The organism is Flexivirga alba (assembly GCF_042661025.1).
GTDB lineage: Bacteria > Actinomycetota > Actinomycetes > Actinomycetales > Dermatophilaceae > Flexivirga > Flexivirga alba.
On the sequence record NZ_JBHSWH010000002.1, the window covers coordinates 1 to 57,671 of the forward strand.

Here is a 57,671-nt window from a genome sequence, read left to right on the forward strand (position 1 = left end):
CATCCTCGCCCCGCTGCTGATCCCGGGCATCTTGGCCGCGGCGGTCCTCGTGCTGGTGCGGACAGTCGGCATGTTCGAGCTGACCTTCCTCACCTCGGACTCGAGCTCCAACACCCTGGTGGTGGCGCTGTTCACCGCCATGACCGGTGCCGGCATCCGGGCGCAGCAGTCCGTGGATGCGATGGCGGTCATCTACATGCTGTCGATGCTCGTGCTGCTGGTGATCGCGCTGCGCTTCGTCAACCCGACCCAGCTGGTCGCCCGTGTCGACGACTCGAAGGACTGAGGCGTGCAACGGCTCGCTCTGAGCACACTGCCAACGGCGTCGACCGACGTCGTCACGCTGCCCGCAGTCGATCCACGAAATCTGTCAACTGGCTTGGTACACCTCGGGATCGGGGCATTTCACCGAGCGCATCAAGCGGTCTACACCGAGTTGGCGAGTGCGGCCACCGGCGATGACCGGTGGGGCATCTTCGCGGTCACCGGGCGGTCCGCGAACGTCGTCGAACAACTGGCGCCGCAGGACGGGCTGTATGGCGTGCTGACCAAGTCGGTCGAGCGCTCCACGCTGCACGTGGTCGGAGCCGTTCGCGAAGTCATCAGCGGCGGGGCCGACCAGAGGTCGGCGCTGGCCGCCATCGCGTCACCCGACGTGCGCGTGGTGACCCTGACAATCACCGAGAAGGGCTACCCCCGCACACCGGACGGTGGTCTGGCGCTCGGCACAGCGGCGGTCACCGCGGACGTCGCCGCGGTCCGGGCTGCGCTCGCGGGCACCGGCGTCCCGGGTCCCACGGGCTCGTCGGTCGGGTTGCTCGCGACTGGGCTGGCAGCCAGGTTCTCGGCGGCGGCCGATCCGATCAGTGTCGTCAGCTGCGACAACCTGCCGGGCAATGGGACCCAACTCGGTCGGCTCGTCCGCGAACTCGCTGACGCCGCGGGAGACGACGATTTCGCCGGCTGGCTCCGCCAGGACGTGACTTTCCCCTCGACGATGGTCGACCGCATCGTCCCGGCAACGACCGATCAGGATCGGGCCGAAGCGGCCGAGTTGCTCCGGTTGTATGACGCAGGCCTGGTCGTCGCCGAGCCTTTCGGGCAGTGGGTCATCGAGGACCGCTTCGCCGCAGATCGGCCGGCCTGGGAGCAGGCGGGAGCCACGCTCGCAACGGAGGTGGCGCCATACGAGAAGGCAAAGTTGCGGATGCTCAACGGGACCCACTCGTTACTCGCCTACCTCGGAGCGCTGCACGGGCACCGGACGATCGCCGACGCGATCGCCGACGAGCGGTTGTATGACGCCGCGCGCGGTCTGCAGCGCGAAGATGCGATCCCGACCCTCGAGGCGCCGCCGGGAGTGGACCTCGAGGCGTATGGCGAGCAGGTCCTGGCCCGCTTCGGCAATCCGTACCTGCGGCATACGACCGTGCAGGTCGCGATGGATGGTTCGCAGAAGTTGCCGATCCGACTGCTCGACACGGCCAAGGACCGCCTGCGGGCGGGTGCGACACCGCATCATTGCGCACTGGCGGTCGCGGCCTGGATCGTCTACGTCTCTCGTGGCCGAGACACCCACGGTCACGAGTTGCCGCTGAACGATCCGCTCGCGTCCGTCCTGCGGGATCGGGCCGCCGGGTCCGAGGAGGGTCTGGTGGACCGGATGCTCGGGGTCCGCGAGATCTTCGACGACGAGATCGCCGGGCAGGACGCGTTCCGGGACGCCGTGCGAGATGCGGCGGCGTCCCTGCAGCGAATGCGCTGACGCGTCCGGAACACCGGGTGCGGCCGTCGACGTTGACAAATATGTGGCGCATCCCCCTGTCCCATAGACTGCGGTCAGGCAACATCCGTCACAGCCGTTCGACAAAGGTTAGGGACTGACATGGCATCAAACCCGGTGTTCAACCGGTTCAACGACGACCTGTCCAAGGGTCGCGTGTCCGGGGCGCAGCCGCAGTACGGCCAGTTCAGCAGCCCCGAGCAGCAGCAGCAGGCCCGTTACGGCCAGCAGGGCGGCTACCCCGGCGCTCCCCAGCAGGGCGGCTACCCCGGTTTCCAGCAGGGTTACCCGCAGCAGCCGGCTCCCGACCTGGAGAAGGCGTATGACGCGCCGTCCGCCACCGCGACACAGTCCGGTCGGATGACGCTGGACGACGTCGTCACCAAGACCCTCGGTCTGTTCGGGATCCTGCTGGTCTTCGCAGCCATCGGTTGGTTCGTCGGCAAGGAGAACCAAGGCGCCGGTATGGCGCTGTGGCTCGGCGGCATGATCGTCGGCCTCGTCATCGGCTTCGTGATCTCCTTCAAGCGGGTCATCTCCGTCCCGCTGATCCTGCTGTATGCCGTCTGCGAAGGACTCTTCGTCGGAGCGGCCAGCGGCTTCTTCAACCGGGTCTACCCGGGCGTCGTCGCCGAGGCCGTGCTGGCGACACTGTGCGTCTTCGCCGGCATGTTCGCTGGCTGGAAGTTCGGCCTGATCCGCGTCACCGAGCGCTCCCGCAAGATCTTCGGCATGATGGCGATGGGCTACTTCCTCTTCGCCCTGGTCAACGTCGCACTGGTCTGGACCGGCGTGGTTCACAACCCGTTCGGCGTCGGCGGCAACGGCCCGCTCGGCATCATCATCAGCGTGATCGCGGTCGGTCTCGCGTCATACTCGCTCGCCGTCGACTTCGACTCGATCCAGCGCGGTGTCGAGGCGCGACTGCCGGAGAAGTATTCCTGGCTGATGGCGCACGGCCTGCTGGTCACGGTCGTGTGGCTCTACATCGAGCTGCTGCGTCTCTTCGCCCGCATCCAGAGCCGATAACCCTGGCTGCCAACAGCACCACACAGGTCGAGCACACCTTCCCTTCGGAGCGTGTGCTCGACCTCTTTGCTGTGCCCGGTGACCTGCACCGGCTACCCGGTGGGCAAGGACAGAGTGTGCTGGCCGGTGACCTGGTGCTCAGCCCGGGCCGAGACCACGGGATCGCCGACCAGCTCAATCCACGCCTGGCGCGTATGGCGGTCGAGCTGGACACCCGCTCCCGGCGGGACCTTCGCATCGCGATGCCGATCCCCGCTCGCGACGGGACCTGGGTCGTCGACGGCTGGACCGCGAGCCGCTACGAGCCCGGCAGCCGTGCCTGCACCGATGCCGCGGTCGTGCGCGCGACCGGCGCGTTGCTGCATGCCGAGTTCGCGCAGGCTTTCGCGCGGTGGCCGCTCGCGATGCAGCCGCCGCGTAGCCGGTGGGACCGTGCCGAGCGCATCGCGTTCGGAGACCAGGCACTCGATCCCGGTGAATTGAGCGACGCACAAACGACATTCGCGCGTGAGCTGCTCGATCGGTGCAACACAGAGCCGTTCGGCGACGACCAACTCGTCCACGGTGACCTGGCTGGCAACGTGCTGCTGGACGCCGTCGACGTGCCGGTGGTCATCGACGTCGCGCCCTACTGGCGGCCGGTGCGCTGGGCCGACGCGGTCTGCGTGCTCGACCTGGTGATGTGGTCGGGCGCGGATCCGATGCTGCTGCACGACTGGTCGGGCGGCTCGCTGCAGGCGATCTTGCGTGCGGCGCTGTTCCGCCTGCTGTCCGACCTCGAGCCGGACGCGGAGCACGTCGACCTCTACCGAGTGGCGCTCGCGCCACTGCTCTGAGCGCGCCGCCTCGGGGAGTGCCCGGCGCAACTGTGTCAGGCCGTTCAGCGCGTACGACTCGAGCCCGACCCGGCAGGCGTCATACACCATCACCGTGAGTTGGTCGGCGAGCGCCGCCTCCCCGAGATCGGGTATGGCGAGGGCCGCCAGCCCCAACTGAGCACGTGTCCGGTCGGCCAGATCCTGCGCGAGTTCCCGCACCAGCCCTGCGTTTTCGTGTGCCGTGTCCGCGGGCAGCTGTTGCCACCGTCGGATCACCCGGCGCAGTTCGGTCGTGACGTCGTCCACCGGCACAGCGTATGGCGGTGTGCGACGGCACGATTCGGGGACGGCGCCGGGCGCGTTTAGGGTGGCCAGGTCGAATTTTTCCTCAGGAGGTTCATTTCATGTCCGCTGCGAGTCCCGCGGATCGGTCAGTAGTGCGGGAATTGACCATCCGCGGTGTCGTCATCGGCGGTCTGATCACGCTGGTGTTCACGGCGGCGAACGTCTATCTCGGCCTGAAGGTCGGGCTCACGTTTGCCACCTCGATCCCCGCCGCGGTCATCTCGATGACCGTGCTGCGCTATTTCGCCGACCACTCGGTGGTCGAGAACAACATCGTGCAGACCATCGCCTCGGCGGCGGGCACGTTGTCCGCGATCATCTTCGTGCTGCCCGGCCTGGTGATCGTCGGCTGGTGGCAGGGATTCCCCTACTGGACGACGATGGCTGTCTGCCTCGTCGGTGGCGTCCTCGGGGTCGCCTACTCGATCCCGCTTCGGCGGGCCCTGGTGACCGGCTCCGACCTGCCCTATCCCGAAGGCGTCGCGGGCGCCGAGGTGCTGCGGGTCGGTGACACCACGGAAGGTGCGGACGAGAATCGCCGCGGGATGCGCGTCATCATCGTGGGTTCGCTTGCTGCTGCAGGGTTTTCATTGCTCGCAGCGCTCAAGGTCGCGGCCGGTTCGTTGCAGAAGGTCTTCCATCTCGGCGGTGGCGGCACGATGGTCGGCTCGAGCCTGTCGCTCGCACTCATCGGTGTCGGCCACCTCGTCGGACTCGGCGTCGGCGTCGCCATGGTCGTCGGCCTGCTGATCTCGTTCGGCGTGCTGCTGCCGATCAAGTCCTCCGGTCATCTGCCCTCGCACGGTGACATCACCGATGCGGTGAGCGGAGTCTTCGCGACCGACGTGCGATTCATCGGTGCCGGCGCCATTGGGGTGGCCGCGATCTGGACCCTGCTGAAGATCATCGGCCCGATCATCCGCGGCATCAAGGATTCCATCCTCTCGAGCCGGACCCGGCAGGGTGGTGGCGAGGTCGACGTGACTGAGCGGGACATGCCGATCACTGTTGTCGTGGCGATCGTGTTGCTGTCGCTGATCCCGATCGCGTTGCTGCTGTGGGGCTTCGCGCACGACACGGCTCTGCACGGCAGCCTCGTCGGCATCATCGCGCTCAGTCTGATCTTCGTGCTGGTGATCGGTCTGGTCGTTGCTGCGGTCTGTGGCTACATGGCCGGCCTGATCGGCTCGTCCAACAGCCCGATCTCCGGCGTCGGCATCCTGGTCGTCCTCGCGGCGGCCCTGCTTCTCAAGGCGGTGCACGGAGGTGGCAGCGGCGCCCAGACGGAGGCGATGGTCGCCTTCACATTGTTCACGGCGTCCATCGTCTTCGGTGTCGCGACGATCTCCAACGACAACCTGCAGGACCTCAAGACCGGTCAACTCGTCGGCTCCACACCGTGGAAACAGCAGGTAGCACTGGTCATCGGTGTCGTGTTCGGCTCGCTCGTCATACCGCCGATCATGGACCTGATGAACAACAGCTTCGGCTTCCTCGGAGCGCCGGGCGCCGGCAAGAACGCGCTCGCGGCACCGCAGGCCTCGTTGATCTCGTCACTCGCCAAGGGTGTCTTCGGCGGATCGCTCGACTGGGGCCTCATCGGGCTCGGCGCGGCCATCGGCGTCGTCGTGATCATCGTCGACGAGATCCTGGGCAAGACCACGCGCAAGCTCCGGCTGCCGCCGCTCGCCGTCGGGATGGGCATGTACCTGCCGATCTCGCTGACCCTGATGATCCCGATAGGCGCCGTCATCGGCACGCTGTATGACGGCTGGGCCGACCGCAGCACCACGAATCCGCAGCGCGTCAAGCGGCTCGGGGTGCTGGTCGCGACCGGCTTCATCGTCGGCGAGAGCCTCTTCGGCGTGCTGCTCGCAGGAATCGTCGCGGCGACCGGCAAGGAGAGTCCGCTCGCGGTCGTCGGGGACGGCTTCCTGCACACGTCCGAATGGCTCGGAGCGCTCATCTTCGTGGTGCTGATCGGCGGCGTCTACCAGTGGACCCGCAAGATCTCCACCGCCGGAGACGACGTTGCCGAGGTCACGAACTGACCGGGCGTCATGCAAGGATCCGGCCCCGAACCGCTGCTGCGGTCCGGGGCCGGATCTTTATGTCTCAGAACGAGTTACGACGGCCATCAGGAGAGGCGCTCGTAGATGATCGCCATACCCTGGCCGCCTCCGACGCACATGGTCTCCAGGCCGAACGTGCCGTCGGCCTCCTGCAGGCCGTTGAGCAGCGTCGTGGTGATGCGGGCTCCGGTCGAGCCGAACGGGTGGCCCAGGGCGATGGCGCCACCGTGGACGTTCAGCTTGTCGAAGTCCATCCCGAGGTCGTCGGCCGACGGGAGCACCTGGGCGGCGAAGGCCTCGTTGATCTCGTAGAGGTCCAGATCGCCGATCGTCATACCCGCGCGCTTCAGTGCCTGACGGGAAGCCTCCACCGGGCCGAGACCCATGATCTCGGGGGAGAGGGCGGAGACACCGGTCGACACAACGCGGGCCAGCGGGGTCAGCCCGAGCTCCTTGGCCTTGGTGTCGCTCATGACCACCACCGCGGCGGCGCCGTCGTTGAGCGGGCAGCAGTTGCCGGCGGTGACGGTGCCGTTCTCACGGAAGACCGGCTGCAACGCGCTGACCTTCTCCAGTGTGACTCCCGGGCGCGGGCCGTCGTCGGTGCTGACGACGGTGCCGTCGGGCAACGTCACGGGTGCGATCTCACGTGCGAAGAAGCCGTCCGCGATTGCCTTCTCGGCGCGGTTCTGGCTGCTGACGCCCCACTCGTCCTGGCGCTCGCGGCTGATGCCGCGCAGTGTCGCGACGTTCTCGGCGGTCTGGCCCATCGCGATGTAGACGTCCGGCAGGTTGCCGGCCTCGCGCGGGTCCGACCAAGTGGAGTTGTCCTTGGCGGTCTGCTCTGTGCGTGCCTTGGCGTCCGCGAACTTCGGGTTCTGCCAGGTGACGTTGCTGCCGCCGGCGCCGGAGAAGTCGGCATAGCGGGAGACGCACTCGACACCGGCGGAGATGAAGACGTCACCCTCGCCGGCCTTGATCGCGTGCGCGGCCATCCGGGTGGTCTGCACCGAGGACGAGCAGAAGCGGTTGACGGTTGCTCCGGGCAGGTGGTCCCAGCCACCGAGCACTGCCACGACGCGCGCCATGTTGCTGCCGTGCTCGGCCCAGGGCTCGGCGCAGCCGAGGTAGAGGTCCTCGACCAGTGTCGGGTCGAGGTCCGGCACGCGGGCCAGGGCTGCCTGGATGACCTGCACACTCAGGTCGTCGGGGCGAATGTCCTTCAGGGAACCCTTGAAGGCACGACCGATCGGCGTGCGAGCAGTGGAAACGATGACAGCTTCAGGCATGGGTCCTCCGTCGTTGCAGAACGAGCGATGTTACTCACGGGTAATACTTTCGGTGTCGAGTGTATGGCGTGGGCCACAACGGCCCCGCGGCACCTCGTCGGACCGATGGTTCAGTCGCGCAAGAGCTTTGCGGTCTGAGCGATTTCGTCGGGTTCGCCGGGCGCCGGGATCCACGGCAGCTGTAGTGGATCGTCGACATACCGGGGCACGACGTGGATGTGGAAATGGAAAACGGTCTGCCATGCCTCCGAGCCGCAGCAGTTGAGCAGGTTGATGCCGTCGGCCTCGAGCCGCTCCATCGCCCGCCGGGAGACCGTCTGCGCTGACCGGGTGACCGCGGCGAGCTCGTCGGGGTCGATCTCGAGCAGGTCCTTGGTGTGGTTCTTCGGGATCACCAGCGCGTGGCCGCGGGTGCCCGGGTTGACGTCCATGAAGGCGATGGTGCGGTCGTCCTCGTGGATCTTCTCGGCGGGAAGGTCACCCGCCACGATTTTGCAGAAGATGCATTCAGGGTCGGTCGTCATACATCGACTCTAAGCCCGCCCTGTAGGCGCAATGCGGCGGCTAGCGCGACTCGGTCGGGTTGTCCCCGCCGTCGGGCAGTTCGGTCTCGGCCGCGGCCGTCTCCGGGGCTTCGACCGCGTCGGTCTCGGCCGCCTTGACGTCCTCGTCCGGGAGAGGCAACGGATGCCGGTGCCGGCGGAGCAGGACCGCCCATGGTCCGCGTGCGTTGCGCGCCATACCTTCGACCTCGGTGCCGGTGACCTCGGTGCCCGGGTCGCGCGCGGCTCGCCGGGCGGCGGAGGCTACCGGGCGCACTGCTTCACCACGCAGTCGCTCCGGCCTCCGACCCGTGTCGGGCGACACCTCACCGAGCGCATCCAGCACGCTGGGCAGCAACGCGGACGCGGCCCGTGCGTAACCGGCGGACGACGGATGGAAGCGATCCTTGGAGAACATCACCGCCGGGCTGTCGGAGAACTCGTGGCCCAGCAGATCACCGAGTGACACCGTGCGCCCGCCGAGCTCGACGACGACCCGCGTCTGCGCCGCGGCCAGGTGTCGCGACCAGCGGCGCGCCAGCTGGCGAAGCGGCTGGGGAACCGGCTTGATGACGCCCAGGTCGGGGCAGGTCGCCACGACCACCGGGCTGTCGGCGTCGCGCAGGCGGCGGACGGTCTCCGCGAGGTGTTCGACCGCGTCGGTCTGCGACAGGCGACTGGTGACGTCGTTCGCGCCGACCATGATCAGCGTGACGTCCGGGTGGGGGACGTGTGTCAGGACGGCGTCCAGCTGGCGGCCCAGGTCGGTTGAGGTCGCTCCCACGACGGCGACGTTGCTCAACTGCACCGGCCGGCCGGCGAATGCCGCGGCGGCTGTCGCGATGATCGCGCCGACGGTCTGCGTTGCGGCGTCGGCACCCATGCCCTTGGCGGTGGAGTCGCCCAGGACGACGAACTGGATCGGATCGCCGGGCCCGGCGCCATACACACCATTGTCGTCGGGTGCTCCGTCGAACGGCTGGCCCACGACCCGTCGCGCGATCGCGGCCTCACCCTTGAGCACGCCCCAGCCGCTGAGGAAACCGGCTGCGCTGACACCGGCGGTCCCTGCGGCATATGTCGCCGCCTTGCGAGCCATTGATGCCCGACTCATCGCTGGTTCACCCGCCCTCCGCCGCCGTTGGCCGTGCGCCCGTCTTGATCATTCACGGTCGGGACAATGTTCTCATTCCGGGGCAAACCGCCGCCGCCTGGGTGAGTCGCCGTGACACCGCACCACGGGTATCCGGCATCTGAGACGATCAGTGCATGAAGTTTGCTGAGCACATAGTCGATCTGGTCGGTGGCACTCCGCTCGTGCGGTTGTCGAAAGTCACTGAGGGGATCCAGTGCACCGTCCTGGCCAAGGTCGAATACGTCAACCCCGGCGGGTCCGTCAAGGACCGGATCGCGCTGCGGATGATCGAGGCCGCGGAAGCGTCCGGGGCGCTGCAGCCGGGCGGCACGATCGTCGAGCCCACCTCCGGCAACACCGGCGTCGGCCTCGCGCTGGTCGGTCAGCGCAAGGGCTACAAGTGCATCTTCGTGTGCCCCGACAAAGTCAGCGAGGACAAGCGCAACGTCCTCAAGGCGTATGGCGCGCAGGTCATCGTCACCCCGACGTCCGTCCCGCCGGAGCACCCGGACTCCTACTACAGCGTTTCGGATCGGCTGGCCGCCGAGACCCCCGGTGGCTGGAAGCCGGACCAGTACTCCAACCCCGAAGGTCCCAATTCGCACTATCACTCGACCGGCCCGGAGATCTGGGCGGACACCGACGGTGAGCTCACGTCGTTCGTCGCGGGCATCGGCACCGGCGGCACCATCACCGGCACCGGTCGCTTCCTGCGGGAGATATCCGCGGACCGGGCCGGAGGGCGCGTCAAGATCATCGGCGCCGACCCGGAGGGCTCGGTCTACTCCGGAGGCAGCGGGCGCCCGTATCTGGTCGAGGGAGTCGGCGAGGACATGTGGCCGCGCGCCTACGACCCGGCGGTGGTCGACGATGTGATCGCGGTGACCGACGCCGAATCGTTCGCGATGACCCGCCGGCTTGCTCGCGAGGAGGGCCTGCTCGTCGGCGGCTCCTGCGGTATGGCGGTCGTGGCCGCCCTTCGTCACGCGGCGACGTTGCCTGCCGAGGCGACGGTCGTGGTGCTCTTGCCGGACTCCGGTCGCGGCTATCTGTCGAAGATCTTCGACGACACGTGGATGGGCAGTTATGGCTTCCTGCCCGGGCAGGCGGAGGAGCAGACAGTCGGCAGTGTGCTGGCCGCGAAGGAAGGCTCCATGCCTGCACTGGTCCACACACACCCGAACGAGACGATTCGCGATGCGATCCAGATCCTGCGCGAGTACGACGTATCTCAGATGCCCGTGGTCAATGCCGAACCCCCGGTGATGGCCGGCGAGGTCGCCGGGTCGGTCAGCGAGCGTGAGTTGCTCGACGCCCTGTATGCCGGTCACGCGCATCTCGCGGACCCGGTCGAACGCCACATGGAGGCCGCGTTGCCGATGATCGGCGCCAATGAACGCGTGACCGGCGCCCGGGAGCTGCTGAACAAGCACGATGCGCTGATGGTGGTCCAGGACGGCAAGCCCGTCGGCGTCCTGACCCGCGCCGACCTGCTGAGCCTCTTGGTGGACTGAGTCGGACTCGGGAAGGGTCTCCGCGCTGTCGCACGACGCGGGGACCCGCGAGGTCTCGCCAGGGGCGCAGCGGGGAGCACTTCGAGGGGCGAAAAACCGCGGAATGGCCCCGATTTGGTAGTTCACGCATCGGTGGTCTACTGTTCTTCTTGTCAGCCCAACGGGGCGGCGAACGAAGAGCGAAAGCCCTTCGGGAGTGCCCACGGAAGACTGGCTGATCGGATTTTGAAGCCGCTCAGACAGTCTGCTAGGCTGACAACGTCGCTCGGAGCCAAGTGCGCGAGAGTCGAGATCTTCCAAGATCACCGACTTGCCGCCCAAGAGCCGAGTGGGCACAACCAAGAAAGCACAGTTCTTGTTGATGTGTGGTGCAAGCCGCACGGAGACAGGTGCCTGGTCGTTTTTTGAGAACTCAACAGCGTGTCGAATGATTGATGCCAATTGTTTGTTGGTTTGATCGTTTTTGTAGCATTTTTTGCTCTTGATCGATTTTTGCCAGTTTTGGATTCTTTTTTGGAGAGTTTGATCCTGGCTCAGGACGAACGCTGGCGGCGTGCTTAACACATGCAAGTCGAACGATGATGCTCCAGCTTGCTGGGGTGGATTAGTGGCGAACGGGTGAGTAACACGTGAGTAACCTGCCTTTCACTTTGGGATAAGCCTTGGAAACGGGGTCTAATACCGGGTATACACATATTGTCGCATGGTGGTGTGTGGAAAGCTTTTGTGGTGGAAGATGGACTCGCGGCCTATCAGCTTGATGGTGGGGTAGTGGCCTACCATGGCTTTGACGGGTAGCCGGCCTGAGAGGGTGACCGGCCACACTGGGACTGAGACACGGCCCAGACTCCTACGGGAGGCAGCAGTGGGGAATATTGCACAATGGGCGGAAGCCTGATGCAGCGACGCCGCGTGGGGGATGAAGGCTTTCGGGTCGTAAACTCCTTTCAGCAGGGACGAAGCTTTTGTGACGGTACCTGCAGAAGAAGCACCGGCTAACTACGTGCCAGCAGCCGCGGTAATACGTAGGGTGCGAGCGTTGTCCGGAATTATTGGGCGTAAAGAGCTTGTAGGCGGTTTGTCGCGTCTGCCGTGAAAGCCCAGGGCTTAACCCTGGGTCTGCGGTGGGTACGGGCAGACTAGAGTGTGGTAGGGGAGACTGGAATTCCTGGTGTAGCGGTGAAATGCGCAGATATCAGGAGGAACACCGATGGCGAAGGCAGGTCTCTGGGCCACTACTGACGCTGAGAAGCGAAAGCATGGGGAGCAAACAGGATTAGATACCCTGGTAGTCCATGCCGTAAACGTTGGGAACTAGGTGTGGGCCTCATTCCACGAGGTCCGTGCCGTAGCTAACGCATTAAGTTCCCCGCCTGGGGAGTACGGCCGCAAGGCTAAAACTCAAAGGAATTGACGGGGGCCCGCACAAGCGGCGGAGCATGCGGATTAATTCGATGCAACGCGAAGAACCTTACCAAGGCTTGACATACACCGGAATGTGCCAGAGATGGTGCAGCCTTCGGGCTGGTGTACAGGTGGTGCATGGTTGTCGTCAGCTCGTGTCGTGAGATGTTGGGTTAAGTCCCGCAACGAGCGCAACCCTCGTTCCATGTTGCCAGCACGTAATGGTGGGGACTCATGGGAGACTGCCGGGGTCAACTCGGAGGAAGGTGGGGATGACGTCAAATCATCATGCCCCTTATGTCTTGGGCTTCACGCATGCTACAATGGCTGGTACAGAGGGTTGCGATACCGTGAGGTGGAGCGAATCCCTTAAAACTGGTCTCAGTTCGGATTGGGGTCTGCAACTCGACCCCATGAAGTTGGAGTCGCTAGTAATCGCAGATCAGCAACGCTGCGGTGAATACGTTCCCGGGCCTTGTACACACCGCCCGTCAAGTCACGAAAGTCGGTAACACCCGAAGCCGGTGGCCCAACCCTTGTGGGGGAGCCGTCGAAGGTGGGATTGGCGATTGGGACTAAGTCGTAACAAGGTAGCCGTACCGGAAGGTGCGGCTGGATCACCTCCTTTCTAAGGAGCATTAACACTCTTCATCACCGACTGTGTGGTGGGGTGGCTCATGGGTGGAATCATCAATCATAATGCTTGGCACATGTGTGTTGGGCCGGCGGAGTACGAGCAGTGCCTCTTTTTGGGGTGGTGTTGTGGAAATGTTGGTTGAGCGTGGGTGTGTGGGGTGTCGACACGTTGTTGGGTCCTGAGGAAACGACTCTTTTTCCGCCGTCGATCGAGTGATCGTGTTGGTGGTGGGGAAGGTGGGTTGGTTTTCTTGGTGCTGCCCGTCATTGCAGGCCCGTGTGTGGTTTGTGGTGGTGGTGTTGGTGTGTTGTTTGAGAATTGTATAGTGGACGCGAGCATCTTTGTAGTTTTTAAGAATTTTACTGGTTTTTGTGTAAGTTTTTAAGGGCGCATGGTGGATGCCTTGGCATCAGGAACCGATGAAGGACGTAGTAATCTGCGATAAGCCTCGGGGAGCCGATAAACGGGCTGTGATCCGAGGGTTTCCGAATGGGGGAACCCCGCACCAGTTATGTGGTGTGACCCGTATCTGAATACATAGGGTACGTGGAGGGAACGTGGGGAAGTGAAACATCTCAGTACCCACAGGAAGAGAAAACAAAAGTGATTCCGTGAGTAGTGGCGAGCGAAAGCGGATCAGGCTAAACCATGGTTGTGTGATACCTGTCAGGGGTTGCAGTCATGGGGTTGTGGGATTTTGTCGTACCGTGTCTGACAGTGCGGTGGCGTGATGGTGTGCGTGTAGTCGAATCAGTGGTGAGTGCTGAACCGTAGAGGGTGGGAGTCCCGTAGGCGAAATGCGTAACACGGCGTTTGATGGAACACCCAAGTAGCACGGGGCTCGAGAAATCTCGTGTGAATCTGCCAGGACCACCTGGTAAGCCTAAATATTCCCTGATGACCGATAGCGGACTAGTACCGTGAGGGAAAGGTGAAAAGTACCCCGGGAGGGGAGTGAAATAGTACCTGAAACCATGCGCTTACAATCCGTCAGAGCTGGCCTGTGGGCTGGTGATGGCGTGCCTTTTGAAGAATGAGCCTGCGAGTTAGTGCTCAGTGGCGAGGTTAACCCGTGTGGGGAAGCCGTAGCGAAAGCGAGTCCGAATAGGGCGTCAGAGTCGCTGGGTCTAGACCCGAAGCGGAGTGATCTACCCATGGCCAGGTTGAAGCGACGGTAAGACGTCGTGGAGGACCGAACCCACTTAGGTTGAAAACTGAGGGGATGAGCTGTGGGTAGGGGTGAAAGGCCAATCAAACTCCGTGATAGCTGGTTCTCCCCGAAATGCATTTAGGTGCAGCGTTGCGTGTTTCTTGCCGGAGGTAGAGCTACTGGATGGCTGATGGGCCTCACCAGGTTACTGACGTCAGCCAAACTCCGAATGCCGGTAAGTGAAGCGTGGCAGTGAGACTGCGGGGGATAAGCTTCGTAGTCGAGAGGGAAACAGCCCAGATCACCAGCTAAGGTCCCTAAGCGTGTGCTAAGTGGAAAAGGATGTGGAGTTGCTGTGACAACCAGGAGGTTGGCTTAGAAGCAGCCACCCTTTAAAGAGTGCGTAATAGCTCACTGGTCAAGTGATTCCGCGCCGACAATGTAGCGGGGCTCAAGCACACCACCGAAGCTGTGGCAATCGCACAATACCCTAGCAAGAGCCTTCGGGTTGTTGTTCAGGGGTGTGGTTGGGTAGGGGAGCGTCGTGTCACCAGCGAAGCGGCGGCGTGAGCCAGTCGTGGAGGTGACACGAGTGAGAATGCAGGCATGAGTAGCGAATGACGGGCGAGAAACCCGTCCGCCGAATAACCAAGGGTTCCAGGGTCAAGCTAATCTGCCCTGGGTAAGTCGGGACCTAAGGCGAGGCCGACAGGCGTAGTCGATGGACATCCGGTTGATATTCCGGAACCGGCGAAGGACCGCCCATATTGAATCAGGGGATGCTAACCACCCGAACCACCGTGACTGTCAGCCTTCGGGTTGATGGCGTGTGTGGGGAGCGTGGGACCCTATCTTGTAGTAGATAAGCGATGGAGTGACGCAGGAAGGTAGCCTCCGCGGGGCGATGGTTGTCCCCGTCCAAGCGTGCGAGCCGACTGGTAGGTAAATCCGCTGGTCATGAGGCTGAGGCGTGATGGTGACCACGTAATGTGGGAAGTAGGGTGATCCTATGCTGCCAAGAAAAACTTCTAGCGAGGTTCGAGCCGCCCGTACCCCAAACCGACTCAGGTGGTTAGGTAGAGAATACCAAGGCGATCGAGTGAATCATGGTTAAGGAATTCGGCAAAATGCCCCCGTAACTTCGGGAGAAGGGGGCCCACTGCCCTGAGACTCTTTACGGGTTAGGGGTGGGGGCCGCAGAGACCAGGGAGAAGCGACTGTTTACTAAAAACACAGGTCCGTGCGAAGAAGTAATTCGATGTATACGGACTGACGCCTGCCCGGTGCTGGAACGTTAAGGGGACCGGTTAATCCACTTGTGGGTGAAGCTGAGAACTTAAGCGCCAGTAAACGGCGGTGGTAACTATAACCATCCTAAGGTAGCGAAATTCCTTGTCGGGTAAGTTCCGACCTGCACGAATGGCGTAACGACTTCTCCACTGTCTCAACCATGAACTCGGCGAAATTGCATTACGAGTAAAGATGCTCGTTACGCGCAGCAGGACGGAAAGACCCCGGGACCTTTACTACAGCTTGGTATTGGTGTTCGGTGCGGCTTGTGTAGGATAGGTGGGAGACTGTGAAGCGCACGCGCCAGCGTGTGTGGAGTCATTGTTGAAATACCACTCTGGTCGTTCTGGGCTCCTAACTTCGGACCATGATCTGGTTCAGGGACAGTGCCTGGTGGGTAGTTTAACTGGGGCGGTTGCCTCCCAAAGGGTAACGGAGGCGCCCAAAGGTTCCCTCAGCCTGGTTGGTAATCAGGTTTTGAGTGTAAGTGCACAAGGGAGCTTGACTGTGAGACAGACATGTCGAGCAGAGACGAAAGTCGGGACTAGTGACCCGACGGTGGCTTGTGGAAGCGCCGTCGCTCAACGGATAAAAGGTACCCCGGGGATAACAGGCTGATCTTGCCCAAGAGCTCATATCGACGGCATGGTTTGGCACCTCGATGTCGGCTCGTCGCATCCTGGGGCTGGAGTAGGTCCCAAGGGTTGGGCTGTTCGCCCATTAAAGCGGTACGCGAGCTGGGTTTAGAACGTCGTGAGACAGTTCGGTCCCTATCCGCTGCGCGCGTAGGAAACTTGAGAAGACCTGTCCCTAGTACGAGAGGACCGGGATGGACGAACCACTGGTGTGTCAGTTGTACTGCCAAGTGCACCGCTGATTAGCTACGTTCGGAAGTGATAACCGCTGAAAGCATCTAAGCGGGAAGCACGCTTCAAGATGAGGTTTCCAACAGGGGTCAACCCTGGTGAGGCTCCCAGCTAGACTACTGGGTTGATAGGCCGGATGTGGAAGCACAGTAATGTGTGGAGCTGACCGGTACTAATAAGCCGATAACTTACCTCAACTTTTTCTTAGAACCCGCAAGGGTACGCGTCCACTATACGATTCTGAAACAACACCCACACAGTGCGGCACAACCCCCACCTGCGGGTGGGTTTGTGAAGTGAATATGTGTGACCTTGTTTCACAGGGTTACGGCGGTTATAGCGAAGTGGGAAACGCCCGGTAACATCCCGAACCCGGAAGCTAAGCCCTTCAGCGCCGATGGTACTGCACTCGGTAGGGTGTGGGAGAGTAGGACACCGCCGAACAATCATTCAATGTGGCCCCGCCTGATTCAGGCGGGGCCACATTTTTGTTCCTGCAGTTGACTGAGAGCCGACTGAGCAGCCCACCGGATTCTCAGCTTCTCGACTGTAGGATCGGCCCGACGTTGGAAAGTCGTGCGATGTGGAAGGAGCATGAGTGATCGGCAGCGTGGCTCGGGTGCCGAAAGTGCTGAGAGGCTCCTTCAACCCCTATGGCGGACCATCCGTGCGGCAGCGGGCACACCTCCCGTGGCGCGAACACGTCGCACGCTGGATCGGCCGAACCTTCATGTTCGCCGCGGTCGTCTCGCTGCTGAGTGTCGCCCTGCACGGCAATATCGTTGTCTCGATCATCGAGGACGTTCTCGGCCTGGTGAACGTCCCCGCGGAGCCGAGCCTGTTCATCGTCTGCCTGCTGTTCGTGCTGGCCGGCGCCGTGCGCCGGCGGCTGCGTTTCGGGCACACCATCGTTGTCGCCCTGATGTTTCTGAGCGTGCTCAGCAGCTTCGTGCTGCTGCTGGGGTCGGTGTTTCGACAGGACTGGCTGCAGGACTCGCGGCTGTCCGGTTTCGACCGTGACTATCACTCGTTCGTGACGAGCGTTCCCATCACCGTGATCTCGTTCGTCGTGGGCCTGGCCGTGCTCATTGTTGTCGCTGCAAGCCGCCGTGGGTTCCCGGCGCGCCTCGCTCCCGGAAGCCGGGTCGCGGCGGCGGCAGTGTTGGTGGTCGGTCTGATCCTTTCCTTCCTGGTCACGCTCGCCATATCTATGACCGCTGACAACACGCTGCACGGCACCCGGGAGATCACCCGGTTCGCGGTGCGCTCGACCTTCGGCCTGACTTCCGACGAGACCACGCCCGGGTTGCACGGGCATGTCGGCCATACCTGGGTCTATGGTCTCGCCGGGATCATGTCGACGATCGCGCTGTTGTTGGCCAGCTTGGTCTTCATGCGATCGGGACGGGGGCGACAATTCCAGACCGCGGACGAGGAGCTCGCCATACGCCGGCTGCTGTTGCTGCACGGCGAGAACGACTCGCTCGGCTACTTCGCGACCCGACGGGACAAGAGCGTCGTCTTCTCCGCGGACGGGCAGGCGGCAGTGACCTACCGGAACGAAGGAAGCGTCAGCGTCGCGAGCGCAGACCCGATCGGACGAGCGACGTCGTGGCAGCCCGCCATACAAGCGTGGCTCGAGCAGTGCCGTGAGCTCGGTCTCTATCCGGCGGTGCTGTCCAGCTCCGAGCACGGTTCGCACGAGTATGTCGAAGCAGGACTGAAGGCGTTCGCACTCGGCGACGAGGCGATCATCGATGTCGAGACGTTCTCGCTGCGTGGCCGGTCGATGCGACCGGTCCGCCAGGCTGTCACGCGGTTGCGGCGGGCCGGCTACACCACGCGGGTGCGCCGGCACGCCGAGTTGTCAACCGAAGAGTTGCACGTGATCGAGGGACTGGCCGAAGAGTGGCGCGGCGAGGAGACCGAGCGCGGCTTCTCGATGGCGCTCAATCGGCTGGGCGATCCGGCCGACGGACGGTGCGTCATCATCACCGCGCACGATGCGCAGGGCACCATCCGTGGCTTCCTGTCCTTCGTCCCTTGGGGCGTGCGTGGCGCTTCGCTGGATCTGATGCGCCGCGATCGGGATGCCGAGAACGGCCTCAACGAATATCTCGTCTCGGAGCTGATCGAGGCGGCGCCCGAGCACGGCATACGACGACTGTCGCTGAACTTCGCGGTGTTCCGGGAGGTGTTCAGCAGCGCCGACCAGGTTGGCGCCGGGCCGATCACCAGGTTGAACGACGCGGCGCTTTCGTTCGCGTCGCGTTTCTTCCAACTCGAGACGCTCTACCGGTCCAACGACAAGTACAAGCCGACCTGGGTGCCGCGGCTGCTCTGCTACGACCCCGCACTGACGGTGCCACGCGCCGGGCTGGCGATGGGTATCGCCGAGGGCTTCGTGCCGGTGATAGGCCCCCGTGTGCTGACCGGACCACGTCCGTCCGACGTCCAGCCGCCTCGACCCGAGCCCTGGTTCGTCGATCGGGTCCAGGACCAAGAGAATGCGCTCCTGCTGACCGGTCCTCCCGCAGTCCGCCTGTCCGAGCAGCAGCGGGTTCGGCGCGACAAGCTGGAAGTGCTCGACGAAGTCGGCGTCGACGCCTACCCGGCGGCTGTGCCGCGGACCGAGCGGGCACTGGCCATTGCGCAGCGGTACGCCGACCTGCCCGCGGGCCAAGTCACCGACCACGTCGTCTCCGTCGCCGGGCGGGTCCGCGCATTGCGGGATCTCGGCGGGGTGTCCTTCGCCGTCATACAGGACGAGCGCGAGATGCTGCAGGTGATGGTGACCGCAGCCGACTCGCCGGACAGTGCACGGTGCCTCTGGCGCCGTGCCGTCGACCTCGGCGATCTGGTCAGCGTGACCGGTCCGGTCGCGACCTCACGCACCGGCGAGCTGTCGGTGCTGATGCACTCGTGGGAAATGGCGGCCAAGTGCTTGCGGCCTGTGCCGGGGATCGGCGTCCTCCAGCGTGAGGACACTCGGGCACGCAACCGGTCGCTCGAGCTCATTCTGGATCAACACGCGCGTGAGTTGCTGGTGCAGCGGTCCGCCGCCGTGCGGGCGATGCGGGAGACCTTTCAGGACCAAGGGTTCCTGGAGGTCGAGACGCCGATGTTGCAGCCGGTGCACGGTGGCGCGGCCGCGCGGCCGTTCGCGACACACATCAACGCCTACAACATGGAGCTCTTCCTGCGGATCGCCCCCGAGCTCTACCTGAAGCGACTTGCTGTCGGTGGTATGCAACGGATCTTCGAGATCGGTCGCAACTTCCGCAACGAGGGCGCCGACGCGACCCACAACCCGGAGTTCACTTCGCTGGAGGCGTATGCCGCCTACGGCGACTACACGATGATGCGCGAGCTCACCCGTGAGGTGCTGCTGAATGTCGCCACCGCGGTGCACGGGAAGCCGATTGCGTTGCGACCCAACGGATCCGGTGGGTATGACGACATCGACCTGACGCAGCCCTGGCCGGTGATCACCGTGCACGATGCGGTGTCGACGGCAGCCGGGACGCGCCTCACCTCTGCTTCGGGTCGCGACGAGGTGGCGCAGGTATGCCGGGACCACGGTGTGCCGGTTCGCTCGGATCAGTCGGCCGGCAAGCTGGTCATGGAGTTGTACGAAGCACTCGTCGAGAAGCAGACGACGTTCCCGACGTTCTACTGCGACTTCCCGGTCGAGGTGTCCCCCTCGCGCGTCGGCATCGCAGCGACGACCGGCTGACCGAGCAATGGGACCTCGTGGCGTTCGGTGCCGAATTGGGCACGGCATACAGCGAATTGACCGACCCTGTCGATCAGCGCCAGCGGTTCACGCAGCAGTCGCTTGCGGCGGCAGGCGGTGACGTCGAGGCCATGCAGCTCGACGAGGCGTTCCTCGCCGGGCTGGAGCTGGCAATGCCTCCGACCGGTGGACTTGGGCTGGGCGTCGACCGGGTGGTCATGATGCTGACCGGGCAGAGCATCAAGGCGACCCTTGCATTCCCCTTCGTGCGACCGCAGGCGTGACGCGTCAGCTGATCTCCGGCTGGCTCGACCACGGGAAGTCGATCCACTGAGCGGTGCGTTTCCAGACGTATTCGCACTTCACGACGGAGCGTGACTTCTCGTAGATGACGGCGGACCGCGTCTCCTTGACGTGACCCTCGCAGAACTTGCGGACCAGGTCGAGGGTGCCACCGGTGTCGGCGACGTCGTCGATGATCAGCACCGTCGCGCCCGACAGGTCGACCGGTTGCGGCACCGGCGGAAGCATCACCGGCATCGGCAGCCGTTCGTCGACGCCGGTGTAGAACTCGACGTTGAGCACGTGCACGTTCTTCATGCCGAGCGCGTAGCTGATGGCGCCGGCCGGGATCAGCCCGCCGCGGGCGATGGAGATGATCAGGTCGGGCCGGTAGCCGCTGTCGTGGATGGTCTGCGCCAGCTCGCGGCTCGCGGTGCCGAACAGGTCCCAGGTGAGTACCTCGCGGTCGTGTGTCATAGAAGTCCATTCTGAACAAGCACAGTGAGCTTGGGCTGCGTTGGCATGGCGGCAGCTTGCTGACGCTCTTGCCAGCGCAGGATAAGCCTCATGGGGACATTCAACTCCAGGGGCGCCAGTGGTGTTTCGTTAGGCTTGCGGCATGAGGACTCCTCGACAGGCGTCGACGTGACGACCCCCGGGCCCGCGACCGACGGTGACATCCCGGATTACCTGCGGTCATTGGGGATTCCGGGGCTTGCCGACATACATGTGCACTTCCTGCCGGAGCCGATGCTGCAGAAGGTGTGGGCTTACTTCGACGCCGCCGACCAGAACTACGGCGCTCCGTGGCCGATCACCTACCGGTTTGACGAAGCCACCCGGCTGGCTGTGTTGCGTGGCTTCGGGGTGCGCGCCATCCCGGCGCTGACCTACCCGCACAAACCCGGCATGGCACGGTGGCTCAACGACTGGAACGCGGACTTCGCCAGGCGTGTGCCGGACGCCGTGCACTGCGGGACGCTCTATCCGGAGCCGGATGCCGCAGCGTATGTCGGTGAGGCGCTGGCCTTGGGTGCGCAACTTTTCAAGATGCACGTGCAGGTCGGTGGTTACGCGCCGGACGGCGAGCAGCTGGACGGGGCATGGGAGGTATTGGCGGATGCTGGTGCGCCTGTCGTCATACATGCTGGATCTGCGCCGTTGCCAGGGGAATTCACCGGTTCGGAGCGTATCGCCCGTGTCCTGGCGAAGCACCCTCGATTGACGCTGGTGATCGCGCACGCGGGGATGCCGGAATATCACGAGTTCGCCGATCTGGTGGAGCGTTACGACAACGTGCAGCTGGACACCACGATGGTCGCCACGGACTTCACTGATCGGTTCGCGCCGTTGCCCGACGGGTATGTCGCACGACTCGCTGGGCTGGGGGATCGGGTCGTGCTCGGCTCGGACTTCCCGAACATTCCTTACCCGTATGCGCACCAGCTCGAGGCCTTGGCGAGGCTGGATCTCGGTGATGACTGGATGCGAAAGGTCCTGTGGGACAACGGTGCCCGCTTGCTCAGCGTCCACGCAACTGGTCGATGAGCTCGTCGCGATCGGTGACCGGCGCCTGGCAGACGAAGCCGTGACACACGTAGGCCGCTGAGCGGCCGCCGACCAGGGGGCGATCGGCCAGCAGGGGTGAGGTCGGGGCATCCGGCGCACCGTGGACGATCACGGCGCCCGAGGTGGGTGCGGCCCACGCAGTGCGCGTGAGACCGCGTGACGCGCGGTCCTGTCCGATGACCGCCACCTGCACCGGACCGGCCAGGACCGCTTCGGCCACGGCGAGGCCCCAACCGGCGAATCGTGGTGCCTGCGTGGCGATTTCGCCCATGGACGCAAGTGCCGCCGCTGCGCGGTCGCGGGCTGCCGGATCGCCAGTCAGCGCGCTGAGGGTGAGCAATGCGCCGGCGAGGCTCGAGGTCCCAGAAGGCTCGGCGTTGTCACCGGCACCACGCGGGGTGAAGAACAGCTTCTCTCCGTCGGAAGCGGCATCGTGGAAGCCGCCGGACGGACCAGTGAAGATCTGCTGCGCGGTCGCGAGCAGTTGCTCGCCGGCGGCGAGGTAGCGCTGTTCACCGGTCGCCTGGTGCAGGACGAGCAGCGCCTCCGCGAAGTTGCCGTAATCGTCGGCGACGCCGGGGGCGCCACTGACCCGGCCGCCCAGCGAGGTGCGCCGCAGCCTGCCGTCAACGAGGTGGCGATCGAGCGCGAACTCCGCGGAAGCCATTGCGGCATCGAGCCATTCGGATTCCTGCAGGATCATTGCGGCCTCGGCGAGTGCGCTGATCGCCAGACCGTTCCAGGACGTCACGACCTTCTCGTCGCGATCCGGTTGGGGCCGTCGGGAGCGACGGTCCATGAGCTTGGTCCGGATCAATTCCCACCGCGACTGGTCGTCCGGGTCGCGCAGCAGCTGGAGGGTCGAGGTGCCGTGCTCGAAAGTTCCTCCTCGGTCACGCCGAGCAGCTCGGCGGCCCACCGGCCGTCCTCGTCGCCGAGCGTCGCCCGCAGGTCGCTGGGTGACCAGACGTATGTCGTGCCCTCGATCCCCTCGGTGTCGGCGTCGAGCGCGCTGGCGAAGCCGCCGTCGGCCGTCCCGAGGTCGCGGATGATGAATTGCGCTGTCTCGGAGGCAATTCGGGCGACAAGCGGGCTTTGAGTGGCGCGCCACAGGTGCGCGTAGACACGCAACAATTGCGCGTTGTCGTAGAGCATCTTCTCGAAGTGCGGCACCGTCCAGGTCGCGTCGACGCTGTAGCGTGCGAAGCCACCGGCAAGCTGGTCGTAGATGCCGCCACGAGCCATTGCCTCGCAGCTGTGCTCGACCATGGCCAAGGCATCGCTGTCACCGGTGCGCGAGTGGTGGCGCAACAGAAACTCCAGCACCATGGACGGCGGGAACTTCGGCGCGCCGCCGAAGCCGCCATACCTGGCGTCATACGACTGGCGGAGGGTGGTGACGGCGTTGGCGGTGACCTCCGCAGTGAGCGCGGTGGACGCGCCGCGGGTCGCCGCCGCTGCCAGTTGGGTCGCGACGTTCTGCCCGGAAGCCCTGACCTCGTCCGGCTGGGTCTCCCAGGCATGCTTGGCCGCCGAAAGCAGTTGCAGGAACTGTGGTTTCGGCAGATAGGTGCCGGAGAAGAAGGGCTTGCCATCCGGGGTGAGCAGGCAGGTCATCGGCCATCCGCCACTTCCCGTCATTGCAGTCGTGGCGGTCATGTAGGCGGCGTCGATGTCCGGACGTTCTTCGCGGTCCACCTTGATCGCGACGAAGGACTGATTGATCGCAGCCGCAACCTCGAGGTTCTCGAACGACTCGTGCGCCATGACGTGGCACCAGTGGCAGGCGGCATACCCGACGGACAGCAGGATCGGTCGGTTGTTGTCGGCAGCCTCCTGCAGCGCTTCGGGACTCCACTCGCGCCAGTCGACCGGGTTGTCGGCGTGCTGGCGGAGGTAGGGGCTGAGGGAGTCAGCGAGTCGGTTGGCCATGGCTCCAGCCTTTCACCCCGGGGTGGTGGTTGTGGCAGTGGCGCTGGTCAGCTGACCGTGGCGCCGGCTTGCCGGAGTCTGGCCGCCAGCGGCTCGGTGTTGAAGAGCATCGCCTGACCCGAGCCGGCGCGCGAGGGTCTCATGGGCTTCGGGGGAGTCGGCGCACCAAGCTTGTCGAGGTGTGCAATCTGTTCGTCGGTGAACTGCGGCGAGATGTCGCCGCCCCGACCGACAAGCGCGTATGTCGTGCTGCCGCAGGTGATTAGCAAGGTGCCCCACCGGCTCCTGCGCAGGCTGATCTGCGATGCGGGGATCGAGAAGACGCGACTGCTCTTGTCGGACATCGTCAGCAGTCCGTCGGCGAGCACGAGTATCACCGGGATACATTTGCGGGCGTTGAGCAGGCTCTTTCGCCAGTAGAGACCGGTTGCGAATGGCGGCTCGGCGCTCGTCGGATACGACATCCACGACACCTTATGCCCGATTCCGGGACGCCGTCACCGCACGCGGCCTGCGGCGAGCGTCTCGGATTGCCCGGAGCGGCGCAGCGCCTCCGCGACGAAGCCGCCGGCGAGGAGTTCATCGAGCAGGCCGTCGAGCCAGGTCGTGGTGGCCGGGTGAGTGCTCGGCTTGGTGGCCAGCGCCTGCCGGATCTGCATGAACGGTTCGTCGAGGATGCGTAGGCCGGGGTTGGCGTCGACGTATGCAGTGACCGGCTCACGGATCCCAGCCGCGACGTCGAGGCTCTGCTCGGCGAAAACGGTGGTTCCGTCCACGCCGCGAACGATGGTGGCGTGCTCGAGGGTGCGGGTCAGGAAGAGGTCGTATGCCGAGCCCTCCTTGACGCCGATCCGGACACCGCCGGCGTCGACATCGGCCGGTGCCCGGTGGGGTGAGGCGTCGGGCACGGCATACACGCCGTCGATGAGGACGTAGGGCTCGGTGAACGTGACCTCGCGGGCGCGGGCCGGCTCGACGGCGAGGAACGCGATCGTCGCCGGTCCGGAGACGAGCGCGTCGAAGGACTTGCGCGCCGCGTCGAAGCAGACGAAGCGCAGGTCGGTGCCCAGCCGGGTCGCGATCTCGTGTGCGATGTCGACGGTGATCCCGCCCGGTTGTTGCGGATCGCCCTGCGCAAGGACCGGGTTGCCGAGGTTGATCGCTGCGGTGAGGTGCCCCTCGGGAGCGAGGTCGGCGCGTGCCTGGTCGGTCGCTCTCGTCATACCAACGATCGTAAGGAACGCATCCTCGCGCCGGGCCAGTTGGTCGCTCTCTCTGCTGACAGCAGCGAAAGCTAGCTGTTCACAGTGTTTTTCGCTGATCCTTGCAGCATGTCCGAAGAACAGCGCAGACCACCACACCCACTCAGCCGGCAGATCGCCGAACATCTCCTCGACGAGCGCATCATCGTGCTCGACACCGAGCTGGACGACGAGATCGGCACCCGGCTCATGTCTCAGCTCTACCTGTTGTCGGCAGCCGACCCGCGCGCCGACATCAGCTTCTGGATCAACTCGCCCGGCGGTTCGGTGCCGGCAATGCTCGCGATCATGGATGTGATGCGTGCGATCCCGAACGACGTGTCGACGCTGGCGCTCGGATTGGCTTGCAGCGCAGGGCAATTCCTGCTGACAGCGGGAGAGAAGGGCAAGCGCTACGCGTTGCCGCACTCCAAGGTCCTCATGCATCAGGGCAGCGCCGGCTTCGGTGGCACCGCGGTCGACATCGAGTTGCAGGCCGACGATCTGCGCCAGACACGGGACACCGTGCTCGGCATCACCGCCGAACTCACCGGCCAACCGGTGCCGCGCGTGTTCGAGGATTCGCTGCGGGACCGCTGGTACACGGCGGAGCAAGCCGTTGCCTATGGACTCATCGACCAGGTCATCGACGACCTCAGCCGCATCAAGCCGGGCAAAAACCCTGTGGGACTTGGAGTTTGATGATCATGAGTGAGCGCAGCGAACGACCAATGGCGCAGTCGAATGACGGCACCCGACGAAGGAGGGAGGCGTCATGAGTGAGCGCAGCGAACGACCAATGGCGCAGTCGAATGATGGCACCCGACGAAGGAGGGAGGCGTCATGAGTAGTTACACGATTCCGAATGTGATTGCGTCGTCTCCGCGCGGCGACCGCGTCATGGACGTATACAGCCATCTACTCTCCGAGCGGATCGTCTACCTCGGCACCGAGATCGATGACGGAGTTTCGAACGCGCTGATCGCGCAGATCCTGCACCTGGAATCAGTGGCACCGGACCAGGAGATCAACCTCTACATCAACTCGCCCGGCGGATCCCTGACCGCCACGTTCGCCGTGTATGACGCGATGCGGTTCGTCCGGTCACCGGTCGCGACGACCTGTGTCGGGCAGGCGTGCTCGACGGCCGCGATCCTGTTGGCGGCCGGCGCTCCGGGTCGGCGGAGTGTCCTGCCGCACTCGCGGGTGTTGCTGCACCAGCCGTCCGGGAGCGGCCGTGGCGCCATACCAGACATCATCCTGGCGGCCGACGAGGTGATTCGGCTGCGTGCGGAGGCCGAGGAAGTGCTCGCGCAGCACACCGGGCAACCGCTCGACGTGTTGCGCAAGGACACCGATAGGGACCGGATCTTCGCGCCGCAGGCCGCCGTCGACTACGGGCTGGCCGACGAGGTGATGGCCTATCGGAGCTGATCCGGGTGTGTCAGGCGGCCAGCGCGACCGGGCCGCGCATGTTCGCCGGGGCGGAAGCCAGACCCAATCGGACGGACTCGCGGCGCAGCTCGCGAACGGTCAGGTCGGTGACTTCGGCGAGTGTGCAATCCAGCGCGCCGGCGATGGCCGCGACGATCTCCGAGGACGGGTCCTTGCGGCCGCGCTCGACCTCGGAGAGGTATTGCGCGGAGATCCCGGCCCGCTGCGCGGTCGTGGTGATCGTGCCGCGGCGACGCAGTCGGATCGCGCGCAACTGCGTGCCGAGAACCTCCCGCCAGAGAGGCTCGACCGTCGAACGCTGCCGGAGCTGCCGCACGTCACCCATGTGTCGACGCTAGCCCCGCCACCCGCCACTGCTCAACGGTTTCTGCTCTCAGCAGAAGGCGTCTCACTCGGGATGAGCCGGACTGTGGCAGAGCGCCGGATCGGAGGTGATTGGTGTTGACACGGCCTTCTCGGACTGCGGAATCTCCGGCTCGCGAACGGCGGGGACGAGCGCGAGTGCGACCATGGCCGCCGCACCGACAGCGAGCAGGGCGTGCAACACACCCACGTGTTCGCCGAGCAGCCCGAGCAGCGGGGGACCGGCGAGGAACGCGGTGTAGGCGACGGTGCTGATCACCGAGATGCGGGCGTGCGCGTGCTGCGGGTCGTCGGCGGCAGCGCTCATGCCGACCGGGAAGCCCAACGAGACACCGAGGCCCCAGATGACGACTCCGGCATACGCGAGTGCGGTCGGTCCGAAGACCACGACCAGGCAGCCGAGGATCGCCAGCGAGAAGCAGGCGCGCAACACCGGCACACGGCCGTAACGGTCCAGGAGCATGGTGCCGACGAGACGTCCGGCCGTCATACAGCTGAGAAAGGTTGCGAACGCTAGGATTCCGGCCCATTTCGGCACATGGTGGCCTTCAACGAAGCCGAGCGACAGCCAGTCGTTCGCGGTGCCCTCGGTGAATGCGGCGATCAGTGTCACGACCCCGATCAGCAGGACACGAGGATCGGTCCAGGCACTGCGCAACGTGGATGTCGGGCGGGCCTTCGCGTCGTCCTCGGTGGCAACTTCTCGGCCATCGGACAACGTCCCGAAGTTCTTGGCGCACCAGATGGCGACGGTGCCGATGACGGCCATGACGATGGCCAGGTGCACCCACAAAGGCACGTGTATGGCGGTCAGGCCCGCGCCGACGAGCGCCGCCACGACGGTGCCGCCACTGAACATCGCGTGGTAGCGAGGCATGATCGAGCGCTTCTGGTGACGCTCGACGACGGTGCCTTCGAGGTTCATCGCGACGTCCCAGGGGCCCATGCCCCAGCCGGCGATGAGCAGGCCGATCACGGTCAGCCACACGAGGTGTGAGGTGATGGCAACGGCAGCGAGCAAGTAACCCGCGGTGGCCGCCAGTGCGGCGACGCGCACGGTGGCGCGGCTGCCGAATCGGCCGATCACCCAGCCGGCCAAGGGCAGCCCGCTCACACTGCCGAGCGAACCGGCGAGAAGGAGAAGGCCGAGCTGGCCGGTCGAGAAGTGAAGCAGTGTCTTGACGTCGGGCAGCCGGGCGGCGAACGAGGCGAAGGCAGCGCCATTCAGCACGAACAGGACCGCGACCGACCGCGAGACGCGGCGGGACACGGTGGGGTCCGACTGCGAATCGGGAGCGGTGTTGGGCTTGTCCACCATCACCATGGAGTTCCTTCGGAGGAGCGCTTCGGGCCGTCGAATCGATTCGATCGAATCGATTCGATAGTCTGCTCCACATGCCTGTGGGTGGTCAAGTCGAAAACGTGCCTGCTGGGCGCGTCACGCTGCGTGACGTCGCTCACCGCGCCGGCGTCGCGATGTCCACGGCGTCGCTGGTCTTCAGCGGCAACAAGCCGGTGGCCACGGACACCGCCGAGCGCGTGCGGGCAGCCGCGGCGGAACTCGGGTATGGCGGGCCGGATCCGATGGCCTCGTCATTGCGACACGGGCGCAGTGGTGTCATCGCGGCCGTCGTCGAGCGCCGCATCCTGCACGCGTTCCGTGACCCGTATGTCGTGTCGGTGCTCGACGGTCTCTCCCAGGTGGTCGGTGAGATGGGTTGCGGATTGTTGCTGCTGCCGGACACAGCCGAGGGGTATGGCGACAGCGGACCGCAGGTGTCACGGGTTGCCGCGGACGCCGCCGTGTTCATGCTTTGTGGCGATGAGAACAACGTGCTGGCAAGGGAATTCGGCGCTCGCGGGGTTCCGATCGTGGGCACCGGCGCACCCGAGGGCGCCGACGTGCAGGTGACCGCGGACGAGCGGGCTGCGTCCCGTGAGCTGGCGCAGTTGCTGCACGACCTGGGGCACCGCCGGGTCGGTCACGTGATGATGCCGCTGCAGTGGGGTGGCACGACCGGGCGGCGCACCATCGCCCAGGTCCGGGCGAGCCATTTCCCGGACACGCGGGAGAGGGCGTTCGGGGTGCGGGACGTCTTCACCGCCGCGACGCTCGTTGAGGCGGAGGAGCCCGACTTCGACTCCGGTTATGCAGCGGCGAAGCTGCTCCTGGACAGCCACCGGCCGCCGACCGCGATCATCGCGCAGAGCGACCTGCTCGCCGCCGGCGCCGTGCAGTGCGCCGTGGACCGCGGCCTGCGCGTGCCCGAGGACCTGTCGGTCACCGGGTATGACGGTGTTTCCTTGCCGTGGTTCCCGAGGACACTCACCACGATCGACCAGCATCCGATCGAGAAAGGCCGAGCCGTTGGGCGCGGCACCGGACCGGTCGTGTCGCCCAGACGCAGAGTCACCGGCACCGTCACGTCCGAGACCTCTTCACCGGCCAGCAGCGCGCGCACCACCTCACCGGCAACTGGTCGCTACGGATCGAGGCTGCCTCCGCCGAGCGCCACAGCGCATCCCGGCGCGATCCAGTCAGTGAGTCCAGTGCGCCGGACAGCGAAAGTGCCTCCATTTGCTCGGTATCCAACTCGGCGCGCCGTGCGAGGTCGGCTAGATCGGTGAACGGCCCGGACAAGTCACGGGTCTGCACGATGCGCTCGGCGGCAGCCTCGCCGAGGGCGGTGATGTCGGCCAGCCCGAGACGAACTGCGTGGTGCCAGTCGCGGCGGTGCTCCTGCCAGTCGGCGGGCGCATTGGTGTCGAAATCGCCGATCTCCTCCTGCGTGTGGTCCCGCATGCAGTCGTCGCTGCCACCACGCAGGTCCATTGCGTCGGGGGAGTCCGGCTCGAGGTCGGCGTGCACGCTGGAGCGCAGCAGATGCGGGGACAGCACTTCGACACCGTGCCGCCGCGCATCGCCGGTGAGCGTCTGCGGTGAGTAGAACCCCATCGGCTGGGAACGCAGCAAACCTGCCAAAAAGGCTGCGGGATAATGCAATTTGAGCCATGAGCTGGCATAGACCAGCACCGCGAAACTGAGCGCATGCGACTCCGCGAAACCGAAATTGGCGAAGGCCTCGATCTTGTTGTAGATCTCCTGCGCGGTCTCCGGCGGTATGCCGTTGCGGGCCATTCCGTCATACAGCTTGGTGCGCAGGGAGTCGATGCGCTCGACACCACGCTTGGACCCCATGGCCCGGCGCAGCAGGTCGGCGTCGGCCGGGCTGCAATCGCCGACCGCGATCGCCATCTGCATCAACTGCTCCTGGAAGAGCGGGACGCCGAGCGTGCGTTCGAGCACCGGCTCGAGCAGCGGGTGGGAGTAGGTGATGGGCTCCTTGCCGGTGCGGCGCCGGATGTAAGGGTGCACTGCGCCGCCTTGGATCGGACCCGGGCGGATCAGGCCGATCTCGACGGCGAGGTCGTAGAACGACCGCGGTTTGAGCCGGGGAGGGTGCCCATCTGTGCGCGACTCTCGACCTGGAAGACACCGATCGAGTCGGCGCGGCACAACATGTCGTAGACGCCCGGCTCGTTGCGCGGCAACGTCTCGATGCGCCACTGCTCGCCGGTATGACGCTCGACCAGGTCGAAGGTGTGCTGCAGTGCGGCCAGCATTCCGAGGCCGAGCAGGTCGAACTTCACCAGGCCCATCCACGCGCAATCGTCCTTGTCCCATTGCAGGACAGTGCGATCCGTCATCCGGGCTCGCTCGATCGGGCACACCTCGCTGACCGGCCGGTCGGTGAGCACCATGCCGCCGGAGTGGATGCCGAGGTGCCGTGGATAGCTCAGCACCTGCTCGGCCAACTCGATGACGGGCCCCGGTATGTCGTGGTCCGCACTCGAGATCTCCGCGCCCCAGCGTTCGACCTGCCGGGACCAGGCGTCCTGCTGCCCCTGGCTGGCGCCGAGCGCCTTGGCCATGTCGCGCACGGCGTTCTTGGGGCGGTAGGTGACGACGTTGGCGACCTGTGCGGCGTTGCGGCGCCCGTAGGTCTGGTAGACGTGCTGAATCACCTCCTCGCGTCGGCCGGAGTCGAAATCGACGTCGATGTCGGGTGCTTCCTCGCGCAGCTCGGACAGGAATCGCTCGAAGGGCAGCTCGTAGAAGATGGGGTCGATCACCGTGATGCCGAGGACGTAACAGACCGCCGACGCTGCGGCCGAACCCCGGCCTTGGCACAGGATGCCGCGGCCTTTGGCGAACTGCACGATCTCGTGCACGATCAGGAAATATCCCGGGAAGTCTTTCTTCTCAATGACATTCAGCTCGCGTTCGATGCGTGCGTATGCCGCGTGGTTGTCCTTCGGATAGCGTTCCGCAGCGCCGCGCATCGTCAGCTCGCGCAACCAGCTCATCGGGGTGTGGCCGGCGGGTACCTCCTGGCGCGGCAGCCGCGGCGACGCTGCCCGCAGGCTGAACGCGAGATCGTCGGCGATCTCGACCGTTCGCTCGACGGCACCCGGGAAGCGGTGCATGCGCTGCGCCATCTCCGCCCCGCTGCGCACGTATGCCGCGCCGTGCACCGGCAGCCAACTGTCCAGCTCCTCCAGGCTACGGCGTGAGCGGACGGCGGAAAGCGCTGTGGCCAGCGGGTATTGGTCCGAGTCGGCGTAGTGCACCGCGTTGGTAGCGACGGTCAGCGCGTCTCCGGACCGGGCTACCTCGGCGAGCCGGTCGCAGGTGGTGCTGTCTGCCGGGTCGCCGTGGTCGGTCAGCTCGACGAAGACGTTGTCCTTGCCGAAAAAGTCTTGCAGAGAACGTAGTTCGGTGACTGCGGCATCATGTCCGTGTCGAGTGAGCGCGCTGGGCACGCTGCCTTTACGGCAGCCGGTCAGGATCGCCCAGTGGCCGGCCGCCTCCTCGGCCAGCGCCGGCAGGTCGTAGAGCGGCTTGCCCTTCTCAGCGGTTTCGGCGAGCTGCCCCTCGGTGACGGCCCTTGCGAGGCGACGGTAACCCTCCGCCCCGCGCGCGAGCACCAGCAGGTGATTGCCCTCGGGATCGGGTACGCCGTTCTGCGGAGCAGTCAGGCCCAGTGACAGCTCCGCCCCGAAAATTGTTTGCAATCCATAGCTTTCGGCTGCCTCGGCGAAACGCACGATGCCGTAGAGGCCGTCGTGGTCGGTGATGGCCAGGCCGTGCAGGCGCTGTCGCGCGGCTTCGGTGACCAGGTCCTCGGGTGCCGCGGCGCCGTCGAGGAAGCTGTAGTGCGAATGTGCGTGCAGTTCGGCATACGGCACGACGGGTCCCGCCGACTCACCCAGCTCGGCCGGGCGGAAGGGGTGTCGCTTGCGCGAGAAGACCGGTCCGTCACCGCCGTCGGCAGGCTGGCCACGCACGCTGCGCTCCTCGGGCCGTATGCCGTGGGAGAGCGCCTGCTCCAGCTGCGACCACGGTATGGCGGGGTTACTCCAGCCCACGGCAACTCCGCAGGAACTCTTGGTCTCGATACGGCTCCGCTAGCGCTCCGCCTACTCGACCCGCGAGGGTTTCAGTCATAGCGAGCCTCGAGGAACCAGGTCTTGCCCTCGGCGAGCACCAACCAGGCGGTGGACTGGTTGTCGATCAGCTGAAAACGGTTGAGGTGCACGCGCTTTCGCCACCAACGCTGTTGGATCGGCCACGGGCCGGCCCACTGCGCGATGCGACGGTTTCCGTCCGGCACGCGCAACCATGCAGGTTCCCCGCTGACCGTGCCGCGATCGTCGACCGTCACTGACTCTCCTGCGTCAGTGAAGACCTGCACCTGACTCGCGCTGCTGAAAACAGTGGCCGGGGCAGGGCCGGGCACGGTGCCCGGCCAGGGCTGCTCGAGACGGCGCTCGCGAGTTGTCGGCAGCGCATCGCCCCAGGGGCGAAGAACACGGCGCTCGTGCAGCAGGCGACCTCCGGTTACGGTGCTGGTGAGGACGGCCTCATGGCCCAGCCGGTGCTGCAGGGTGGTGAGAGCGTGCTCCACCTTCTCGTCGGGACGATCGCCCCACAGCCCTTGCGCATGATGCTCGGCGTTGTCGACGGACTCCGGGAGCACCTGCACCGAGAGCACCGACGCACCCAGGGAGTCGTCGTCGACAGTTGCCGCCTCGGCCGCGAGATCCTCCAACTGCCAACGGATCCGGTCCAGAACCTCGACGCTGCCGAACTGCCAGGGGTGCCGCCAGAGCCGCTCGAAGAGAGCGTCCGGCTCGAGTTGCACGGTGACCCGGATCTCGGTGCAGATCAGCGCGGAGCGCGTGAGCAGTTGCGTGAACTCGCCTGCTGCCGGCTCGCAGTGAGCGATGATCTGCTCGACCCGATCGGTGGCCGGATCGAAGGTGACGTGCATGCCCAGCTGCGGTGGCACGGTGCGTGGGGTCAGGATCGGCGCATCCTCACCGCTGGCGAGCTGATGCGCGCGCAGGCCTGCTGCACCGAATCGGGCGTGCACCTGATCGCGCGGTAGTTGCGCCAGATCGCCGAGCTTGCGAATCCCCATGCGTTGCAACAAGTTTTCCAACTTCTTGTCGCAGGCGACAGCGACCGACAGGCCGGCCAGGAAGTCGGCCGAACCACCTGCGGGGACAATGTGCAGTGGCACAACCGTGGAGCTGGTGTAGGCAGCCTGCTCGGCGGCGAAGAGGCCGTCCGCGACGGCGACGCGCAGGTCGACCGGCAGGCGCAGCTCGTGCTCGGTGAAGTCGTGCAGATGCGTGAGCAGTGCATCCGCGGCGGCGCGTTCGCTGCCGTAGAAGCGGCCGGCTCCTTGCGCGCGAACCGCGGCGATGCCCGGACGCACGACGTGCACGTCGGGGATCTTCTCCTCGACGGCGTGCAACACCGACTCGAAAGCCCTGGCCTCGGCCACCACGTCATACGGCAGCACGATCAGCTCCGGGCAGCGGTGCTGCGCCTGGCGGATGCGCAGTCCGACGGTGACGCCCTCGAGTTTCGCAGCGGCGGAGCAGGCGACGACGAAGCCGCGGTCGGTGAGAGCAATCGCCTGGTCGGCGGCGATGCCCTGGGTGAGCCGTGCTGCCAGCACCGACCAGCCCGGGCACCAGAGCAGCATCACGCGGACCGGCGAAGAGCTGATCATGGCGTCTGTTCCAGGGTCTCGATACGCGGCTCGTTCCTCACCGCTACTCGACCACCTTGGTGGCTCATGGCCGGACCGGGATCGTGAGGTCGACGTGCCGGGTGCGGTGTCGCTCGGTCACCTCGAGGCGCAGGGCGCCGCCGGAGAGGTGGCCGTGCCCGGCATACAGGCCGTCCCAGCGCATGATCCGGCCGGCGAGCATCGCAGCTGGCCGCGGCCAGGAGCCCAGGACCACCAGCGTGCTGCCGCTGGCTCGCAGACGGGCGAGCAGCCGGGACACCTCACCGGGAGAGACGTGCTCCGGGGGCGCGGCGACGACCAGCGCGGTGACTTCGACCAGCGCCGCGATCACCGAGGTCCAGTCGTCGGGAGAGACCTGAGGGACCAGCGCCAGCCGCTCGAGCCAGACCCCCCACTCGACAGCGGCTTCGATGCCCAGGTCGGGCAGTCCGACGACACCGCACCACGAGCCCGCCATCGAGGGGCCGGCGAGCAGGGCGAGAGCCGCACTCATCGAGCCGTGCAGGGTGTAGACCCCGCCGGCACGCAGCCCGCGGGGGAACAACTCGGCGAGAGCCGGGAGCACCGGGACGCTGTCTGCTGCGGGGGACGTCTCGTGACGCTGCAGCAGCTCGTGCAACTCGGCAACCCGGGTCGCGGTGGTGGTGGTCATGACATCCATGATCGAACAGGTGTTCGACAAAGTCAATCGGGTGCACGACGTCTGATGCGGTGGCCGGCGATGTCGGCCGAACCGACATAATCGCCTGGTGATCGCTTCCGCCGCCTGGCGCACCCTGGCACGTGGCCTGGTCGAGCTGGCGTATGCCGAGACCGGCGCCGGCGATCACCCGGTGATCCTGCTGCACGGCTTGGCCGGCACTGCCCAGGAGTGGTCGGCGACACTACGTGCGCTCGGTGACACCCATCGAATCGTTGCACTGGAGCAACGCGGTCACGGGCACTCGACGCGTATGCCGCAGGACGTGACCCGGGCGGCATACGTCGCCGACGTGGTGGCGCTGATCGAGCAACTCGGCGGTGGACCCGCGACCCTCGTCGGGCAGTCGATGGGCGGTCATACGGCGATGCTCGTAGCAGCCGAAAAACCGCACTTGGTAAGGCAATTGGTGATGGTCGAAGCCGGTGTCGGTGGTGGTGGTGATGCTGCCACCGCACCGGTTGAGCAATGGCTGCGCAGTTGGCCGGCGCGCTTCCCGGACCGGGATGCCTTCATTGACTTCTTCATGAGTGCCGACCGAGGAGCGGCAAGAAGCACCGGAACCGCGATGGCCGGCGAGGCGTGGGCGGACGGCCTGCAATTCGACGCGGGCGGCCTGGTCCCGTGCTGGGACGCGGACGTGCTGATCGAGGCGCTGCGTGCCGTGCACGTCTTGCCCCGGTGGCGGGCATGGGAGTCCGTGAGCGTCCCGACACATCTGGTGGTGGCCGAGCACAGCGTCATACCGACCGAGCAGGTGGAGCGGATGCGCCGCGGTGCGCACGTCGAGCGCACCGTGATCGCCGATGCCGGACATGACCTGCATCTGGACCAACCGCAGGCGTGGCGGCAGACCCTGGAGCGCGTCCTGAACGCGAGCGGGCCGGTCACCGAAGATCGGTGACCGGCCCACTCGGGGTGCGTCAGTGCGTCAGCCGGCGGTGTTCTCGGTGGTGGCCACCGGGCGCTGGGCAAGCTCGTCATCGAGGCGCAGCAGGCCGGGACCGTCGTCGTTGATCAGCTTGACGCGTCCGACGATCTCGTCGACCGACGACTCCTCTTCGACCTGCTCGCTCAGGAACCACAGCAGCAGCGGACGGGAGTCGAGATCGCCGGCCTTCTCGGTCGCGGCGTAGAGGTCACGGATCGATGCAGAGACCTTCTGCTCGTGCCCGAGCGCCGCCTCGAAGACCGCGAGCACGGTCTTGGCGTTGACCTTCGGGGCGGCGATGGCGCCGATCACCGGGTGGTTGGCGCGATCGCTGAGGTGGTCGATGAACTTGTTGGCGTGGACGATCTCCTCGTCGGCCTGGTGTCGCAACCACGCGGCGATGCCCGGCAGGTCTCGGTCCTCCATCTCGATCGCGAGCTGGCGGTAGACCATCGAGGACTCGAACTCCAGGGTGATCTGGGCGTTGAACTTCTTTTCAAGTGCGGCGCTCATCTTCATGCGACCAAGAGTAGGTGGCTACGGCGTGCGCCACCAGCAAAGTTTGCCTACCCACAGTTGGGAATGCCTCACCTCGTTGAGGATTCGTATGGCGCTCGCGCGGGGTGGCTCAGCACATGAGATCAGCTCTGCTGGACCAACGATTGATAGTCGGGGTGCCGGTCGATCCAGGCCTTGATGAATGGGCACAGCGGTATGACGGAGAGCCCGCCGCGGTCCGTTACGTCGTCGAGTGCATGGCGCGCGATCGCAGAGCCGACGCCTTTACCCTCGAACTTCGGGTCGACCTCGGTGTGCACGAAGGTGATCTGATCCGCGGCGAGCCGGTAGACCGAGAAACCTGCGAGAGCACCACCGATGCGTGCCTCGTAGCGATTCTGGTCGGGATTGTCGGCCACTGTGATGTCGTCACTCATGAGTCCATCTTGAACCTTGTCGGTGGCGGGTCCTAGCGTCAGATCCGTGTTGGGCAGTGATCTCACGTTTCTGAGCCTTGTCCAGCACGAACTTCGTTGAGAGGTGACACGGATGAGTGACGTGGAGAGTTGGCTGCTCGCGGGAGATGCGTCGGTCCGGTGGCAGGTGATGCGTGATCTGACCGACGCTTCGTCCGATGAGGTGACGGCCGAGCGCGCGAGAGTCGCCTCGTCGGGACAGGGGAAGCGACTGCTCGATCTGTATGCCGACGGGGCGTGGGCCGGTGGCGCGTGTTTCCCCGGGTCCGACTGGCGGCCACCGGACGGACCCGTGGGCGATCCCGATGGCCAACCGTGGACCGCGACGCTTCCCACCTTGCGGTTGCTGCGCGAATTCGGTGTGGATCCTCAGGATTCGCGCGTGACTGCCGCAGTCGACGGCGTTCGCACCGGTTGTCGTTGGGAGTATGACGGGTCGGCGTTCTTCGACGGTGAGGTCGAGCCGTGCATCAATGGCGGGACAGTCTCGATCGGCGCCTACTTCGGGCAGAACGTCGACCGGGTCGTGCAGCGCCTGCTCGGTGAGCAACTCGCGGACGGTGGCTGGAACTGCGAGGCGGAGAACGGCTCCACGCGGTCGTCGTTCCACACGACGATCTGTGTGCTGGAGGGCTTGCTCGACTACGAGCGCGCGGGCGGCGATCTCGAGGTGGCGGACGCGCGGCGGCGTGGTGGGGAATATCTGTTGCAGCGCAAGCTCTTTCGACGAGCGAGCACCGGCGAGGTCGCGGATGAGGATTGGCTGCAGTTCTCGTTCCCGACGCAGTGGCACTACGACGTGTTGCGCGGTCTCGACCACTTCCGCGCCATCGGTGGCCCGCCCGATCCACGACTGGCAGACGCCATCGAGCAGGTGCGCTCCAAGCGACAGACGGACGGCAGCTGGCTGCAGGAGAATACCCACCCCGGGCTGATCCACTTCGAGCTCGAGGACGGCGACGGCAAGCCGAGTCGCTGGAACACCCTTCGTGCCTTGCGGGTGTTGCGCTGGACTGACGGGGCGAGTGCCTGATTGCGGTGATCGGTGACTCGCGCCGACTTGAGCGGTCGAAAATCCGCTGACAACGGTTCCAGGAGCACCCGGAGGGGATTCCGTTGTGTTCGACGACGGCAGCAGATAAACAGGGGCAGTGACCGACGACCAACGCGACCACTTCGTCCATGTCCGGGGCGCCAGCGAGCACAACCTCAAGAACGTCGACGTGGACCTGCCTCGGGACGCGATGGTCGCCTTCACCGGCGTCTCGGGCTCCGGCAAGTCCTCCCTGGCCTTCGGCACCCTGTATGCCGAGGCGCAGCGCCGCTACTTCGAGTCGGTGGCGCCATACGCTCGCCGCCTGTTGCAGCAGGTGGGTGCTCCGCACGTGCAGGAGATCACCGGGCTGCCCCCGGCCGTGGCGCTACAGCAGCGCCGCGGTGCCGCCAGCTCGCGCTCGACGGTCGGCACGCTCACCACGTTGTCCAATCTGCTGCGGATGCTCTACTCGCGCGCCGGCACCTACCCCGAGGGCGCGTCGCGACTGGCCGCAGAGGCGTTCTCACCGAACACAGCCGCAGGAGCCTGTCCACGTTGCCACGGGCTGGGTGAGGAGCACGACGTCAGCGAGGAGCTGATGGTGCCGGACCGGTCGTTGACGATTCGGGAGGGGGCGATCGCCGCCTGGCCGGGTGCCTGGCAGGGCGCAAATCTGCGCAGCATCGTGTCGGGGCTGGGCATCGATCTGGACACCCCCTGGAGCAAGTTGCGGGCGAAGGATCGTGAGTGGCTGCTCTTCACCGAGGAGCAGCCGAAGGTGATGATCGAGCCCGAGCCGGGCCGTGTCGACCACGGCTACTACGGCTTGTTCCGCAGCGCCCGCACGCACGTGCACCACGTGCTTGCGAACTCCCAGAGCCAGATGATGCGCGACAAGGTGATGCGTTTCGTCCAGAGCGTGTCCTGCCCGGAATGCGATGGCACGGGGCTGCAGGCGGACTCGCTGGCGGTCACCTTCCGCGGGCAGAACATCGGGCAGCTCAACGCGTTGTCGTTCAGCGAGCTGGTCGCGCTGCTGCGTCCGGTGGCCGAGCTCGAGGAGGCCGCGGCGGCGACGTCGTCGGCCGGCTCGGGGAGGCGACCGAGGTCGCGGTGCGCATCTGCGCCGACCTCGTCGCGCGGGTCCAGGTGTTGCTCGACCTGGGGCTGGGCTATCTCTCGCCGGGACGCAGCTCCACCACGCTCTCACCGGGAGAGGCACAGCGGTTGCGCATCGCGACCCAACTGCGCTCGGGCCTCTTCGGAGTCGTCTACGTGCTTGACGAGCCGTCCGCAGGTCTGCACCCCGCCGACGCCGAGCCGCTGCTGGACGTGCTGGACACCCTGAAGGCCTCGGGCAACTCGCTGTTCGTGGTCGAGCACGATCTCGACGTGGTGCGCCGAGCCGACTGGATCATCGACATCGGCCCGGGCGCAGGCGAGGGCGGTGGCGAGGTGCTCTACTCCGGGCCGGTCGCAGGCCTCGAGCAGGTTGCGGGGTCGGTCACCGGGGACTACATCTTCGGTCGTGCTGAACCCCTCGTCCGCCCGCAGCGCCCACCCCACGGTTGGCTGCATCTGCGCGGAGTGAACCGCCACAACCTGCAGGATCTCTCGGTCGAGATTCCGCTGTGCGTGCTGACGGCCGTGACCGGGGTCTCCGGGTCGGGCAAGTCCACGCTGGTCACGCAGGTGCTCTCCGAGCTGGTGCGCCGCCATCTCGGTCAGGCGCCCGATGACACCGAGGACAGCGACTTCGAGGTCGACGTCGACGACGCCACCGGACTCGAGTCCTTCGACCGGCTCGTGCGGGTGGACCAGCGGCCGATCGGGCGCACGCCACGTTCCAACCTGGCCACCTACACGGGGCTGTTCGATGCCGTGCGCAAGCTGTATGCCGCCACGCCGGAAGCTCGTAGCCGCGGGTATGGCGCGGGTCGCTTCTCCTTCAACGTGGCCGAGGGCCGCTGCGAGACCTGCCAGGGGGAGGGGTTCGTCTCGGTGGAGCTGCTCTTCCTGCCCGGCACCTACGCGCCCTGCCCGGCCTGCCACGGTGCGCGCTACAACGCGGAGACCCTCGAGATCGACTACCGCGGCAGGACCATCGCGGACGTGCTTTCCCTGTCCGTTGACGAGGCTGCGGAATTCCTGAGCGACGTGCCGGCTGCCGCGCGCAGCCTGACCACGTTGCGGGAGGTCGGCCTGGGCTACCTGCGGCTGGGGCAGCCGGCGACCGAGCTCAGCGGCGGAGAGGCGCAGCGGATCAAACTCGCGACCGAGCTGCAGCGAGCCCGTCGCGGGCACGCGCTCTACCTGCTCGACGAGCCCACCTCCGGGCTGCACCCCTCCGACATCGCACTGCTGGTCCGCCAGCTGCACCGGTTGGTGGATGCCGGCAACACCGTGGTGCTGGTCGAGCACGACCTCGACACGATCGCCAGCGCCGACTGGGTCATCGACCTCGGTCCAGGGGGTGGTGACCAGGGTGGTCGGGTCATCGCGACCGGCACGCCCGAGACGGTTGCCCGGGCGAAAGGAAGTGCCACGGCGCCCTACCTGGCCAAGCATCTCGCGGCGGGCTGACGTCGCTGCCCGTGGTTGAGGCTCAGCTGTCCGACGCGGCCGCCGAGCAGACCGTGCTGAACGCGTACCTCGGCATCGTTCTCTTCAAACTCAGGCCAATGCGGAACTGAGTGGAGCGCGCAACGCGTATCAGGTCGCGCCATACGGCCCTCCTGTCAGTGAGAGGTCGATCCGTGGGCTCAGCCAGCAACCGGCCGGCTCTCGCGGCAGCTCGCATCCGCGCGCCGCCGATCCGCTGTTGCGACAGCCAGAATCAGGAGGCCGGCGATGGCCATTGAGCTTTCCCAGTTGCAGGCACGCGTCCGCGAGCTCGAGTTGCCGTGGACACCGGGGGTCACCGCGAACTCCGGACATTCGTTGTTGCAGGCGCAGTCCCGCCTGGGTGCGGTGCCGCCGGCAGGAGTTGCTTCGCTCGAAGAGCGGCAAGCCACCGCGGCTGCGCGGCCACGGGTCGCGGGGGCGCCGGCCGGCGTGCCGGCAACGTTCGACTGGCGGACGAGCGGTGGCAATTACGTCACCCCGATCGAGGACCAGGGCGGCTGCGGTTCATGTGTCGCGTTCGGCGCGATCGCGGCACTGGAGTCGATGGTCCGCATCCGGGCACACAACCCGGGCTTGACCGTCGATCTGTCCGAGGCGCAACTGTTCTTCTGCTACGGCCCGCAGCACGGCGCCGGAGCGTGCCCGGGCGGCGGCTGGTGGCCGGACCAGGCCTACGCCTGTATGGCGGACGGCATCGTCGACGCGACCTGCTTCCCCTACACGGCGGCCAATCAGGCGTGCAACCTCTGCCCCGATTGGCAGACGAGGCTGACGAAGTTCACGTCGAGCACCACTTGCAACTCGATCACCGCCATGAAGCAGTTCATCGCCTCCACCGGGCCGATGACCACCTGCTTCACCGTCTACGAGGACTTCTACTACCACTACGCCGGCGGGGTCTACACCTACAACGCGTCGACGAGCGGCAACGTGATCGGCGGGCACTGCGTGTGCATCGTCGGGTATGACGACGCGCATGGCTGCTGGATCGCGAAGAATTCCTGGGGGACCGGCTGGGGCGAGCAAGGCTTCTTCCGCATCGCCTATGGCAGCGCCGGGATCGATGCGGAGATGTGGGGCATCGACGGAACGATCACGTCTCCGCTGATCCCGCTCACCCAGTCCGGTAAGGCGACAACGCCGATGAGCGTCGTGGCGCGCTACCCGCAACACCTCGACGTGTTCGCAGTCGCGCCGGACGGCAAGACGGTCAGCACCTGGTGGGACGGCTCGTCCGGTTGGGGACGCTGGTTCTGGGTCGGCGGCGGAGTCGCATCGCCGGGCGGAGAAGGGTCGCCGGTGACGTCGGTGTCGCGGTTCCCAGATCACCTCGACCTGTTCACGGTCGGCACCGACAACCGGGTCTACTCGTGCTGGTGGGACGCGTCGTCCGGGTGGGCTTCCTGGTTCGTTATTCCAGGCCTCACCGCGCGACCAGGCTCGAGTGTCGAGGTGGTCAGTCGCTTCAAGGATCACCTCGATCTGTTCACCACCGACAGCTCGGGAAAGACGATGTCGACGTGGTGGGATGCCTCGTCCGGTTGGGCGAACGGCTGGTTCCAGCTCGCAGGGGGCGTCGCGGCGGCCGGTTCGCCGGTCACCGCGGTCTCCCGATTCACCAATCACCTCGACGTTTTCACCGTCGGCACCGACAACCGGGTCTATTCGTGCTGGTGGGACGCATCGTCCGGGTGGTCGAACTGGTTCGCGTTGCCGGGTGTCACCTGCGGCGCGGGCGCCCGGGTCTCGGTGGTTTCTCGGGCCACGGGGAACCTCGACCTGTTCACGACGGACACCTCGGGCCGGATCATGTCGACCTGGTGGAACGACCAGGGCGGTTGGGCGAACAGTTGGTTCCAGGTCAGCGGCGGTGTCGCCTCACCGGGCTCCGATGTCACGGTTCTCGCTCGCTACGCAACGCATCTGGACCTGTTCGTGGTCGGCACCGACAACCGCGTCTACAGCACCTGGTGGGACGGCTCGAGTGGCTGGGCGAACTGGTTCAACGTGTCCGGCGGGGTGAGCACGAGGGGTGGTCAGGTCGCGAGCATCTCGCGCACGCAGAACCACATCGACGTCTTCACCACCGGCACCGACGGCCTGGTCTACAGCACCTGGTGGGACGGGTCGAGCGGGTGGGCCGGCTGGTTCCAGGTGACCTGACCGATGGCCAGCCGCGAGGAGGGGGACGTGGACGTCCCGGAGCAACTGATCCTGCGGGTCGGGCAGTCGATGGCGCTTCGCCTGCCCGGCCTCGGGACCGCCGGTTATCGGTGGGAGTCGCTGGCCGGCTCGGATGTCGTTGAGGCACAGTGGCATCGCGGACTCGAGGGCAGTGGCGGTTCGCAAGCGGCACCGGGGGTGAGCGCACCGGAGACGGTGACGCTCACCGGCCTACGCATCGGGACGACCACGGTCGAGCTGGTGCAGGCTCGACCGTGGGAGGCGCCGGACGCTGCACTGCAGCGACGACGCATCACCGTCGTCGTGGTCGATTAGACCGCGTTACTCCTGCGCGCGCAGCACCGACTCCTGGCTGGGCAGCTGGTCCTGGCGGAGTATGCCGACAGGACAGGTCATGCCGTTCGGGCCGTGATTGCAATAGCCAGCCGGGTTCTTGTGCAGGTACTGCTGGTGGTAGTCCTCGGCGTAGAAGAACGGCCCCGCTTCGGCTGCAGGCCGGATCTCGGTGCTGATCTCACCGAAACCGTTGTCGTGCAACACTTTTTGGAACGCATCTCGCGTCGCGATCGCGGCCTGTTCCTGCTCCGGCGTCGTCCAATAAATCGCTGAGCGGTACTGGGTGCCGAGGTCGTTGCCCTGCTGATTTGCAGTGGTCGAGTCGTGGTTCTCCCAGAACGCCTTGAGCAGCAGTTCCGGCGAGGTCTTCGCCGGGTCGTAGGCGACCAGCACCGCCTCGGTGTGTCCAGTGCGCCCGGTGCAGGTCTCTTCGTAGGTCGGGTTGGGCGTGTAGCCGCCCATGTAACCGGCCGCCGTCGACACGACGCCCGGCTGCTGCCAGAAGATCCGCTCCGTGCCCCAGAAACAACCCATTGCGACATACAGCAATTGAGTGCCGTCGGGCCACGGTCCCTGCAACGGGCTGCCGAGCACTTCGTGCTTCTCGGGTATGCCGGGCAGCTGCGCCTGGCGACCGGGCAGCGCTTCGTCGGGGGACACCATGGACGTCTTACGGCCGAAGAGGAAACTCATGCTCACCACAACGAAAAGGTGAGCGGAAGCCTTCCCGGGTCAGCAGTTCTTGTAGCCGGTCTTCGCGGCAAGCTGCGCCCTGATCGGCGTGTAGGTGCAGCTGGTGATCTTCGTCGAACCCTTCATCAGGTATGCGGTATCGCCGGTGTTGTTCCACGCCATCGAGCGCAGTCCCCAGTAGAGGTTGGCGGAGGTGTTGGTGCCCCTCCCGGTGTGCACCGTGACCGTCTTGCCCGCGCCGAGACGGAAGGTCTTCGGGAAGCGGTAGACGTGGTAGTTCTTCCGGTCGTGGATCAGGTAGCCGTTCAAGCTGAGCGTCGCCCGGGTGATGTTCTTGACCTGGATGTACTCCCGGTTGAGCCGCGTCGTCGTGTACGGCGTGTCCGACCCGGGCTGGTCGGCGTAGAAGCGGGCAAATTTCAGCGTGGTGGCTGCGTGGGCCGGTGCCGCAAGGGGCACCGTCAGTCCCACGGCAACGGAAACGGCGACAACGGTGGGTGCAAGACGACGCATGAGGATCGATCTTTCGGCGAGGAGGGTTCTACGGCGCGCTCGCCGGGTAAAGAAAGAGTAAAGGAACCCGTCGGCCGATGCTCAGCGATTCGGCAGAAACGACGACAGCGGTACGTCTACATTGGCAAGTCGTGCGGGGTCGACCCGGACGCGACTTGTTAGCAGCGGCTTGATCTCGTCGATGACGTCCCAGACGTTGACGTTCATCGCTGCGGTCAGGTGGTCGTCGCCGTCCATCCAGAACGCGATGAATTCGCGCCTGGGCAGATCGCCACGCACGACGAGGCGGTCCTGCGGTGACGGGTGTCCGACGTACTCCATGCCGAGGTCGTACTGGTCGCTGAAGAAGTATGGAAGATCGGTGAATTCCGTTGTCTCACCGAGCATTGACGCAGCTACCGCGGTCGGTTGGTGCAACGCTGTCGCCCAGTGTTCGACCCGGATGCGACAGCGCAGGAACGGGTGGTCGTGTGCTGCGATGTCTCCCACCGCATAGATGTCGGGGTCGCTGGTGCGCAGCGAGGCATCGACGAGCACGCCACCGTCAACGGCCAGACCGGCGTCCTTCGCCAACTCGACGTTTGGCGCTGCGCCGACACCGATGAGCACTGCGTCGGCCGGCACGATGCTGCCGTCCGCCAGGCTCACGCCGACTGCAGCGCCGTCCTGAGTCTGTATGGCGGTGACGCTGACACCGAGCCGGAGGTCGACTCCGTGCTCCCGGTGCAGCCCGGCAAAGACCGCACCCAGCTCCGGGCCGAGCACGGCCAGGAGAGGCAGCTCGGCCGCTTCCAGCACGGTGACCTGGGTGTCGGCCGTCCGTGCAGCCGCAGCCACTTCCAAACCGATCCAGCCGCCGCCGATGATGACGAGTTGCCTTCCTGCGCCGAAGGATTCGCGGATGACGTCGGCGTCCTGCCTGGTGCGCAAGGTCAACACCCGCTGCGCGTCGGCACCCGGCAGCGGCAACAACCGCGGGGTGGACCCGGTCGCGAGCACGAGCTTGTCGTAGCCGGCGACGTCCCCGCCCTCAGTGCGCACCTCGTGCCGTGCAGGGTCGATCGCGGTGACTCGGGTGCCCAGCTGCAGGTCGATCCGCTCGTCGTCATACCAACTGCGTGGGTGCAGGACGGCTTTGTCGAACGTGCCGGCATCGCCGAGGTAGCCCTTGGACAGCGGCGGCCGTTCGTAGGGAAGCTCGGATTCGGCTGCAAACAGGGTGATTTCACCGGTGAAGCCGCGCTTGCGCAGTGCCTCGACGGTCTTGGCGCCGGCGAGTCCGCCACCGACGACGACGAACTTCTCGGGGTCAGGCATGGTCCACACGTCCTTGGTTGCGTAGGTCGGTCAGGGCGGTGTCGATCTGGCCCTGCAGCGCGCTCCATGCGTCCTGGAATTTCGCCACACCACGGGCCTCGAGAGTGGAGACGACGTCGTCGTAGTCGATGCCGATCGCGGACAGCTGCTCCAGCGTCTGCTGGGCGTCCCGGTACGTGCCGCGGATCGAGTCCTTCGGGACCCTTCCGTGGTCAGCGACCGCTTGCAACGTCGACTCGGGCATGGTGTTGACGGTGTCCGGCGCGACGAGCTCGACGACATACCTCGTGTCGTCGTATGCCGGGTCCTTGGTCGACGTGGATGCCCACAGCGGCCGTTGGGGCCGGGCGCCCGCCGCTGCGAGCGCGGCCCATCGAGCAGACTGCAGCATCTCTTCGTAGCGCTGGTAGGCGAGACGGGCGTTGGCGATCGCCGCCCGGCCGCGCAGCTCCGGTGCGCGCCCATCCCCGAGAGCGTCCAGCCGGGCGTCGATCTCGGCGTCCATCCGGGAGACGAAGAAGGACGCCACGGAGGTGATCACGTGCAGGTCGCGACCGGCTCGCTGCGCCTGCTCCATCCCGTCCAGGAATGCATCAATGACCTGCTGATAACGCTGCAGCGAGAAGATCAGCGTGATGTTGATGCTGATGCCCTCGGCCAGGCAGCGGGTGATTGCAGGCAGGCTCCGCAACGCGGCCGGGATCTTGACGAACAGGTTCGGCCGGTCCACCTGTTGCCACAACTCGCGCGCCTCCGCGATCGTCGCGTCGGTGTCGTCCGCCAGCCGCGGGTCGACTTCGATCGACACCCGCCCGTCGACCCCGTCGGTCGCGTCGAAGACAGGTCGCAACACGTCGCACGCCAACTGCACGTCGCGAGTGGTCATCGCGCGCAATGCCTGGCTCGCCGTGGCATCCGCCGTCGCGAGCTCGGCGAGCTGTTCGCCGTATGCCGCGCCGCGGCCGATGGCCGCGGCGAAGATCGACGGATTGGTGGTGACTCCGCTGACCTGCTGGTCGCGGACGAAGTCGGCGAGCCCACCCGAGGCCAGCAGGTCGCGGCTCAGGTCGTCCAGCCAGATGGACACGCCTGCCTCCGTGAGCGCGACGAGCGGCTCGGGATCGGTGTTCGGCAAGCTCATCGAACGGTCTGCCGTGTCGTCGCCGTGACCTGCGTATGACGGGCAAGCGGCCGGTCGTAGACGGACGCCAACAGAGCCAATACCAGCGCGGCGAGCAGCAGACCGAAGTCACGCAATGCGATGTCGTAGAAGCCGGAGAAGGTCAGCAGATTGATGATGATGCCGGCCAGCCAGAGCGCGACGACATAGGTGGCATACCGCGGCTTGAGCGCCACCATGATGCCCGCGAGGATCTCGATCGCGCCGACGACATACATCGCGGTCTGGGCCGAGAACGGCAGTAGGTCCACGATCCAGGAGGCCAGGTAGCCGGGCCAGTCCGGGTTGAGCACCTTCATGAACTTGTCCAGGCCCATCCACAGCGGCAGGACCACGAACCCGATCCGCAGGATCCAGAACGCGGCATACGCGGGCTCCCGACGTGCGCGGTCCAAGACTGACGATCGGACCCCTGATCTGTCGGACGGAGCGGTTGAGGTGTTCATGACGGTTCCCTTCTATCGTGCAAATGTGCTTCTTTTAGAAGACTGCTCCTGGTTCTCCCTTTTGTCAATCAAACTTGTTTATAGAAATTTGGCCGTGACGTGAGTGGATCGCCCCGCGCTCGGTAACCTGTCCCGGTGCTGACCGTGCAAGATGCCCTCATCCGCCTCCAGAAGTTCTGGACCGACCGCGGCTGCATGGTCGTGCAGCCCAACAACACCGAGGTCGGAGCGGGAACCATGAACCCCGCCACCCTGATGCGGGTGCTCGGGCCGGAGCCGTGGCGGGTCGCCTACGTCGAGCCGTCGGTTCGTCCCGACGACAGCCGGTATGGCGAGAACCCCAACCGCCTGCAGACCCACACGCAGTTCCAGGTCGTCCTCAAGCCGGAGCCGGGCAACCCGCAGGAGCTCTACCTCGAGTCGCTCGAGGCGCTCGACATCGACATCCACGCGCACGACATCCGCTTCGTCGAGGACAACTGGGCGCAGCCGGCGATCGGCGCATGGGGTCTCGGCTGGGAGGTCTGGCTGGACGGCATGGAGATCACCCAGTTCACCTACTTCCAGCAGGTGGGCGGGCAGAACCTCGACCCGATCCCCGTCGAGCTGACCTACGGCATCGAGCGCATCATGATGGCGCAGCAGGGTGTCTCGCACTTCAAGGACATGCAATACGCACCTGGCATCACGTATGGCGAGGCCTTCGGCCAGCAGGAGTACGAGATGTCGCGCTACTACCTGGACGACGCCGATGTCGCGGTCAACCAGGAGTTCTTCGACCGCTACGTGGCCGAGGCGACCCGGATGATCGAGCAGCGGCTGCCCGTCCCGGCATACAGCTATGTGCTGAAGTCGTCGCACGCGTTCAACGTGCTCGACGCGCGCGGAGCCATCTCCACCACCGAGCGGGCCAAGGCGTTCTCCACCATGCGCGGGCTGGCGCGGGACGTGTCGCAGCTGTGGGTCGAGCGCCGCAAGGAGCTGGACTTCCCGCTGCTCAAGACCGAGGCACCCAAGGTGCTGGCCGGTGCTGCCGTGCGGCATCCCGCGGACGACCCGGAGGACGTCGACCTGGCCGCGTTGCCGACCGACGACCAGACGCTGGCCGTCGAGATCGGTGTCGAGGAGTTGCCGCCGCACGTGGTCGATCAAGCCATCGATTTCGTCCGCACGTCGCTCACCGAGCGCTTCGGCGCGAGCCGGCTGACGCACGGCGCCATCGACGTCGTCGGCACCCCGCGACGCATCGTCGCGACCGTCGCCGGCCTGGCCGCGCACGAGCCCGACGCAGAGAGCTTGCGCAAGGGACCCAAGGTTGCCGCTGCGTATGACGAGAACGGCGAACCCACAAAGGCCGCACAGGGATTCGCGCGTGGACAGAAGGTCGACCCGAGCGAGTTGGTGCGTGCTGAATTCGACGGTGCCGAGCACGTCGCGGTGAAAATCACCGAACAGGGCCGCGATGTGCTGGCCGTGGCCGGCGAGATCATCGGCGGCATCGTCGACGCACTGCGCGCCGACAAGAACATGCGCTGGGACGACCCGCAACTGTCCTACAGCCGTCCGGTCCGTTGGATCGTTGCGCTGTGGGGCAACGTGGTCGTGCCGGTGCACGCGTCCGAGCTGACCTCGGGTCGCACCACCTACGTGCATCGCACCGATGCGACGCCGCTGGTCCGGGTCGATTCCGCCGACCAGTTGCGCAACGTACTGGAGACACATGGGCTGGTCATCGACCCGGCGGCGCGTCGCCAGCAGGTCATCGACCAGTCGCGTGCGCTCGCCGAATGCGTCGGCGGGACAATCGATTTCGAGGGTGAGTCGGCGCTGGTCGACGAGATCACCAACCTCGTCGAGCAGCCACACGCCATACTCGGTGGTTACAGCGAGAAGCACCTCGAGCTGCCGGAGCAGATCCTGACGACGGTGATGCGCAAGCACCAGCGCTACCTGCCGGTGCGGGATTCCAGTGGCGCATTGTTGCCCTACTTCGTCACGGTTGCCAACGGTGATTGCGACGACGAGCTGGTCAAGCTCGGCAACGAGACCGTGCTGCGGGCGCGCTACGAGGATGCGGCGTTCTTCTATGACGCGGACCTGAAGCAGCCGCTGGCCGACCTGCGGTCGGGCATCGGCAAGCTGACCTTCGAGAACCGCCTCGGCTCGGTGGCCGACCGCGCCGACCGGATCAATGACGTTGCGCGCGAAATCGCCTCACAGCTAGAGCTTTCCGCCGAAGACGAGAAGACCCTCGCCCGTGCCGGTGAGCTGGCGAAGTTCGACCTGTCGTCGCAGATGGTGATCGAGCTGTCGTCGCTGGCCGGCTTCATGGCCAGGGACTACGCGACCAAGGCGGGGAGACCCCGCAAGTCGCACAGGCCCTCTGGGAGATGGAGCTGCCCCGCTCGGCCGGCGACGCGCTGCCCGAGTCGTTGCCCGGCGCAGTGCTGGCGCTCGCCGACCGCTTCGACCTGCTCGCTGCGATGTTCGCCATCGGCGCCAAGCCATCTGGCTCGTCGGATCCCTTCGCGTTGCGTCGCGCGGCACTCGGCTTGGTCTCCATCCTGCGTGGTCACCGCGAGCTCGGTGCCATCACCGTCGACGCCGGCCTTTCGGCTGCGGCGACTCGATTGCGGCAGCAGGGCATCGAAGTTTCCGACGAATCCATCGCAGCAGCAAAGGAATTCATCGTCGGTCGCTTTGCGCAGCAGTTGCGCGACGAAGGTGTGCCGGTCGGCCTGGTTTCCGCGGTCACGCCGTTGGCCGAGGCCCCTGGTGTTGCCACGCAGGCACTCGCCGACATCGACGCAGCGCGCAAGGACGACCGCTTCGAGGCCCTGGTCGAGGCGGTGCAGCGCATCACCCGCATCGTGCCGGTCGGCACGGCTGCGTCATACGACCGGGCGCTGTTGGCCGGTGATGCCGAGAAGGCGCTCGTCACGTATGTCGATGAGCTGCCCAATCACGCGAACGACGCTCTGCGGCAATGGATCCCGGATGCGTTGCCGTTGGTTGCGCCGCTGGCGAAGTTCTTCGACGACGTCATGCTGATGGCGGACGATGAAGTGCTGCGCGCCTCCCGGCTCGGCCTGGTGCAGACGATCGTCGAGCGGGCGCCGCGCGGCATCGACTGGCGGGCGTTGAACTCCGCCCTCGGCTGAGCCCGAGCGCCTACTCGGTGCGGGCGAAGATGAGCGCGGTGTATGGCGGCAACGTCACCTGGGCGATCGCCGCACCGCCGTGATCCTGCGCGTCGGCATCACCGACCCATGTGCCGGTGAAGCTGCTGCTGTAGACCGTGGCGTCGGTGTTGAGGACAAGTTTCCAACGCCCGGCGGATGGGAACTGCACGCCGACGTTCTCGTGCGTGGCGCCACTCAGATTGACCACGACCGTGACGTCGTCACCTGGCCCGCCGTCCATCCATCGGTGGTACGCGATCACCTTGGCGGCCTCGTCGGCGTCGAGCACCGCGACGTGCTGGCCGGACAACCCGCGCGTCGTGTTGTCCGCGTTGCGGCGGAGCCGGATCAGGTCCTGGTGAAGCACCGCGATGCCGTGGAACTCGCCCAGGCCGGACCAGTCGAGAGGCACGTTGTCACGGAACCACTCGTCCTGCAGGAACTCCTGGCCCATGAAGAGCATCGGGATCCCCGGTGAAGTGAGGGTGAGCGCTGCGCCCAGAACCGATGCCTTCTGGGCTCGTGCGCTGGTGGGATCGTTCGGGTCGGCCTCCTGGGGCACGCGGGCATGTCCGTTGGCGACTTCGTCGTGGGACTCCGTGTAAATGACGCGGTCGAACGCGTCGCCATACGACCAGGTGACGGCGTCGGCGACCGACGCCATCGAGCGTGCGGCATCATCTGCGGGGATGATCGCGTCCCGTATCGGATGGACGAAGTGGTTGTCCCATTGCGAGTGGAACCCGGCACCGCCCTCCGCGATGGAGGTCACCGTCGGATCGCCGTGCAGGTCCTCCGCGATGGAGACGCAGTCGGGGAAGTCGCGGCGGATCTCGTCGTTGATCTCGCGGCACATGACGCGTCCTTCGGGGATGTTCTCCACGGTCGCGTCGACACTGCGGATGTATGGCGTCATGTCCCACCGCAAGCCGTCGGCGTGGTAGTTGGCCAGCCACATGCGCGCGTTGTCGGCGATGAACTGGCGCACCTCATGACGGCCGTAGTCCGGTCGGGTGTCGCCCCACGGTGTCGTCGACCGCCAGTCCTCGAAGAAGTAGATGCCGCCCTTGTCGTTCTCGCTCCAGCCGTCGAACTGCCACATGTCGAGGTCGGAGGGGCCGAAGTGGTTGTAGACCACGTCGATGATCACGGCGATCCCGTGCTCGTGGGCGGCCTTGACGAGTCGCTTGAGTGCGTCGGGCCCGCCATACGCTGACTCGACCGCGAACACGTGAGCGGGGTTGTACCCCCATGAATAGTCGCCTGCGAACTCCATCAGGGGCATCAGCTGAATCGCGTTGATGCCCAACGACTTCAGGTAATCGAGCTTCGTGGCAACCTCGCCGAGTCGGCCGACGCCCTGGCCGTCGGTGACGAACGATCCGACATGCGTCTCGTAGATCACGAGCTCATTCATCGGTGGGCACCGGAAGCTGTCGTCGCCCCACTCGAAGGTGCTGTCGGCATAGATGATCCCGTTGCCGACCGAGTTCGTGCACTGGCGTGCGTAGGGGTCGATCCGTTGGGACATCTTGCCGCCACTGCTGATCGCGAACTTGTACTCGTGCCCAGGTGCCGCGTCGGCGACGTCTGCACTCCAAACATCACCGTCACGGGTGAGCGGACTCGTTGCGTCGTTCCAGTCGTTGAAGTCACCGACCACGGAGACAGACTCGGCGTGCGGAGCCCACACTCCGAATCGGGTTCCTCCATCGTGCGGGTGGGCACCGAGCCCACGGAAGTCGACATCACTCGTCATGACCGTCACGATGCCAGATCGACGTGACCGTAGGGTTGGATCATGACGAATGATCAGCACGGCTTCTCCACACGCGCCATCCATGCCGGGCAAGAGCCCGATCCCCGCACCGGCGCCGTCGTTCCCGCGATTTACCAGACCTCCACCTACAAGCAGGACGGTGTCGGCGGACTGCGGGACGGCTACGAATACTCCCGTTCGGGCAACCCCACGCGCACCGCGTTGGAGGAGTGCATCGCCGCATTGGAAGGCGGGGCAAAGGGATTCGCGTTCTCGTCCGGCCTGGCCGCCGAGGACTGCGTCATGCGCGCGATCCTGCGACCGGGCGAGCACATGATCATTCCCACCGACGCGTATGGCGGCACGTTCCGTCTCGTCGACAAGGTGCAGAAGGTGTGGGGCGTCGACTACAGCCTGGCGAAGGTGTCGCAGGCGGACTCCATACGCGGTGAGATTCGTCCGGGCGTCACAAAGCTGGTCTGGCTGGAGACGCCGACCAACCCACTGCTCGGCATCGCCGACATCGCGGCGATCGCCCAGATCGCCCACGAGGCGGGCGCGCTGCTCGCGGTTGACAACACGTTCGCGTCGGCATACCTGCAGCAGCCACTCAGCCTCGGTGCGGACATCGTCATGCACTCGACGACGAAGTACTCCGGTGGGCACAGCGACGTCGTTGGTGGCGCGGTCGTGGTGGCCGAAAACATTGGTGTCAAAGAGTTCTCGGACGCTGCCGAGCGCGTCGACTTCCACCAGAACTCGATGGGTGCGATCGCCGGGCCGTTCGACTCGTGGCTCGTGCTGCGTGGCCTGAAGACGCTCGCCGTCCGCATGGAGCGACACTGCGACAACGCCGAGAAGGTCGTCGAATATTTGCGCGGCCGCAAGGACGTCACGCACATCTACTACCCGGGCCTGGACAGTCATCCGGGGCACGACATCGCGGCGAAGCAGATGCGCCGGTTCGGTGGCATGGTCAGCTTCCAGCTCGACGGCGGCGAGCAGCATGCCGTTGACGCGATCGGTCGCACCAAGATCTGGACGCTGGGCGAGTCGCTCGGTGGCGTCGAGTCGCTCATCGAGCACCCCGGTCGTATGACGCACGCCAGCGTCGCCGGCACGGAGCTCGAGGTGCCGAACGACCTCATCCGGCTGTCGGTCGGCATCGAGGACCCGGACGACCTGATCGCCGACCTCGCGCAAGCCCTCGACGGATGACCCTCATCTGATCGAGAGGACCCCTTCCTGAACGAGCGGACCCGCAATCGCCATGATTTGCGGGTCCGCTCGGTGCGTTACGGGTCCGCTCGATCAGAACGGCTATGGCGTTGACGCAACGCACAACGCGATATATCGTCGTCTCGAACTCGCGATATGTCGCGACTAAATGATCGGCCGGATGTCAGTGGTCCGTGAGACCGTTGTTTCGGGTAGTTGGGACGAGGGAGACAAGATGACCGACGCGGTCACAGCCGAGGGGCTGGTCAAGCATTACAAGGACGTGAAGGCGGTCGATGGCGTGAGCCTGCGAGTGCCTGAGGGCAGCGTGCTGGGGGTGCTCGGGCCCAATGGTGCGGGCAAGACGACGACCGTGCGGATGCTCACCACGCTGATCCGCCCAGACGCGGGCGCGGCGACGGTCGCGGGTGCCGATGTGCTGCGCGACCCGCAGGCAGTGCGGCGCCAGATCGGGGTGTCGGGCCAATACGCGGCCGTCGACGAATACCTCACCGGCCGCGAGAACCTCGAGATGATCGGGCGGCTCTACCACCTGTCGTCCAAGGACGCCAAGGCGCGCGCGGCCGAGCTGCTGCGGCAGTTCCGGCTCGACGAGGCGGCGAGCCGACCGGCCAAGACCTACTCCGGCGGCATGCGACGCCGGCTCGACCTCGCAGGTGCGTTGGTCGCCCGGCCTCCGGTGATCTTCCTCGACGAGCCGACTACCGGGCTCGACCCGCGGGGTCGCGGCGACATGTGGGACGTAATCAACACCCTCGTCGGCCAGGGCACCTCGGTTCTGCTGACCACCCAATACCTCGAGGAGGCCGACCGGCTGGCCGACAACATCGTGGTCATCGACCGCGGTCGGATCATCGCCGAAGGCACCGCCGACGAGCTCAAGGCACAGGTCGGCGGCGAGCGGCTCGAGGTCACCGTTGCCGACGGCGAGCGACTGCCCGAGGCCGGTGAGATCATGGCGACGGTCGGTGCCGGGGCGGTCGAGACCGACGCACACACCCGCAGGTTGATCGTGCCGGTCACCGGCGGCACGCAGTCACTCCTGCAAGCGGTCCGCAGCTTCGACGAGAGCTCGATCACCGTGCAGGACATCGGGATTCGTCGACCCACTCTCGATGACGCCTTCCTCAGCCTGACCGGTCACAAGGCAGAGTCCGACGAGGACGACCTCGAAGCGCTCGTGGGGAAGCCGGCATGAGCGAGCGCAGCGAGCGAGCAAACGGGCTCAAGGTGAATGCCGACACCCGAGGAACGAGGGGATCGGCATGAGCGAGCGCAGCGAGCGACCAAACGGGCTCAAGGTGAATGCCGACACCCGAGGAACGAGGGGATCGGCATGAACCCGCCGCTGGAAGCGAAGACCGCGGTGTCGGCATCGCCCGCCACGCGAGAGGAGCCGCGCACTGGCACCCTGATCGGTGATGGACTGACCGTCGCCAAGCGAAACTTGATCAAGATCCGACGGGTGCCGGACCTGCTGATCTTCACCACCTTGCAGCCGATCATGTTCGTGCTGCTCTTCGGTTACGTGTTCGGTTCGCTGGCCGGATCGGGTGCTTCGGTGCAGTCCGGCTATCGCGAGTTCATGATGGCCGGCATTTTCACCCAGACCATAATTTTTGGCGCGACCATCACCGGCTACATGATGGCCGAGGACATGCAGAAGGGCGTGATCGATCGCTTCCGGACGCTGCCGATGCACCCCAGCGCGGTCCTTTTCGGCCGGACGCTGACCGACGTGGTCAACAACATCGTCGTGCTCGTCGTCATGTCGCTGACCGGGCTGCTGATCGGCTGGCGGCTGCACAACGGACCGCTGCATGCCTTGTGGGCCTATGCGCTGATGCTGTTCTTCGCCTACGCCCTGTCGTGGGTGTTCGCTTACATCGGCATGCGGGTGCGCTCGCCGGAGGTCGTCAACAACGCGTCGTTCATGGTCATCTTCCCGGTCACGTTCATCGCCAACACCTTCGTTCCTTCGCAGAACATGCCCTCGATTCTGAAGGCCATCGCCGGCTGGAATCCCGTTTCGACGATCACCCAGTCCGCCCGCCAGAATTTCGGCAACCTCTACTCGATGCAGGCGCCGGGACAGACCCACGCAGACATCGACAAGCAGACGGCATACACCTGGGCGCTGCAGCACCCTGACCTCTACACGCTGATCTGGTCTGTCGTGCTGCTGGCGATCTTCCTGCCGTTCGCGACGGCGGCATACAAGAAGGCTGTCGCCAAGTAGCTCGGGGAGAAAAGAGGGGCTGCCCGCGAAATTGTTTCGCGGGCGGCCCCTCTCATCGTGCGAGGAGTAGAGCCAAACAGCTCAGCTGCTGTAGGGCGTTGCCTCGAGCACCTTGACACCGATCGTCTTGCCGTTGGGCGCATCGTAGGAAACGCTGTCGCCGACCTTGGCGCCGTTGATCGCGGCGCCGAGCGGGGACTTCTCGCTGTAGACGTCCAGGGCGGAGTCGCCGGCGATCTCCCGGCTGCCGAGGAGGAACTTCTCCTTGTCGCCGAACATCTCGACGGTGACGACCATGCCAGGGCTCACAGTGCCCTCGGTCGCGCTGGAGTGGCCGACGACCGCATTGCGCAGCAACTCCTCGAGCTGGCGGATGCGGGCCTCCATCTTGCCCTGCTCCTCCTTGGCGGCGTGGTAGCCGCCATTCTCCTTCAGGTCACCTTCCTGGCGAGCCTCTTCGATCTTGTCGGCGATGTCGGTGCGTCCTTCGCCGGACAGATGGTCGAGTTCGGCCTTGAGGCGGTCGTAGGCTTCCTGGGTCAGGAAGCTGGCTGAAGTCTCAGCAGTGCTCATAACGACATCTCTCCTTAGGTCGATGGACCTGTCAAACCGTTGGTCAAACAATGAGGTCCGGGGCCGCTCCGGCATGTGGCTCGGAGGCTGGTCCCAGACCTTGGGTATAGCTGTCAACCATAGCACCGCCGGTGCCGCGACCCGAATTGTTCAGCGGTACTCGCATTGGTCGACGATGCCGGTCACGGCCTTCGCAACCGTGGGGATGGTGCGCGTGTACTCCGTGGTGCGGAAATTGCTGGGGGGCAATTTCACCGTGAGCACGCCGACCCGGCCGTGGCTGATGTCCTGTGCCTCCAGCACACACGTGACCGGTTTGCCGTCCTGGTTCGTGACGTAGAACGTGACCTGCACACTGCGGTCGTTCTTGACGTCGAACGGGCCGTTCTCCCAGCTGACTCCGCGAGTCGCGGAGATGCCCCACCACACCGCGCCCGCCGTCATGATCAGCACACCGATGATGCCGATGACCCACCACTTGCGTTCCTCGGGTGCGGGTCGGGGGATCTTCATGAGGTGAGACAATAGGTTGCGAACTCGGACGATCCCCGGTCGCCCCCTCCGGCGGCTTGAGCGGATCGCCCCTGAGCACAACTTCAAGGAGTGCAGCACGTGACTGAGGCCCTGCGCCTGATGGCAGTGCACGCCCACCCCGACGACGAATCGAGCAAGGGGTCGGCCACGATGGCCCGCTACGTCGATGAAGGTCACCCCGTCATGGTCGTCACCTGCACCGGCGGCGAACGCGGTGACATCCTCAATCCAAGACTGAAGGGCAACGCGGACATCGCGCGGGACCTGCCCGAGGTGCGGCGCGCCGAGATGGCGAAGGCACGCGAGATCCTCGGCGTCGAACAGACCTGGCTGGGTTTCGTGGATTCCGGTCTGCCAGAAGGCGATCCGCTGCCGCCGCTGCCCGAGGGTTGCTTTGCGCTGGAGCCGCCCGAGATCACCACGGAGGCGCTCGTGCGAGTGATCCGCGAGTTCCGTCCGCACGTCGTCACGACGTATGACGAGAACGGCGGCTATCCCCACCCGGACCACATCATGACCCACGACGTGACCGTCGCGGCGTTCGAAGCGGCCGCCGACCCGGAGGCGTTCCCGCACGCCGGAGCCCCGTGGCAGCCGTTGAAGCTCTACTACGACCGAGGCTTCTCCAAAGCGAAAATGGTCGCCTTCCACGAGGCGCTGTTGGAGGAGGGGCGCGAGTCGCCATACGCGGAGTGGCTGGCGCACCGCCAGGACCGTCCGGAAGGCCGCGTGAGCACCCGCGTCGAGTGCTCGAAGTACTTCCCGGTGCGCGAGCAGGCACTGCTGGCGCACGCGACCCAGATCGACCCGGACGGCACCTTCTTCGCTCTCTCACCAGCCGATCAGGGAAGGATCTGGCCGACCGAGGAATTCGACCTGGTGCGGTCCTACGTGCCGCTCACCGAGGATGAGGACGACCTGTTCGCCGGGCTGCCGGCCGACGTGGGGGCTGCCGATGCGATGGCGACCGGCGGAGTCGGCGAGCCGATCGTGGACGATGTGAAGCAGCGAGTGGCGCAGGAGGCGACCCATGGGTGACGGTGGCAACGAGAGTGTGACGATCACTGCCGGCATCTGGGGTTTCCTCGTGCTGTTCGGTCTGGCGATCGCGTGCTGGCTGCTCTTTCGGAGCATGAACAACCACCTCCGGAAGGCGCAGTGGCAGGAGGAGCACGACCACCCGGTTCGTCAACGGATCCCCGCTGCGCAACCGAAGACCGCGGCACCGACGGAGACGCCCTCAGACCCACCGACGGAGACGCAGCTGGACGCGCCGACGAAGGCGCCGGACGGGCAAGCCGAAAAGACCTGAGCCCGCTGCGTTTCCGGCCGACAGATTCAGCGGTGGTGACTGTAGATCGCGAGTGACGCCGCGATGTAATGCGAGACGAACGCAAGGATCGTCAACGAATGGAAGACCTCGTGGAAGCCGAACCACTGCGGTGACGGGTTCGGCTTCTTGATGCCGTAGACGATGGCGCCGAGGGTGTAGAGGCCACCGCCGACAGCGATGAGCGTCATCACCGCGGCGCCGCCGGCGTCCAGTAGCGGACCGAAGTAGAAGATCGCCACCCAGCCGAGTGCCACATAGATCGGCGTGTAGAGCCAGCGCGGCGCGCCGACCCAGAAGACCCGGAAGAGCACTCCGAGGA

The 57,671-nt window shown here is 65.7% G+C and carries 41 protein-coding genes, 3 rRNA genes and 6 pseudogenes (1 of these 50 running past the window's edge); 26 read left to right on the forward strand and 24 right to left on the reverse strand.

Annotated elements, in window-relative coordinates:
• The 6 genes and pseudogenes from ACFQDH_RS23595 to ACFQDH_RS23620 form a co-directional block, all read left to right on the forward strand.
• Nucleotides 1–286, forward strand: a pseudogene (locus ACFQDH_RS23595) (ABC transporter permease); the annotation flags it as partial.
• 3 nt (nt 287–289) lie between these two features.
• Nucleotides 290–1,765, forward strand: a complete 1,476-nt coding sequence (locus ACFQDH_RS23600; protein ID WP_382397368.1) for a mannitol dehydrogenase family protein — start codon at nt 290–292, stop codon at nt 1,763–1,765.
• Between the two features lie 120 nt (nt 1,766–1,885).
• Complete coding sequence (locus ACFQDH_RS23605) at nt 1,886–2,812, forward strand: Bax inhibitor-1/YccA family protein (RefSeq protein ID WP_382397366.1); 927 nt, start codon at nt 1,886–1,888, stop codon at nt 2,810–2,812.
• Between the two features lie 53 nt (nt 2,813–2,865).
• A complete protein-coding gene (locus tag ACFQDH_RS23610) occupies nt 2,866–3,648 on the forward strand; it encodes an aminoglycoside phosphotransferase (RefSeq protein WP_382397364.1) in 783 nt (260 codons plus the stop codon).
• A 99-nt stretch (nt 3,649–3,747) separates the two neighbouring features.
• The gene (locus ACFQDH_RS23615; protein WP_382404953.1) at nt 3,748–3,996 is read left to right on the forward strand and encodes a hypothetical protein; all 249 of its coding nucleotides are present in this window, start codon (nt 3,748–3,750) and stop codon (nt 3,994–3,996) included.
• 38 nt (nt 3,997–4,034) lie between these two features.
• On the forward strand, nt 4,035–6,026 hold the full coding sequence (locus ACFQDH_RS23620) for an OPT family oligopeptide transporter (protein ID WP_382397360.1): 1,992 nt from the start codon (nt 4,035–4,037) through the stop codon (nt 6,024–6,026).
• 86 nt (nt 6,027–6,112) lie between these two features.
• Here the strand turns inward: ACFQDH_RS23620 and ACFQDH_RS23625 are convergent, their stop codons facing one another.
• From ACFQDH_RS23625 to ACFQDH_RS23635, 3 genes are all read right to left on the reverse strand, one after another.
• Entirely contained in the window at nt 6,113–7,336 is a 1,224-nt protein-coding gene (locus ACFQDH_RS23625) for an acetyl-CoA C-acetyltransferase (protein WP_382397358.1), read from the reverse strand.
• A gap of 110 nt (nt 7,337–7,446) precedes the next feature.
• On the reverse strand, nt 7,447–7,860 hold the full coding sequence (locus tag ACFQDH_RS23630; protein WP_382397356.1) for an HIT family protein: 414 nt from the start codon (nt 7,858–7,860) through the stop codon (nt 7,447–7,449).
• 40 nt (nt 7,861–7,900) lie between these two features.
• Nucleotides 7,901–8,992: an SGNH/GDSL hydrolase family protein gene (locus ACFQDH_RS23635; RefSeq protein ID WP_382397354.1), complete on the reverse strand. Its 1,092-nt coding sequence runs from the start codon at nt 8,990–8,992 to the stop codon at nt 7,901–7,903.
• Nucleotides 8,993–9,147: 155 nt separating this feature from the next.
• Here ACFQDH_RS23635 and ACFQDH_RS23640 point away from each other — a divergent pair, with 155 nt between their 5' ends.
• The 5 genes and pseudogenes from ACFQDH_RS23640 to lysX all read left to right on the forward strand — a co-directional run bounded on the left by ACFQDH_RS23640 (nt 9,148) and on the right by lysX (nt 19,894).
• Nucleotides 9,148–10,527: a cystathionine beta-synthase gene (locus ACFQDH_RS23640; protein WP_382397352.1), complete on the forward strand. Its 1,380-nt coding sequence runs from the start codon at nt 9,148–9,150 to the stop codon at nt 10,525–10,527.
• Between the two features lie 510 nt (nt 10,528–11,037).
• Nucleotides 11,038–12,559, forward strand: a 16S ribosomal RNA gene (locus tag ACFQDH_RS23645).
• Between the two features lie 380 nt (nt 12,560–12,939).
• A 23S ribosomal RNA gene (locus tag ACFQDH_RS23650) occupies nt 12,940–16,070 on the forward strand.
• A gap of 130 nt (nt 16,071–16,200) precedes the next feature.
• Nucleotides 16,201–16,318, forward strand: a 5S ribosomal RNA gene (gene rrf, locus ACFQDH_RS23655).
• The 16S, 23S and 5S rRNA genes sit together here, the layout of an rRNA operon.
• Nucleotides 16,319–16,541: 223 nt before the next feature.
• Nucleotides 16,542–19,894: pseudogene (lysX, locus tag ACFQDH_RS23660) on the forward strand (bifunctional lysylphosphatidylglycerol synthetase/lysine--tRNA ligase LysX).
• A gap of 4 nt (nt 19,895–19,898) precedes the next feature.
• On the opposite strand, the gene ACFQDH_RS23665 reads toward lysX, so the two are convergent.
• On the reverse strand, nt 19,899–20,369 hold the full coding sequence (locus ACFQDH_RS23665) for a phosphoribosyltransferase (protein ID WP_382397350.1): 471 nt from the start codon (nt 20,367–20,369) through the stop codon (nt 19,899–19,901).
• 168 nt (nt 20,370–20,537) lie between these two features.
• Between ACFQDH_RS23665 and ACFQDH_RS23670 the strand changes: the two genes are divergently transcribed.
• On the forward strand, nt 20,538–21,440 hold the full coding sequence (locus tag ACFQDH_RS23670) for an amidohydrolase family protein (protein ID WP_382397348.1): 903 nt from the start codon (nt 20,538–20,540) through the stop codon (nt 21,438–21,440).
• Here ACFQDH_RS23670 and ACFQDH_RS23675 read toward each other — a convergent pair.
• From ACFQDH_RS23675 to ACFQDH_RS23690, 4 genes are read right to left on the reverse strand one after another with little or no spacing between them, the layout of a single operon-like run.
• A complete protein-coding gene (locus ACFQDH_RS23675) occupies nt 21,415–22,380 on the reverse strand; it encodes a YyaL domain-containing protein (protein WP_382404958.1) in 966 nt (321 codons plus the stop codon). The two genes, ACFQDH_RS23670 and ACFQDH_RS23675, sit on opposite strands and share 26 nt — an antisense overlap.
• A complete protein-coding gene (locus ACFQDH_RS23680) occupies nt 22,275–23,393 on the reverse strand; it encodes a thioredoxin domain-containing protein (protein ID WP_382397344.1) in 1,119 nt (372 codons plus the stop codon). The genes ACFQDH_RS23675 and ACFQDH_RS23680 overlap by 106 nt, the downstream gene beginning before the upstream one ends.
• Before the next feature lie 47 nt (nt 23,394–23,440).
• Nucleotides 23,441–23,857 carry a hypothetical protein gene (locus tag ACFQDH_RS23685; protein ID WP_382397342.1) on the reverse strand — a complete coding sequence of 139 codons (417 nt, stop codon included), beginning with the start codon at nt 23,855–23,857 and terminating at the stop codon, nt 23,441–23,443.
• Between the two features lie 33 nt (nt 23,858–23,890).
• The gene (locus tag ACFQDH_RS23690) at nt 23,891–24,616 is read right to left on the reverse strand and encodes a transporter substrate-binding domain-containing protein (protein WP_382397340.1); all 726 of its coding nucleotides are present in this window, start codon (nt 24,614–24,616) and stop codon (nt 23,891–23,893) included.
• A 108-nt stretch (nt 24,617–24,724) separates the two neighbouring features.
• Between ACFQDH_RS23690 and ACFQDH_RS23695 the strand changes: the two genes are divergently transcribed.
• Nucleotides 24,725–25,336 (forward strand): ClpP family protease, encoded by a 612-nt coding sequence (locus ACFQDH_RS23695; protein WP_382404954.1) that lies wholly within the window; start codon nt 24,725–24,727, stop codon nt 25,334–25,336.
• A 141-nt stretch (nt 25,337–25,477) separates the two neighbouring features.
• Nucleotides 25,478–26,068, forward strand: coding sequence for a ClpP family protease (locus tag ACFQDH_RS23700; protein WP_382397338.1), 591 nt, complete (start codon nt 25,478–25,480; stop codon nt 26,066–26,068).
• 10 nt (nt 26,069–26,078) lie between these two features.
• Here ACFQDH_RS23700 and ACFQDH_RS23705 read toward each other — a convergent pair whose 3' ends face one another.
• The gene (locus tag ACFQDH_RS23705; RefSeq protein ID WP_382397336.1) at nt 26,079–26,414 is read right to left on the reverse strand and encodes a helix-turn-helix domain-containing protein; all 336 of its coding nucleotides are present in this window, start codon (nt 26,412–26,414) and stop codon (nt 26,079–26,081) included.
• 63 nt (nt 26,415–26,477) lie between these two features.
• Nucleotides 26,478–27,776 (reverse strand): MFS transporter, encoded by a 1,299-nt coding sequence (locus ACFQDH_RS23710; protein WP_382397334.1) that lies wholly within the window; start codon nt 27,774–27,776, stop codon nt 26,478–26,480.
• Between the two features lie 71 nt (nt 27,777–27,847).
• On the opposite strand from ACFQDH_RS23710, the pseudogene ACFQDH_RS23715 reads away from it, so the two are divergent.
• Nucleotides 27,848–28,813: pseudogene (locus ACFQDH_RS23715) on the forward strand (substrate-binding domain-containing protein); the annotation flags it as partial.
• 109 nt (nt 28,814–28,922) lie between these two features.
• On the opposite strand, the pseudogene ACFQDH_RS23720 reads toward ACFQDH_RS23715, so the two are convergent.
• The 3 genes and pseudogenes from ACFQDH_RS23720 to ACFQDH_RS23730 all read right to left on the reverse strand — a co-directional run.
• A pseudogene (locus tag ACFQDH_RS23720) lies at nt 28,923–31,882 on the reverse strand (error-prone DNA polymerase); the annotation flags it as partial.
• Nucleotides 31,883–31,953: 71 nt separating this feature from the next.
• Complete coding sequence (locus tag ACFQDH_RS23725; RefSeq protein WP_382397324.1) at nt 31,954–33,537, reverse strand: DNA polymerase Y family protein; 1,584 nt, start codon at nt 33,535–33,537, stop codon at nt 31,954–31,956.
• A gap of 64 nt (nt 33,538–33,601) precedes the next feature.
• A complete protein-coding gene (locus tag ACFQDH_RS23730) occupies nt 33,602–34,210 on the reverse strand; it encodes a hypothetical protein (RefSeq protein ID WP_382397322.1) in 609 nt (202 codons plus the stop codon).
• A gap of 97 nt (nt 34,211–34,307) precedes the next feature.
• Between ACFQDH_RS23730 and ACFQDH_RS23735 the strand changes: the two genes are divergently transcribed.
• Complete coding sequence (locus ACFQDH_RS23735) at nt 34,308–35,162, forward strand: alpha/beta fold hydrolase (protein WP_382397320.1); 855 nt, start codon at nt 34,308–34,310, stop codon at nt 35,160–35,162.
• 27 nt (nt 35,163–35,189) lie between these two features.
• Here the strand turns inward: ACFQDH_RS23735 and ACFQDH_RS23740 are convergent, their stop codons facing one another.
• Both ACFQDH_RS23740 and ACFQDH_RS23745 read right to left on the reverse strand, forming a co-directional pair.
• Nucleotides 35,190–35,708 (reverse strand): ferritin, encoded by a 519-nt coding sequence (locus tag ACFQDH_RS23740; protein WP_382397318.1) that lies wholly within the window; start codon nt 35,706–35,708, stop codon nt 35,190–35,192.
• 122 nt (nt 35,709–35,830) lie between these two features.
• Nucleotides 35,831–36,124, reverse strand: a complete 294-nt coding sequence (locus ACFQDH_RS23745) for a GNAT family N-acetyltransferase (protein ID WP_382397316.1) — start codon at nt 36,122–36,124, stop codon at nt 35,831–35,833.
• 112 nt (nt 36,125–36,236) lie between these two features.
• Here ACFQDH_RS23745 and ACFQDH_RS23750 point away from each other — a divergent pair, with 112 nt between their 5' ends.
• The 4 genes and pseudogenes from ACFQDH_RS23750 to ACFQDH_RS23765 all read left to right on the forward strand — a co-directional run bounded on the left by ACFQDH_RS23750 (nt 36,237) and on the right by ACFQDH_RS23765 (nt 42,323).
• The gene (locus tag ACFQDH_RS23750; protein ID WP_382397314.1) at nt 36,237–37,196 is read left to right on the forward strand and encodes a prenyltransferase/squalene oxidase repeat-containing protein; all 960 of its coding nucleotides are present in this window, start codon (nt 36,237–36,239) and stop codon (nt 37,194–37,196) included.
• Between the two features lie 118 nt (nt 37,197–37,314).
• Nucleotides 37,315–39,782 (forward strand): annotated as a pseudogene (uvrA, locus tag ACFQDH_RS23755) (excinuclease ABC subunit UvrA).
• Between the two features lie 267 nt (nt 39,783–40,049).
• Nucleotides 40,050–41,987: a C1 family peptidase gene (locus ACFQDH_RS23760; protein ID WP_382397312.1), complete on the forward strand. Its 1,938-nt coding sequence runs from the start codon at nt 40,050–40,052 to the stop codon at nt 41,985–41,987.
• Between the two features lie 3 nt (nt 41,988–41,990).
• Nucleotides 41,991–42,323 (forward strand): protease inhibitor I42 family protein, encoded by a 333-nt coding sequence (locus ACFQDH_RS23765; protein ID WP_382397310.1) that lies wholly within the window; start codon nt 41,991–41,993, stop codon nt 42,321–42,323.
• 6 nt (nt 42,324–42,329) lie between these two features.
• On the opposite strand, the gene msrA is transcribed toward ACFQDH_RS23765, so the two are convergent.
• From msrA to ACFQDH_RS23790, 5 genes are all read right to left on the reverse strand, one after another.
• Entirely contained in the window at nt 42,330–43,037 is a 708-nt protein-coding gene (gene msrA / locus ACFQDH_RS23770; protein WP_382404773.1) for a peptide-methionine (S)-S-oxide reductase MsrA, read from the reverse strand.
• 39 nt (nt 43,038–43,076) lie between these two features.
• Complete coding sequence (locus ACFQDH_RS23775; RefSeq protein ID WP_382397306.1) at nt 43,077–43,550, reverse strand: lamin tail domain-containing protein; 474 nt, start codon at nt 43,548–43,550, stop codon at nt 43,077–43,079.
• Between the two features lie 81 nt (nt 43,551–43,631).
• A complete protein-coding gene (locus ACFQDH_RS23780) occupies nt 43,632–44,867 on the reverse strand; it encodes an NAD(P)/FAD-dependent oxidoreductase (protein WP_382397304.1) in 1,236 nt (411 codons plus the stop codon).
• Entirely contained in the window at nt 44,860–46,008 is a 1,149-nt protein-coding gene (gene tal / locus ACFQDH_RS23785; RefSeq protein WP_382404772.1) for a transaldolase, read from the reverse strand. Before tal ends, ACFQDH_RS23780 begins: the two co-directional genes overlap by 8 nt.
• A complete protein-coding gene (locus tag ACFQDH_RS23790) occupies nt 46,005–46,493 on the reverse strand; it encodes a hypothetical protein (protein ID WP_382397302.1) in 489 nt (162 codons plus the stop codon). Before ACFQDH_RS23790 ends, tal begins: the two co-directional genes overlap by 4 nt.
• Before the next feature lie 195 nt (nt 46,494–46,688).
• On the opposite strand from ACFQDH_RS23790, the pseudogene glyS reads away from it, so the two are divergent.
• Nucleotides 46,689–49,189: pseudogene (gene glyS / locus ACFQDH_RS23795) on the forward strand (glycine--tRNA ligase subunit beta); the annotation flags it as partial.
• 475 nt (nt 49,190–49,664) lie between these two features.
• Here glyS and ACFQDH_RS23800 read toward each other — a convergent pair.
• Nucleotides 49,665–51,434, reverse strand: a complete 1,770-nt coding sequence (locus ACFQDH_RS23800) for an alpha-amylase family glycosyl hydrolase (RefSeq protein WP_382397298.1) — start codon at nt 51,432–51,434, stop codon at nt 49,665–49,667.
• A 42-nt stretch (nt 51,435–51,476) separates the two neighbouring features.
• Between ACFQDH_RS23800 and ACFQDH_RS23805 the strand changes: the two genes are divergently transcribed.
• The 3 genes from ACFQDH_RS23805 (at nt 51,477) to ACFQDH_RS23815 (ending at nt 54,912) form a co-directional block, all read left to right on the forward strand.
• A complete protein-coding gene (locus ACFQDH_RS23805; protein ID WP_382397296.1) occupies nt 51,477–52,652 on the forward strand; it encodes a cystathionine gamma-synthase in 1,176 nt (391 codons plus the stop codon).
• Nucleotides 52,653–52,887: 235 nt separating this feature from the next.
• Nucleotides 52,888–53,871 (forward strand): ATP-binding cassette domain-containing protein, encoded by a 984-nt coding sequence (locus ACFQDH_RS23810; RefSeq protein ID WP_382397294.1) that lies wholly within the window; start codon nt 52,888–52,890, stop codon nt 53,869–53,871.
• A gap of 138 nt (nt 53,872–54,009) precedes the next feature.
• Nucleotides 54,010–54,912 (forward strand): ABC transporter permease, encoded by a 903-nt coding sequence (locus tag ACFQDH_RS23815; protein WP_382397292.1) that lies wholly within the window; start codon nt 54,010–54,012, stop codon nt 54,910–54,912.
• 81 nt (nt 54,913–54,993) lie between these two features.
• Here ACFQDH_RS23815 and greA read toward each other — a convergent pair whose 3' ends face one another.
• Both greA and ACFQDH_RS23825 read right to left on the reverse strand, forming a co-directional pair.
• Nucleotides 54,994–55,485 (reverse strand): transcription elongation factor GreA, encoded by a 492-nt coding sequence (greA, locus tag ACFQDH_RS23820; RefSeq protein ID WP_382397290.1) that lies wholly within the window; start codon nt 55,483–55,485, stop codon nt 54,994–54,996.
• Between the two features lie 150 nt (nt 55,486–55,635).
• A complete protein-coding gene (locus ACFQDH_RS23825; protein ID WP_382404771.1) occupies nt 55,636–55,998 on the reverse strand; it encodes a DUF4307 domain-containing protein in 363 nt (120 codons plus the stop codon).
• Between the two features lie 99 nt (nt 55,999–56,097).
• On the opposite strand from ACFQDH_RS23825, the gene mca reads away from it, so the two are divergent.
• Together mca and ACFQDH_RS23835 are read left to right on the forward strand one after the other, a co-directional pair.
• Nucleotides 56,098–57,057 (forward strand): mycothiol conjugate amidase Mca, encoded by a 960-nt coding sequence (gene mca, locus ACFQDH_RS23830; RefSeq protein ID WP_382404770.1) that lies wholly within the window; start codon nt 56,098–56,100, stop codon nt 57,055–57,057.
• Nucleotides 57,050–57,331, forward strand: a complete 282-nt coding sequence (locus tag ACFQDH_RS23835) for a hypothetical protein (RefSeq protein ID WP_382404769.1) — start codon at nt 57,050–57,052, stop codon at nt 57,329–57,331. The genes mca and ACFQDH_RS23835 overlap by 8 nt, the downstream gene beginning before the upstream one ends.
• Nucleotides 57,332–57,357: 26 nt before the next feature.
• Here the strand turns inward: ACFQDH_RS23835 and trhA are convergent, their stop codons facing one another.
• On the reverse strand, nt 57,358–57,671 hold the 3' end of the coding sequence (gene trhA, locus ACFQDH_RS23840; RefSeq protein ID WP_382404768.1) for a PAQR family membrane homeostasis protein TrhA. It continues 388 nt past the right edge of the window; 314 of the gene's 702 nt are visible here — the last part of the coding sequence; its start codon lies off the right edge, out of view — the gene reads right to left on this strand; its stop codon occupies nt 57,358–57,360.

Bases quoted from the DNA above. Each gene is read 5' to 3' on its own strand.
- ACFQDH_RS23605 (WP_382397366.1), top strand. From the start codon at position 1,886: ATGGCATCAAACCCGGTGTTCAACCGGTTCAACGACGACCTGTCCAAG.
- ACFQDH_RS23620 (WP_382397360.1), top strand. From the start codon at position 4,035: ATGTCCGCTGCGAGTCCCGCGGATCGGTCAGTAGTGCGGGAATTGACC.
- ACFQDH_RS23625 (WP_382397358.1), bottom strand. From the start codon at position 7,336: ATGCCTGAAGCTGTCATCGTTTCCACTGCTCGCACGCCGATCGGTCGT.
- ACFQDH_RS23630 (WP_382397356.1), bottom strand. From the start codon at position 7,860: ATGACGACCGACCCTGAATGCATCTTCTGCAAAATCGTGGCGGGTGAC.
- ACFQDH_RS23635 (WP_382397354.1), bottom strand. From the start codon at position 8,992: ATGAGTCGGGCATCAATGGCTCGCAAGGCGGCGACATATGCCGCAGGG.
- ACFQDH_RS23640 (WP_382397352.1), top strand. From the start codon at position 9,148: ATGAAGTTTGCTGAGCACATAGTCGATCTGGTCGGTGGCACTCCGCTC.
- ACFQDH_RS23665 (WP_382397350.1), bottom strand. From the start codon at position 20,369: ATGACACACGACCGCGAGGTACTCACCTGGGACCTGTTCGGCACCGCG.
- ACFQDH_RS23680 (WP_382397344.1), bottom strand. From the start codon at position 23,393: ATGGCCAACCGACTCGCTGACTCCCTCAGCCCCTACCTCCGCCAGCAC.
- ACFQDH_RS23685 (WP_382397342.1), bottom strand. From the start codon at position 23,857: ATGTCGTATCCGACGAGCGCCGAGCCGCCATTCGCAACCGGTCTCTAC.
- ACFQDH_RS23690 (WP_382397340.1), bottom strand. From the start codon at position 24,616: ATGACGAGAGCGACCGACCAGGCACGCGCCGACCTCGCTCCCGAGGGG.
- ACFQDH_RS23695 (WP_382404954.1), top strand. From the start codon at position 24,725: ATGTCCGAAGAACAGCGCAGACCACCACACCCACTCAGCCGGCAGATC.
- ACFQDH_RS23700 (WP_382397338.1), top strand. From the start codon at position 25,478: ATGAGTAGTTACACGATTCCGAATGTGATTGCGTCGTCTCCGCGCGGC.
- ACFQDH_RS23705 (WP_382397336.1), bottom strand. From the start codon at position 26,414: ATGGGTGACGTGCGGCAGCTCCGGCAGCGTTCGACGGTCGAGCCTCTC.
- ACFQDH_RS23710 (WP_382397334.1), bottom strand. From the start codon at position 27,776: ATGGTGATGGTGGACAAGCCCAACACCGCTCCCGATTCGCAGTCGGAC.
- ACFQDH_RS23725 (WP_382397324.1), bottom strand. From the start codon at position 33,537: ATGATCAGCTCTTCGCCGGTCCGCGTGATGCTGCTCTGGTGCCCGGGC.
- ACFQDH_RS23730 (WP_382397322.1), bottom strand. From the start codon at position 34,210: ATGACCACCACCACCGCGACCCGGGTTGCCGAGTTGCACGAGCTGCTG.
- ACFQDH_RS23740 (WP_382397318.1), bottom strand. From the start codon at position 35,708: ATGAAGATGAGCGCCGCACTTGAAAAGAAGTTCAACGCCCAGATCACC.
- ACFQDH_RS23745 (WP_382397316.1), bottom strand. From the start codon at position 36,124: ATGAGTGACGACATCACAGTGGCCGACAATCCCGACCAGAATCGCTAC.
- ACFQDH_RS23750 (WP_382397314.1), top strand. From the start codon at position 36,237: ATGAGTGACGTGGAGAGTTGGCTGCTCGCGGGAGATGCGTCGGTCCGG.
- ACFQDH_RS23760 (WP_382397312.1), top strand. From the start codon at position 40,050: ATGGCCATTGAGCTTTCCCAGTTGCAGGCACGCGTCCGCGAGCTCGAG.
- ACFQDH_RS23765 (WP_382397310.1), top strand. From the start codon at position 41,991: ATGGCCAGCCGCGAGGAGGGGGACGTGGACGTCCCGGAGCAACTGATC.
- msrA (WP_382404773.1), bottom strand. From the start codon at position 43,037: ATGAGTTTCCTCTTCGGCCGTAAGACGTCCATGGTGTCCCCCGACGAA.
- ACFQDH_RS23775 (WP_382397306.1), bottom strand. From the start codon at position 43,550: ATGCGTCGTCTTGCACCCACCGTTGTCGCCGTTTCCGTTGCCGTGGGA.
- ACFQDH_RS23780 (WP_382397304.1), bottom strand. From the start codon at position 44,867: ATGCCTGACCCCGAGAAGTTCGTCGTCGTCGGTGGCGGACTCGCCGGC.
- tal (WP_382404772.1), bottom strand. From the start codon at position 46,008: ATGAGCTTGCCGAACACCGATCCCGAGCCGCTCGTCGCGCTCACGGAG.
- ACFQDH_RS23790 (WP_382397302.1), bottom strand. From the start codon at position 46,493: ATGAACACCTCAACCGCTCCGTCCGACAGATCAGGGGTCCGATCGTCA.
- ACFQDH_RS23800 (WP_382397298.1), bottom strand. From the start codon at position 51,434: ATGACGAGTGATGTCGACTTCCGTGGGCTCGGTGCCCACCCGCACGAT.
- ACFQDH_RS23805 (WP_382397296.1), top strand. From the start codon at position 51,477: ATGACGAATGATCAGCACGGCTTCTCCACACGCGCCATCCATGCCGGG.
- ACFQDH_RS23810 (WP_382397294.1), top strand. From the start codon at position 52,888: ATGACCGACGCGGTCACAGCCGAGGGGCTGGTCAAGCATTACAAGGAC.
- ACFQDH_RS23815 (WP_382397292.1), top strand. From the start codon at position 54,010: ATGAACCCGCCGCTGGAAGCGAAGACCGCGGTGTCGGCATCGCCCGCC.
- greA (WP_382397290.1), bottom strand. From the start codon at position 55,485: ATGAGCACTGCTGAGACTTCAGCCAGCTTCCTGACCCAGGAAGCCTAC.
- ACFQDH_RS23825 (WP_382404771.1), bottom strand. From the start codon at position 55,998: ATGAAGATCCCCCGACCCGCACCCGAGGAACGCAAGTGGTGGGTCATC.
- ACFQDH_RS23835 (WP_382404769.1), top strand. From the start codon at position 57,050: ATGGGTGACGGTGGCAACGAGAGTGTGACGATCACTGCCGGCATCTGG.